Annotated in this window: 52 protein-coding genes and 2 riboswitches (1 of these 54 running past the window's edge); of the genes, 44 read left to right on the top strand and 8 right to left on the bottom strand. The window is 45.1% G+C overall.

Annotated elements, in window-relative coordinates:
* From AMS66_RS33665 to AMS66_RS11425, 22 genes are all read left to right on the top strand, one after another.
* A partial coding sequence (locus AMS66_RS33665; protein WP_236703340.1) for a TIM barrel protein occupies positions 1-549 on the top strand: 549 nt, incomplete at its 5' end.
* 21 nt (positions 550-570) lie between these two features.
* The gene (locus tag AMS66_RS11325; RefSeq protein WP_053780883.1) at positions 571-909 is read left to right on the top strand and encodes a cyclic-phosphate processing receiver domain-containing protein; all 339 of its coding nucleotides are present in this window, start codon (positions 571-573) and stop codon (positions 907-909) included.
* Positions 909-1,226 carry a thioredoxin family protein gene (locus tag AMS66_RS11330; RefSeq protein WP_053780884.1) on the top strand — a complete coding sequence of 106 codons (318 nt, stop codon included), beginning with the start codon at positions 909-911 and terminating at the stop codon, positions 1,224-1,226. The genes AMS66_RS11325 and AMS66_RS11330 overlap by 1 nt, the downstream gene beginning before the upstream one ends.
* The gene (locus AMS66_RS11335) at positions 1,223-2,002 is read left to right on the top strand and encodes an ABC transporter ATP-binding protein (RefSeq protein ID WP_053780885.1); all 780 of its coding nucleotides are present in this window, start codon (positions 1,223-1,225) and stop codon (positions 2,000-2,002) included. Before AMS66_RS11330 ends, AMS66_RS11335 begins: the two co-directional genes overlap by 4 nt.
* A gap of 6 nt (positions 2,003-2,008) precedes the next feature.
* Positions 2,009-3,058: an SAM-dependent methyltransferase gene (locus AMS66_RS11340; RefSeq protein WP_053780886.1), complete on the top strand. Its 1,050-nt coding sequence runs from the start codon at positions 2,009-2,011 to the stop codon at positions 3,056-3,058.
* 179 nt (positions 3,059-3,237) lie between these two features.
* Entirely contained in the window at positions 3,238-4,716 is a 1,479-nt protein-coding gene (locus tag AMS66_RS11345) for a serine/threonine protein kinase (protein ID WP_053780887.1), read from the top strand.
* 26 nt (positions 4,717-4,742) lie between these two features.
* Positions 4,743-5,765 carry an SAF domain-containing protein gene (locus tag AMS66_RS11350; protein WP_053780888.1) on the top strand — a complete coding sequence of 341 codons (1,023 nt, stop codon included), beginning with the start codon at positions 4,743-4,745 and terminating at the stop codon, positions 5,763-5,765.
* A 71-nt stretch (positions 5,766-5,836) separates the two neighbouring features.
* Positions 5,837-6,550 carry a hypothetical protein gene (locus AMS66_RS11355; protein WP_053780889.1) on the top strand — a complete coding sequence of 238 codons (714 nt, stop codon included), beginning with the start codon at positions 5,837-5,839 and terminating at the stop codon, positions 6,548-6,550.
* Positions 6,547-7,377: an AAA family ATPase gene (locus AMS66_RS11360; protein WP_053780890.1), complete on the top strand. Its 831-nt coding sequence runs from the start codon at positions 6,547-6,549 to the stop codon at positions 7,375-7,377. Before AMS66_RS11355 ends, AMS66_RS11360 begins: the two co-directional genes overlap by 4 nt.
* Positions 7,378-7,384: 7 nt before the next feature.
* Positions 7,385-9,211, top strand: a complete 1,827-nt coding sequence (locus tag AMS66_RS11365; protein WP_053780891.1) for an ATPase, T2SS/T4P/T4SS family — start codon at positions 7,385-7,387, stop codon at positions 9,209-9,211.
* A complete protein-coding gene (locus AMS66_RS11370; RefSeq protein WP_053780892.1) occupies positions 9,201-11,267 on the top strand; it encodes a hypothetical protein in 2,067 nt (688 codons plus the stop codon). Before AMS66_RS11365 ends, AMS66_RS11370 begins: the two co-directional genes overlap by 11 nt.
* Positions 11,268-11,326: 59 nt before the next feature.
* Positions 11,327-11,812, top strand: coding sequence for a hypothetical protein (locus AMS66_RS11375; protein ID WP_053780893.1), 486 nt, complete (start codon positions 11,327-11,329; stop codon positions 11,810-11,812).
* 16 nt (positions 11,813-11,828) lie between these two features.
* A complete protein-coding gene (locus AMS66_RS11380; RefSeq protein ID WP_053780894.1) occupies positions 11,829-12,227 on the top strand; it encodes a hypothetical protein in 399 nt (132 codons plus the stop codon).
* Positions 12,224-12,775 (top strand): hypothetical protein, encoded by a 552-nt coding sequence (locus AMS66_RS11385; protein WP_053780895.1) that lies wholly within the window; start codon positions 12,224-12,226, stop codon positions 12,773-12,775. The genes AMS66_RS11380 and AMS66_RS11385 overlap by 4 nt, the downstream gene beginning before the upstream one ends.
* Positions 12,762-13,745 carry a hypothetical protein gene (locus AMS66_RS11390; RefSeq protein WP_053780896.1) on the top strand — a complete coding sequence of 328 codons (984 nt, stop codon included), beginning with the start codon at positions 12,762-12,764 and terminating at the stop codon, positions 13,743-13,745. Before AMS66_RS11385 ends, AMS66_RS11390 begins: the two co-directional genes overlap by 14 nt.
* Positions 13,746-13,877: 132 nt before the next feature.
* Complete coding sequence (locus tag AMS66_RS11395) at positions 13,878-15,428, top strand: ABC-F family ATP-binding cassette domain-containing protein (RefSeq protein ID WP_053780897.1); 1,551 nt, start codon at positions 13,878-13,880, stop codon at positions 15,426-15,428.
* Positions 15,429-15,553: 125 nt separating this feature from the next.
* Positions 15,554-15,663, top strand: a riboswitch (TPP riboswitch).
* 189 nt (positions 15,664-15,852) lie between these two features.
* A complete protein-coding gene (locus AMS66_RS11400) occupies positions 15,853-16,554 on the top strand; it encodes a thiamine phosphate synthase (protein ID WP_330219310.1) in 702 nt (233 codons plus the stop codon).
* A 25-nt stretch (positions 16,555-16,579) separates the two neighbouring features.
* Positions 16,580-17,809, top strand: coding sequence for a glycine oxidase ThiO (thiO, locus tag AMS66_RS11405; RefSeq protein ID WP_053780899.1), 1,230 nt, complete (start codon positions 16,580-16,582; stop codon positions 17,807-17,809).
* A complete protein-coding gene (thiS, locus tag AMS66_RS11410) occupies positions 17,806-18,009 on the top strand; it encodes a sulfur carrier protein ThiS (RefSeq protein WP_053780900.1) in 204 nt (67 codons plus the stop codon). Before thiO ends, thiS begins: the two co-directional genes overlap by 4 nt.
* Positions 18,010-18,012: 3 nt before the next feature.
* Positions 18,013-18,780 (top strand): thiazole synthase, encoded by a 768-nt coding sequence (locus AMS66_RS11415; protein WP_053780901.1) that lies wholly within the window; start codon positions 18,013-18,015, stop codon positions 18,778-18,780.
* Positions 18,777-19,829, top strand: coding sequence for a ThiF family adenylyltransferase (locus AMS66_RS11420; protein WP_053780902.1), 1,053 nt, complete (start codon positions 18,777-18,779; stop codon positions 19,827-19,829). Before AMS66_RS11415 ends, AMS66_RS11420 begins: the two co-directional genes overlap by 4 nt.
* A gap of 175 nt (positions 19,830-20,004) precedes the next feature.
* Entirely contained in the window at positions 20,005-20,694 is a 690-nt protein-coding gene (locus AMS66_RS11425) for a winged helix-turn-helix domain-containing protein (protein WP_053780903.1), read from the top strand.
* A gap of 131 nt (positions 20,695-20,825) precedes the next feature.
* On the opposite strand, the gene AMS66_RS11430 is transcribed toward AMS66_RS11425, so the two are convergent.
* Both AMS66_RS11430 and AMS66_RS11435 read right to left on the bottom strand, forming a co-directional pair.
* Positions 20,826-21,326: a C40 family peptidase gene (locus tag AMS66_RS11430; protein ID WP_053780904.1), complete on the bottom strand. Its 501-nt coding sequence runs from the start codon at positions 21,324-21,326 to the stop codon at positions 20,826-20,828.
* A 280-nt stretch (positions 21,327-21,606) separates the two neighbouring features.
* Complete coding sequence (locus AMS66_RS11435) at positions 21,607-22,248, bottom strand: thiamine diphosphokinase (RefSeq protein ID WP_053780905.1); 642 nt, start codon at positions 22,246-22,248, stop codon at positions 21,607-21,609.
* A 187-nt stretch (positions 22,249-22,435) separates the two neighbouring features.
* Here AMS66_RS11435 and AMS66_RS11440 point away from each other — a divergent pair, with 187 nt between their 5' ends.
* Positions 22,436-23,104: a trimeric intracellular cation channel family protein gene (locus AMS66_RS11440; RefSeq protein ID WP_053781044.1), complete on the top strand. Its 669-nt coding sequence runs from the start codon at positions 22,436-22,438 to the stop codon at positions 23,102-23,104.
* 1 nt (position 23,105) lies between these two features.
* The gene (locus tag AMS66_RS11445) at positions 23,106-23,576 is read left to right on the top strand and encodes a low molecular weight protein-tyrosine-phosphatase (protein WP_053780906.1); all 471 of its coding nucleotides are present in this window, start codon (positions 23,106-23,108) and stop codon (positions 23,574-23,576) included.
* Between the two features lie 158 nt (positions 23,577-23,734).
* Here AMS66_RS11445 and AMS66_RS11450 read toward each other — a convergent pair whose 3' ends face one another.
* The gene (locus AMS66_RS11450) at positions 23,735-24,469 is read right to left on the bottom strand and encodes an alpha/beta hydrolase (protein ID WP_053780907.1); all 735 of its coding nucleotides are present in this window, start codon (positions 24,467-24,469) and stop codon (positions 23,735-23,737) included.
* A gap of 255 nt (positions 24,470-24,724) precedes the next feature.
* Here AMS66_RS11450 and pdhA point away from each other — a divergent pair, with 255 nt between their 5' ends.
* The 9 genes from pdhA to AMS66_RS11495 all read left to right on the top strand — a co-directional run bounded on the left by pdhA (position 24,725) and on the right by AMS66_RS11495 (position 36,978).
* On the top strand, positions 24,725-25,792 hold the full coding sequence (gene pdhA / locus AMS66_RS11455) for a pyruvate dehydrogenase (acetyl-transferring) E1 component subunit alpha (protein ID WP_053780908.1): 1,068 nt from the start codon (positions 24,725-24,727) through the stop codon (positions 25,790-25,792).
* A 105-nt stretch (positions 25,793-25,897) separates the two neighbouring features.
* Positions 25,898-26,875, top strand: coding sequence for an alpha-ketoacid dehydrogenase subunit beta (locus AMS66_RS11460; RefSeq protein ID WP_024630358.1), 978 nt, complete (start codon positions 25,898-25,900; stop codon positions 26,873-26,875).
* A gap of 175 nt (positions 26,876-27,050) precedes the next feature.
* Positions 27,051-28,373 carry a dihydrolipoamide acetyltransferase family protein gene (locus tag AMS66_RS11465; protein WP_053780909.1) on the top strand — a complete coding sequence of 441 codons (1,323 nt, stop codon included), beginning with the start codon at positions 27,051-27,053 and terminating at the stop codon, positions 28,371-28,373.
* A 3-nt stretch (positions 28,374-28,376) separates the two neighbouring features.
* On the top strand, positions 28,377-29,792 hold the full coding sequence (lpdA, locus tag AMS66_RS11470) for a dihydrolipoyl dehydrogenase (RefSeq protein ID WP_024630356.1): 1,416 nt from the start codon (positions 28,377-28,379) through the stop codon (positions 29,790-29,792).
* 339 nt (positions 29,793-30,131) lie between these two features.
* Positions 30,132-30,926 carry a thymidylate synthase gene (gene thyA / locus AMS66_RS11475; RefSeq protein WP_053780910.1) on the top strand — a complete coding sequence of 265 codons (795 nt, stop codon included), beginning with the start codon at positions 30,132-30,134 and terminating at the stop codon, positions 30,924-30,926.
* Between the two features lie 206 nt (positions 30,927-31,132).
* Positions 31,133-31,621 (top strand): dihydrofolate reductase, encoded by a 489-nt coding sequence (locus AMS66_RS11480; RefSeq protein ID WP_053780911.1) that lies wholly within the window; start codon positions 31,133-31,135, stop codon positions 31,619-31,621.
* Between the two features lie 627 nt (positions 31,622-32,248).
* The gene (locus AMS66_RS11485) at positions 32,249-33,736 is read left to right on the top strand and encodes a glutamate synthase subunit beta (protein ID WP_053780912.1); all 1,488 of its coding nucleotides are present in this window, start codon (positions 32,249-32,251) and stop codon (positions 33,734-33,736) included.
* 303 nt (positions 33,737-34,039) lie between these two features.
* Positions 34,040-34,507, top strand: a complete 468-nt coding sequence (fur, locus tag AMS66_RS11490; RefSeq protein ID WP_024633997.1) for a ferric iron uptake transcriptional regulator — start codon at positions 34,040-34,042, stop codon at positions 34,505-34,507.
* A 125-nt stretch (positions 34,508-34,632) separates the two neighbouring features.
* Positions 34,633-36,978 carry a type IA DNA topoisomerase gene (locus AMS66_RS11495; RefSeq protein ID WP_053780914.1) on the top strand — a complete coding sequence of 782 codons (2,346 nt, stop codon included), beginning with the start codon at positions 34,633-34,635 and terminating at the stop codon, positions 36,976-36,978.
* Positions 36,979-37,069: 91 nt separating this feature from the next.
* On the opposite strand, the gene AMS66_RS11500 is transcribed toward AMS66_RS11495, so the two are convergent.
* Positions 37,070-37,834, bottom strand: coding sequence for an HAD family hydrolase (locus AMS66_RS11500; protein WP_053780915.1), 765 nt, complete (start codon positions 37,832-37,834; stop codon positions 37,070-37,072).
* 43 nt (positions 37,835-37,877) lie between these two features.
* Entirely contained in the window at positions 37,878-38,798 is a 921-nt protein-coding gene (locus AMS66_RS11505; protein ID WP_053780916.1) for an ArsR/SmtB family transcription factor, read from the bottom strand.
* 200 nt (positions 38,799-38,998) lie between these two features.
* Between AMS66_RS11505 and AMS66_RS11510 the strand changes: the two genes are divergently transcribed.
* From AMS66_RS11510 to AMS66_RS11530, 5 genes are all read left to right on the top strand, one after another.
* Positions 38,999-40,198: an MFS transporter gene (locus AMS66_RS11510; protein ID WP_144424470.1), complete on the top strand. Its 1,200-nt coding sequence runs from the start codon at positions 38,999-39,001 to the stop codon at positions 40,196-40,198.
* A gap of 83 nt (positions 40,199-40,281) precedes the next feature.
* Positions 40,282-41,007 (top strand): phosphonate ABC transporter ATP-binding protein, encoded by a 726-nt coding sequence (locus AMS66_RS11515; protein ID WP_053780917.1) that lies wholly within the window; start codon positions 40,282-40,284, stop codon positions 41,005-41,007.
* A gap of 124 nt (positions 41,008-41,131) precedes the next feature.
* Positions 41,132-42,349 carry a hypothetical protein gene (locus AMS66_RS11520; protein ID WP_201782162.1) on the top strand — a complete coding sequence of 406 codons (1,218 nt, stop codon included), beginning with the start codon at positions 41,132-41,134 and terminating at the stop codon, positions 42,347-42,349.
* The gene (locus AMS66_RS11525) at positions 42,342-43,040 is read left to right on the top strand and encodes a response regulator transcription factor (protein ID WP_024634004.1); all 699 of its coding nucleotides are present in this window, start codon (positions 42,342-42,344) and stop codon (positions 43,038-43,040) included. The genes AMS66_RS11520 and AMS66_RS11525 overlap by 8 nt, the downstream gene beginning before the upstream one ends.
* A complete protein-coding gene (locus AMS66_RS11530; RefSeq protein ID WP_053780919.1) occupies positions 43,037-44,536 on the top strand; it encodes a sensor histidine kinase in 1,500 nt (499 codons plus the stop codon). The genes AMS66_RS11525 and AMS66_RS11530 overlap by 4 nt, the downstream gene beginning before the upstream one ends.
* A 63-nt stretch (positions 44,537-44,599) precedes the next feature.
* Here AMS66_RS11530 and AMS66_RS11535 read toward each other — a convergent pair whose 3' ends face one another.
* Positions 44,600-45,826 carry a glucose-1-phosphate adenylyltransferase gene (locus AMS66_RS11535; protein ID WP_053780920.1) on the bottom strand — a complete coding sequence of 409 codons (1,227 nt, stop codon included), beginning with the start codon at positions 45,824-45,826 and terminating at the stop codon, positions 44,600-44,602.
* Positions 45,827-46,021: 195 nt separating this feature from the next.
* Between AMS66_RS11535 and glgB the strand changes: the two genes are divergently transcribed.
* From glgB to AMS66_RS11550, 3 genes are all read left to right on the top strand, one after another.
* Positions 46,022-48,022, top strand: a complete 2,001-nt coding sequence (gene glgB / locus AMS66_RS11540) for a 1,4-alpha-glucan branching protein GlgB (protein ID WP_053780921.1) — start codon at positions 46,022-46,024, stop codon at positions 48,020-48,022.
* Positions 48,019-49,461 carry a glycogen synthase GlgA gene (gene glgA, locus AMS66_RS11545; RefSeq protein WP_053780922.1) on the top strand — a complete coding sequence of 481 codons (1,443 nt, stop codon included), beginning with the start codon at positions 48,019-48,021 and terminating at the stop codon, positions 49,459-49,461. The genes glgB and glgA overlap by 4 nt, the downstream gene beginning before the upstream one ends.
* A 74-nt stretch (positions 49,462-49,535) precedes the next feature.
* A complete protein-coding gene (locus tag AMS66_RS11550) occupies positions 49,536-51,242 on the top strand; it encodes a right-handed parallel beta-helix repeat-containing protein (RefSeq protein ID WP_053780923.1) in 1,707 nt (568 codons plus the stop codon).
* 87 nt (positions 51,243-51,329) lie between these two features.
* On the opposite strand, the gene AMS66_RS11555 is transcribed toward AMS66_RS11550, so the two are convergent.
* Both AMS66_RS11555 and AMS66_RS11560 read right to left on the bottom strand, forming a co-directional pair.
* Positions 51,330-53,081 (bottom strand): alpha-glycosidase, encoded by a 1,752-nt coding sequence (locus AMS66_RS11555; protein WP_053780924.1) that lies wholly within the window; start codon positions 53,079-53,081, stop codon positions 51,330-51,332.
* 243 nt (positions 53,082-53,324) lie between these two features.
* Positions 53,325-54,500, bottom strand: a complete 1,176-nt coding sequence (locus AMS66_RS11560; protein ID WP_053781046.1) for a M20 family metallopeptidase — start codon at positions 54,498-54,500, stop codon at positions 53,325-53,327.
* A gap of 182 nt (positions 54,501-54,682) precedes the next feature.
* On the opposite strand from AMS66_RS11560, the gene AMS66_RS11565 reads away from it, so the two are divergent.
* The 3 genes from AMS66_RS11565 to AMS66_RS11575 form a co-directional block, all read left to right on the top strand.
* Positions 54,683-56,146 carry an ABC transporter substrate-binding protein/permease gene (locus AMS66_RS11565; protein WP_082350650.1) on the top strand — a complete coding sequence of 488 codons (1,464 nt, stop codon included), beginning with the start codon at positions 54,683-54,685 and terminating at the stop codon, positions 56,144-56,146.
* Entirely contained in the window at positions 56,133-56,855 is a 723-nt protein-coding gene (locus AMS66_RS11570) for an amino acid ABC transporter ATP-binding protein (RefSeq protein WP_053780925.1), read from the top strand. Before AMS66_RS11565 ends, AMS66_RS11570 begins: the two co-directional genes overlap by 14 nt.
* A gap of 277 nt (positions 56,856-57,132) precedes the next feature.
* Positions 57,133-57,329: riboswitch (cyclic di-AMP (ydaO/yuaA leader) on the top strand.
* Positions 57,330-57,331: 2 nt separating this feature from the next.
* Positions 57,332-57,671, top strand: partial view of a 3D domain-containing protein gene (locus AMS66_RS11575; RefSeq protein WP_053780926.1) — the 5' portion only. 326 nt of this gene lie beyond the right edge of the window; only the first 340 of its 666 coding nucleotides appear in the window; the start codon lies at positions 57,332-57,334; its stop codon lies off the right edge, out of view.

Here is a 57,671-nt window from a genome sequence, read left to right on the forward strand (position 1 = left end):
GCAGATGCCTGCGGTTCAGTAGGGACTGTAGTTCATTTTGGACATCTGAAGAGCAATGAACCACTGGAAGGATATCAGAATCTCATATCCTGTCTGGATACTGCTTTAGCAGATTGGGATGGCCAGGCTAAGGTTCTGCTTGAAAATCAGGCTGGAGATCATGGCCCTATGGGCACGACGATGGAAGAATTGATACAGATTCGCAAGCTAAGCCGTTATCCCGAGCATATTGCTTTTTGCTTTGACACGTGTCATGCTTTTGCTTCAGGCATGTGGACGACAGGCGATGAGGCATCGATGCTGGAGAAAGGCAGACTGCTGGGATACTGGGATGCTCTTGCGGCTGTTCACTTTAATGATTCGAAATATCCTTCCGGTTCATGCAAGGACAGACATGCACGGATTGGACAGGGTTATATAGGAACAAAAGCGATGCAGGAACTGTTATGTGCGCCTGAATTTCATCAAGCTGTAGTTGTGCTGGAGACCGAATCAGGCGAAGATGGAACACATCGTGGTGACATTGAGCTCATGCGTTCCTGGCTTTAAATGGGGAGAGGAGCAATTGTAATGCATGTTTTTTTGGATGATTACCGGGCATGTCCGAAAGGGTTTGTTCTGGCTACCAATGCAGAAGAATGTCTGATGCTGCTTAGAGAAGGTAACGTGGATATTCTATCTCTGGATTATGAGCTGGGTCCGGATTCGCCGAATGGCGGTGAAGTTGCTGCTTCGATCGTCCGGGAAGGCTTATTTCCGCGCCAGATCTATTTGCACACGTCCAGCATGTATGGCAAACGTCAAATGTACGAATTGTTGTACAGTAATAAACCAGACTCTGTGACCGTCCATAATGGTCCGATGTCAGGTGAGGTTATGCTCCGTGTTGCTGCGGGAGAAGAATGCTGATGAAGCCGATAACGACCAAAATGTTAATGCGTGGTGTATGGGAAGGCATGCCTCAGGCTGTATTTATCTATACCCCGTTATGCGGAACTTGCGCGGCGGCACGTCGAATGCTTGAAATCGCCGAACATTTGCTGCCCGAAGGGATTTTGACCGAGATGAATATTCACGATATCCCGGAACTTGTGCAGCAATTTCAGATTTCGAGCGTCCCTGCGGTTATGCTGTTTGATGGGGAACATGATGTGCCCAGAATGGTATATCGGATGAACTCTGTTGAGCATCTGTTAGGGGAAATCCGGAAGGCGGTGCTAAAATGAGTGTAATCTCGATGGAACATGTCTCTCTTAGACGGGAAGACAATCAGATTCTGGATGATGTCCATCTGCATGTTAAAGAAGGCGAGCATTGGGTGATTCTCGGGCGCAATGGTTCAGGTAAAACAACGCTGCTGGAAATGATGAATGGGTATATGTTTCCGAGTCAGGGACGCATCGAAGTATTGGGCAACCTGTATGGTCAATGTGACGTTCGGGAGGTTCGGAAAGAAATTGGTTATATCAGTCAGACATTGATTGAGAAACTGACACTTCGAGATCCGGTATGGGAAGTTGTCGCAACAGGCGCTTATGCCTTTTTGCGTTTCTATCAAACGATTCCGGATGATGTGAAGGCCAAAGCGATGAACCTGCTTGATGAAATGGGCTTTGCAAAACTGACTAATCATCCACTCGGCACCCTTTCTCAAGGGGAACGCAAAAAAGTAATGCTGGCTCGTTCATTGATGGCAGATCCCAAATTGCTGATTATGGACGAGCCTTGTGCCGGACTCGATCTGTATGAACGTGAGAAAATGTTGGCCGAAATTGATCGACTGCGTAAACGTAATATCACTGTCGTTTATGTAACGCATCACGTCGAGGAGATCGTACCATTATTCACACATGTGGCCTTGATCCGCGATGGACGTATTGCTGCGGCAGGTCCCAAACATGAAGTTTTAACACAAGATACAATTAAGCATACGTACGATGTTCCGGTTGATATTCAGTGGCATGATGGACGTCCCTGGATCCGCGTACGTTCTGGAGGGTAACACATTTTGAGTACACAGTCATCTTGGGGTGAAGGAGACTTCTCCCGTTTTATCTGCACAGCCAACCATGGCTTTGCACCCTATGCTCAGGAGGAATTGCGCCGTACGTTTGGTGCAGTCAAGAGCACGGTACTCGTACCGGGTGAAATTCTGCTAGCCGGTCTTCCGATTGCGGAAGAAGAGGTATCAACTAAGCTTTTGGAAGATAGCCCGACGTTTTTACGTCATATTCAACCTGTTCAATTTCAGGAAAATACGGAAGATTCAGCGCAAGCAATGGAAAAATTGATTTCATTTGTTCTGAACCATACCGAGTTAACAGGCACTAAAGTTACATTACAAGTTCGTAAAACCGAGGGTTCCTTCTGGCAGGAGAACGCTGTTTCTTTGAAACAACTGTTGACTGAGAAGCTGGATGACCTTGGCTGTGAGTGGGTTGTCCGTGATGCGGATCATGTTATATCTGTCTTCGTTGCGAATGACATGTTATATGCTGGCGTATCCAGACCTGATCAAAATCTGTCGGACTGGAGTGGCGGAGCGATTCGTTTTCAGAAGGAAGAGGGGCAAATCTCTCGGGCCAAATTCAAATTGCTTGAAGCGGAGCAGACGTTTGGTATCGACTTTACTTCTTTCCACAAAGCATTGGACATTGGTGCTGCACCTGGTGGTTGGACCTCTTTCCTGCTTGAGCGTGGGCTCGAAGTTACAGCTGTTGATCCGGCCAAGATGGATGCGACCCTGTTGGAATCGCCCAAGCTGACCTTTTTGAAAAAAAATGCAGGTGATGTACGTTTCCGCGAAGGGGAATTCGATCTGCTTGTATGTGATATGAGCTGGAGTCCCAAGCTGATGAGCCGTCTTATATCGGACTTGTTATACAGCCTTCAATCGGGGGGGACAGCGGTTGTGACAGTGAAGTTACTCCATAAGAAGCCGCTCGCTTTGATTAAAGAAGTCATCGATACATTTGAGCGCTCACGGATGCAGATTCAGCACTCCAAACAGTTGTTTCACAACCGTGAGGAAATCACGCTATATATGATTAAGTATTAAGTTATTAATGGCATTAAATTTTATGCTTTACAATACCTTATTGCCTATACTATAATGATACCAATATTAACCATAACAAGTTGAGGGAAAGCATCCCGAAGTGAAGAGTCCGGATATCCGGTCTGTTCCGCTTCGGTGAAGCTTTCCCTTTTTTGTTGTACATACAAGGAGGAGTCCAAATGAGACATCCGGCTAGGCTCGAGCGAGGAAGCCTGCTGGGGGGCAGATATCGTATCGTGTCCATTCTGGGTTCGGGTGGAATGAGCCATGTATATGAAGCAGAGGATTTGAAGTTGCCAGGCAAAACCTGGGCGATCAAAGAAAGCGTGACGGCGATGCCATACGAAGGCAGTATGGAGTCAGAAGCTGCTCTCCTTACATCTCTTAGGCATCCCAGATTGCCGCAAATTGTAGACTTTTTTGTCCCGGATGAGCACGGATATACTTATCTTGTGATGGAGTACATTGAGGGATTGACTCTCAGTGACTATTTCAAGCAATGTCGCGGGAAGATTCCGCTTGAACATATGACGGAGTTTGTACTGCAACTGCTGGATGTATTAAGTTATTTGCACAGTCTGGACCCGCCTGTCATCTATCGGGATTTGAAACCGTCCAACATTATGATTACACCTGAACATGAAGTCAGACTGATTGATTTTGGGATAGCGCGGAGCTATAAAGCACAAAGCGTCGATGATACGGTTAAATTGGGAACGGCCGGTTTCGCTGCACCGGAACAATATGGTTCAGGACAGACTGATGCGCGTTCTGATCTGTATGGGCTTGGAGCATTGTTGCTCTATCTCATGACATGTGGAGCGTATACGGAATGGATTCAGGGAGTAGAAAGTTCCATTCGCAGTGATGTTCCACGTACCTATATTCCTGTTGCGAGAAGGTTATTGCGACTGAATCCGATCGAGCGCTTTCAGTCGGCAGATGAAGTTCGTAAGGAGCTGCTGCGAAGACCGGGAATAACGGCTAGTGGTTCAGAAATGATGGTGACGATAAGCGGAGGGACAAGAGTGATCGCTTTGACAGGGGCATCATCCGGAGTTGGGGTTACGCATACGGCCATAGCCATCAGTCACTATCTGGAGCGGCAGAACTTCAAAGTGGCCATAATCGAGATGTCGCCACGATCTCAATCGTTTGCACGAATTCAACAAGTGGCGCATGCCGGTAAACCCGTGCCAGCAGGCAGACAGTTTGCAGTGGATGGTGTGCATTACTGGAAACAATCGGGACGCGCAGACATCCTGTCTTTACTGGGAGGCAGCTATCAGTTCATTGTGATGGATCTTGGCAGTGGTCAGGACCAGAACAGGCTTGAAGAGTTTCTCAGAGCCGATCTGCCCATTGTTATAGGTTCCGGTGCCGAATGGAGACAGGCGGAGATTGGATCTTTTGTCCGTTCACACAATCGGTACCCAAGAGACAAATGGATCTACTGCCTGCCACTTGCATCTGCTGATGCCGTTCAGCGTATGCGTAAAACGTTGGACACTTCCAGTGTTTACGGTCTGCCTTTACATATCGATCCCTTCGATCGTGAACCACAGATGGATAAGGTTTTTGCTCATATTCTGAGTCATATGATGGGGCAGCTTCCCAAGAAACGTTCATTCTTTGCAAGAAAAAGAGTACATGATTAGAAGAGATTGCGAAAGGAGAGCCTCTTTTGTCTAAATTAAGAAAACAAAGCCGTCAACTGATTTATGCTGGACTGACGGGAGCAGGAGCGATTGGTCTGTTGTTTGGGGCATATGTCATTTACAATGTCAAAACCATGAGTGATACCAGGTCTGAAGTGGAGGCCCGTTACTTGTCAGCCTACGAACAAAAAGAAGCTGAATTAATGCAACAGTGGAACTCGGGGGCACAGGGCTGGGTCACAATACGGGATGTTGAAGCAGGAGAACCGATATTGCCTGAGGATATCAAACTCATCGCAGTTCCAGATGCACAGGCACCAAGGAATCTGTGGTCCAGCTCCAAGCAGATGGATGGTCAAGTGGCAAAAATAGAATTAAAAAAAGGAACAGCCATTACGACTGAAATGGTGTATGAGGATACCCCGGCACCACCGGATTTAAGAAACCGTGAACTACAGGTCGTTTTATTGCCGTCTTCACTCGTCAAAGGAGATAACATTGATATCCGTATTCAGTTTCCAACGGGCCAAGACTACATTCTCCTGTCCAAAAAGAAAGTCGAAAGATTAAATGCAGCTACACTGTGGATTACGATGACAGAGGAGGAAATCCTGTCCCTTTCAAGTGCAATTGTAGATGCCTATTTACATAAAGCTTCAATCTATGCCCTAACCTATGTAGAACCACAGTTCCAGACACCAGCAATCCCGACATATCCTGCCAACAATGAAGTGTTAAAACTGCTGGAGAGTGATCCTAATCTTGTGCGTCGGGCGGAGGTAGAGTTAGCGCGGCAAGTACGGAGTTCGCTAGAAAGCTCACTCGCCGCATCCATGTCAGCGCCATCCCAAGGTGTGGAGCAGGATGTTGCGCAATCCTCCGTGTCTTACAATAACCGTCCTGGAGCGAATAACTCTTCATCTGCCGACGGTGTCATCTGGAATGACGGTTCAGGTAGCGCGGGAACGAATGGCTCCGGTAGCGACAAGGGTTCAGCGTCAGCTTCGAGTGCGGATGAGCAGACAAGCTTGCTGACAGGCGGAGAGTAAAATATATAGGGGAATCGATTTATAATTCGTATAACAATGTGTATTAGAACTTTAAGGAGGGTTTGATAGCTATGCAAACATGGATCTTTGCCGGGTTATGCGAGAAGAATGACCTGATGCTGTACCTTTGCAAAATACTGGCCGCCTCTGGTAAACGTGTCTTGCTCGTTGACGGAACATTACAGCAGAAATATGGGTACGGCGTTGGGGAAAGCCAGCAATCTCTGCGTATTACAGAGTTTGAAGGTTTTGATATCGCCTTTCAATTCGTAACTTCAACAGCGGTTGAGAGCCATCTTGAAGCGAGTGGCGAGAAATTGGAGACCTATGATTACGTCCTTTACGACATGGAAACATCACATTTTGCATCACGTGATCTATGGCTCACCGCAGACATCCGTGTCTGGGTCAGCGATTATGAACGCTACAATCTGGAACGGGGCAAAGGCTGGCTTAAGCGGTTGCTTGAAGAGCAGTCCCTGCCAGCAGAACTGCCGTTTCAGCGCATCTTGATTAATGCTGTTGATTGCAAACTGGAAGCTCGATATTTATGGGCATATCTGGAAGGTAGTCCGTTTGTATGGACAGGGGAATCGCTAATGTTGCCTTGGGATGAATTGACTGCAGCAGTCAAACTGGAAAACGAGCACCATCGTCGAATTCGCCTAGGTCCATTGTCACGGAACTATAAAAAATCGCTATGCAGGTTAGTGGAGCAGTTGACCGGATGGGAAAATGTTCAGAGTCGGCGGGCCATGAAAGAAGCAGAAAGGATGAGGGCATGAGCACCATTACGTTTTGGAGTCCATTTTCAGGAACAGGTAGCACCTCAAGTGCGTTAATCGGCGCCTATGCGATGGCACTTCAATATAGGACAAGAATTTTGCTTGTAAATACAGGTCCAGTCGGGAGCAGCACAGAAGCTGCCCTTCCACCCAAAGAAATAGAGGACCAGGGTTCAGCATTCACATTTGAGGAGGGGGGATGGGATGCTGTAGAACGACTGCATATAAGCGGGAGCCTTAACAAGCATAATTTGAGGGATTATACCAAGCCACTCCTTAAAGACCGTCTGGATTTGTTGACTGGCAGAATTAACAGGTTGGAGCGTACCTCACAAGAGCATGTGGAGACATTGAAAAGGCTGCTGGACGTAGCAAATGAATACTATGATCTCGTCCTTCTGGATGCAGACCGCACAGGCACAAGTGCCCAGATTCTGCTGGATCATGCCGACTATGTTGTGGTGAACCTGAATCAAAATATGAGGGACCTGGAGCATTTTTTTGAAAAAATCAGACCTGAGAGTATGAGTGATCAGAAGCTGCATGTCGTACTGAATAAGTATGATCCACATTCACGCGCAACCATTACCAATATTCGTCGGCGTTTTCGATACAAGGGTTCGATATCGGTGTTGCCGTATACCACCGGATTTCTGGATGCCTTCAATCGTCGTGATGCGGCCGCTTACTTGCAATTGGAAGGTCTTAGTAACAATAAAGACATTCGTAAAGGGAGCTTTGCCGCAAGTATGGCTGAACTCGCTCGCCTCATTATGGACGGCGCAGGGATGCGTACCATACTAAAGAGGCTGGAAAGGGGAGCCTGAACCTCCGATGCTCTGGAATACCCTATGGTTAATTTTAATTTTGCTGTTATGCCTTGCGTATGTTTGGTTCAAATATAGAGCTTCCCATCGTGAAAAGAATAACCGTGCTCCTGAGCGAGAATCCTTCACGATTGAAGTGCTGACAGAGAAAGTAAAAAACTCGCTTCATGAGCTTAGTCATAGTCAACTTGCTGATGCCGGATTGCATGAAGAAGAATATCGCCGAAGAATCAATCAGCGTGCCGAGATGCGCAAGGCTCTTAAAGGTTGTGTATCAGGAAGCATCAGTGACAAAACGTATGTCAAAAATTTGATCGGTGATCTGCTTACTCGCAGCATAGGACTTAATAAGTCAAATATTGATGAGGTCATTTATTTTGGTGAAACTGAGTTGCTGACGATTCAGGATCAATTCGAAATCGTGTTTTATCTATACCGGCAGCAATTTGGTGTTGATGCCTTGTCACGTATGATTGACACTTATGATCTTGGCAGACTGAGGCTGGGTGAAGGTGCAGATGACGGAGGAAGTTACTATATCTCCGAGGAGGACATTCGATATGTGTTTGAGTGTGAGTATAGAGAGCTTGGATTCAGAGAAAAAACAGATATCATCGTTCAACGCATCTATCAACATTACAAAGGCTTCTCGGTTGTTGATGAAATAAGAGATCAACGAATAGATGGCGTTAGTGGTGGTGTTAGCGGCATGCTGGATGCTGTTCAGGATATGGGGCTACGACAGCCAGCTTCGTGGAACGATCTGTTGGAGGATGGACTTGAAGATGCTCTCCTTGAACAACCACTTAGTGGAATGGAAAGTGTCTGGATCTTCTATAAAGGTAAGTCCATTCACCTGTCCTTCCTGTCATTTGGCAGTATCCGTGAACTGAAGAGGGTATGTCAAAATATTTACAAATACAACTATCCGGGACAGCTTTCGGAAGCGAATGGATACAAGGTGAACGAGATGAAGGACGGATCACGTGTCGTTGTTGTCCGACCTCCCTTTGCCGAATCATGGGCATTCTTTGTCCGGAAATTCGATATTCCGAATGCTTCACTGGAACAGCTGATTACTGGAAACAACGCAGATCTGCCAATCACTTTGCTGCAATATTTGATGAAAGGCAGTCGAATTACAGCCGTAACAGGAGCACAAGGGTCGGGTAAAACGACGCTGCTTATGGCGATGGTGAAGCATATTTACGCTTCGTACACCCTGCGTGTACAGGAGATGGCATTCGAGCTACAGCTGCGACGTATATACAGTCGGCGTAACATTCTAAGCTTCCGGGAGACGGAACATATTTCAGGTCAACAGGGACTGGATTTACAGAAAAAGACGGACGGTACTGTAAATATTCTCGGTGAGGTTGCAAGTGACGAAGTAGCCGCATGGATGATTCAGATGTCCCAGGTTGCCAGCCTGTTCACCCTGTTTACTCATCATGCCAAAACGTTTCGCGATCTGGTCTTCTCCCTCCGCAATTCACTGCTCAAAACAGGTATGTTCCAACATGAACATATTGCCGAGGAGCAAGTAGTAAGTGTCATTAATTTCGATGTACATATGAAAAAGGACGCAGAGGGACGAAGATATATAGAACGAATCACGGAATGTCTGCCACGTGCGAATAAAGGGGACAGCGTGGAAGAACGGGCGGGTTTTACGTTTCGCAATGTGATCGAGTACAGGGATGGCAATTACGTCGTCACAGCTCCGATCTCAATGGGCAGCATCATGGATATGCGGGATCAGATGACACTACAGGACGCTGCGCTGTTCGAACAGTTCATCAAGCAACATTGGGGTGATACCTATGACCGTTAAGTTAGTTCTTCTTTTGGTGCTGGGGATATGTGCGGGTGGTCTGGTGATCACGCTACTTGTACTGAATCTGTTACGTCATAGAGGAGGTGACACTGCAAGTAAATCCATAGAGATCGCTACACTGAACGGAAATCGTACGCTGCGGTGGGGATCGTTCCTGTTACAGTCTTATCGCTGGGGCATGAAAGTACCGCTGCTCTCTGCTTATATTTTACAAGTACAGAAACGAATCTCATTCCGGCATGTTGGGGACGAACCATCATTAAGACGAATGACCATGAGTGTGGTTCTAATTATTTTCGGAGGATACGGGAGCATCAGTGTAATTCTCTTCCTTATGCAGCCGGGTATCGCCTTTGTCATATTGTCTGTACTCTGCGCTGTAGTTCTGAACAGTCTTGTACTGGATATGTGTCTGAATCGTATGGAGAAACGACTGTTGGTACAGATGCTGGACCTGTTTGCCGACGTGAGACATCGGTATCATCAGCATGGAATGGTAGAGGAAGCACTGTATGAAGCAGCTGAAGCTGGTAAAGGTGAGGCTGCGGAACAAGTGCTGTTGATCTATGAAGCATTGACTTCTCCGGATCCAAACGAAGCATTGGAACGTTACTATGAGATTGCGCCTAATCGTTTTCTTAAAGGTTTTGCCGGTATTTCATATATGGTGATGGAGTTTGGTGATAAAGACAGAGCACAGGGTTCGATTTACTTGAAAGGTCTGGGGAATCTGACGCAGGAAATTCATCTGGAGATTTTGCGGCGGGACAAATTGGATTATTTGTTAAAAGGGTTGAATATCATTGCCCTGGCTCCCGTTCTGTTCACAGCTCCAATTGAACGCTGGGCCAGAGGAAGTTTTCCGACTATGGATGAATTCTATCGCAGCAAAATCGGATTTGTAATCAAAATTTCGATATATGTCATTATCATACTTTCCTACCTTCTTTTGCAAAGGCTTCAGCAATATGATGAAACCCGTTATCGGACAGGGCGCAAACACTCCAGAATCGATCAGTTCCTATACAAGCAGACATTCATTCGTAAAGTCGCGCTGTTGTTCGCGGCCAAACCTGGCAGTACCAATTACAGTCAAACCGTAAGATTGATGCGGGAAAGCAGTTCGGAACTGAAATATGAATGGCTGGCTATACGAAGGCTGATGTTATTTGCAAGTTGTTTTGTCCTGACCATCGGCTGTGTCTTTACGCTGCATCAGTTTGAACGAAATCATATCTTACATGATCCCGTGAGAGATGACCGGATGTTTGGCGCGATGGGAGAGGCGGAATTAAAGCAGGCTACGGAAAAGACAAGCTTGGATCAAGCCGTACTCGAGCGCATCGAAATGAAGCGAGGAGCAACTTTTGATGAGATCTCCAAAGCATTGCAGTCCGTGAATCCCGTGCAACTGGATCATGATACACAGACGGAAACCATTGCGCGCATCCTGCAGAAGCTGGAAGTATACAACAAGCAGTACCTTCACTGGTGGGAGCTGATTATTGCGATGATGATAGGTATAACGGGTTATCACATGCCGATCTGGCTCATGTTGTTCCAGCGCAAGATGCGCAGTATGGATATGAAACATGAAATCTATCAGTTTCAGACGGTGATCTCGATCTTGCGGGAGATGGACCGTATGTCTGTCGAGGAGATATTGGAATGGCTCAATCGCTTTGCAGTCATTTTCAAAAGACCGCTCCAAAAATGTTTGTTGCATTTTGAACATGGGCCGGAGCATGCACTTGAACAATTGAAAGAGGATGCCGGTTTGCCTGAATTTCAGCGTCTGGTGGAGAAACTGCAACTCGCACTTGGGAAAATTTCAATCCGAGAAGCATTTGATGATCTGGATAGCATGATGGCCTTTTATTTTGAACAACGGAAGCAGGAATACACCAAGATGATTGATGTCAAAGCATCATGGGGAAGAATGATCGGTTTTACACCAATGTATGCCTTGATCTTCCTCTATCTAGTCATTCCGCTGGTAGGCATGAGTTTCCTGCAAATGAACATTTATTATGAACAGATTCAGAAACTGTAACGACTCAGTACGTCGCAGTCTGAAATAAATTAAAAACAATAAATTTAGGAGGATTTATCATGAACAATGCATCAAGCGCTTTAAAGGTGGCAGCAGGCATATTTCTGACCATCGCCCTTATTACGATTGTGGTTTTGTTGTTTATTTCGGCTCAGGAGGCAACCAAAACGGCGCAGAACAATTTTGCGGATATCCAGACCGAGTTATCCCAAGCTGCATTTACGGTATATGACGGAACTACCATTAGCGGATCACAGGTTACGAACGCGTTGCGTAAATATGCGGACAAGGATCAGTTCGGTATTCAAGTTATTACAGGTAAAAATAAAGGAGGTCAATGGTACGGTAATCAGTTAAACATTTCCCAGGACCTCAATAATGCCGATTATGGCTCTGTTATTGCACCAGATGATAAAGTCGGCATTATTAATCAAACCATGAGTGAAAAAGATAATCAGTATGTCAATCCAAGTGGTAAATTCAAAGCGATTATTGTAAAAGACAGATCTAATGTAGTAAGAGGGCTTATTTTCCAGCAATCCTGACAGGAGTTGGTTTAAGATGTCCCAGAATACACAGCAACTTATGTTGTTCTGTACGGCGGTTGTCCTTTTTGTGACAGCCTGCCTGTACGGGCAGCAAAATGTTAGGGTTCTATCAGACGCTTTGAATCACTTGGTGAAGACGACAGCAGAGATGGAAGGGCGACTGAACACTACATTACGCATCAGTGAGCCAACCAGTTATAGTGGTGCTGAAGTCATACATACTGTGAGGCAAATGACAGGGACAACGGTCAGCGTAGAGGTGGACGGGAATGCATATGTCATTGATCCCCTTGTAAACAGAAGAGGAACCGTACCTGTCCAGCTTGCTACCTCGTATAGACCTGAGTTCATAAGAAGTGAGGCTGGCGAACTGCTGAAGATTGCATTTTGGAAGGAGGCCAGTACACCTTGATTAATGCCGCATCCAAGCTGCTAGCAGTTTTGCTGGCAGTGATTTTGCTTTATGTATACCCGGCAGCAGAGACTGCAGATCGACAGGATGACATGGCACGAATGACTGTTGTTCAGACGGTTACACGTTTTGTTGATGCGGTCAGAACAAAGGGATATATTTCGCCCGGTATGTATGCAGAGTTCGAAGAGCAGATGGCTCGAACGGGTAACGCCTATGAAATTGCCATGGAACACTTGCATAAAAAATATGTACCTCATTACTCAGATCCGATGGATCAGAGCACATTCTCAGGAACCTATGAGACTGTACAGGATGGCTATTATTCAGCTCAGATCAAAGCAAAGTTGTTTCCTTCTTCTGGTTCGATGGCTTCAGATGATGCTGGGCGAAGATATACACTGGCAATGGGGGATTTCTTCACAGTAACCGTCAAAAATACGAATCGTACACCTGCCATGCTGATTCGTGAGTGGTTGAACGGGACTGTACAGGCTGCAGCCGTATTTACCACATATGGGGGTATGGTGCTTAATGAAGATTACTGATCTTTCCATTGTGTTTGTGCTTATCTTTTCACCTATATTCTGGGTTATCTCTCACAACACAAACAATGCCCAAGAGGCCCAATATTTAAGTAATCAATATAAGATGGCACTTCAGACTGCTGTACTGGATGCAGGGGCTGTGATGCATCAAAATGAGAAGCAAAACGATGAAGCAGGGTATGATTCGACCAAATTTGTTAAAGCGGACAAAGAGCTTGCCTTGACAACGTTTACCCAAACAATGGCTTTAAATATGGGAATTCAGGATGATCCTGCTGCTATTCGGGCCATGTTTAATTACATTCCTGCAATGGTTGTGCTGGATTATGATGGTTACTATATTTTTGCAAACGAAACAGAAATGACTGGAAACCTTGAAGATTCATTCCGGCAGGTTTGGAGTCCCAAAAAGCCCTATACATATTCTGATTCAAATGGCAGCAGTATTAACTTCACACTCGATGGGTATGTGTATGCCTATGATGCAGGCTTGGGCAAGTGGGTGGAGGGTTTTCAGAAAGAATTGGCCTCCAGCACGCAAATCCCTCTGCTTCAGAATGCCGAGACGTTTGAGCAGGTCAGACGAAGTCGCATCGTGACAAGTGTGCAGGAAGATTTGGTAGATGTTATTAACAGGCATAATGAGTTTGCAAGAAGGAATGGTGTTTCCTACACCTTTACCATGCCTTTGATTTCTCAGGAAGATTGGTACAACTCGATTAATGACACGGGGCTTATGGCTTTTATTCAGGGAATACCTGTAGGTAACCAAAAGATGAACAATTATGCCATTGGTGGTGGTAGACTGGTGAAGAAAACAGCGATCGTTGGCGGAGTGGATCCGGTAAGTGGAATTAAATACTATTATCCTTCCACATGTAACAATGGTTACAGAGCCGAAGAAGTGTTTACAAATGCCAAACAAGCGGCAGCGCAAGGGTATTTTGAGTATAATTGTTCCATAAATTAAAGGCAGTTTGTTTGTAATATAAAAGCGAGGTTGCATGAGATGTTTACATTACTTTCAGAAAAGGCGACACCTGTGCTAAAATAAGGTTTCGGAACGATAGTAATGTCCAATAGATAGGAGCAACCTCATCTTATGAGTTTATTGTCAGTAGAGAACGTGAGTCACAATTTTGGAGACCGCACGTTATTTAAAAATGTATCTTTTCGTTTACTTGCCGGAGAGCGTGTAGGCCTTGTTGGTGCAAATGGTGTGGGCAAGTCCACATTGATGAACATCCTTACCGGGAAATTGTTAAAGGACGAAGGGAAGGTCGAATGGACCCCCAAAGTTCGTTATGGATATCTGGATCAGCATACCAAGCTCACGCCTGGAAAAACGATTCGTGACGTGTTAAAGGATGCGTTCCTGCCCTTGCTTGAGTTGGAAAAAGAAATGATGTCCATCACAGAGCAGATGGCAGACGCCGATCCGGACAAGCTCGAATTGTTGCTGGAAGAAATGGGTGACATTCAGGAGCAATTGGAGCAAGGTGATTTTTATCTGATTGATGTGAAAGTGGAAGAGATGGCCAATGGACTTGGCTTGTCCGCCATCGGTCTGGATCGTGACGTGGCTGCGCTTAGTGGTGGTCAGCGTACGAAGGTATTGCTTGCCAAGCTTTTACTGGAGAAACCCACTGCTCTTCTTCTGGATGAGCCGACGAACTATCTCGATGTGGAACACATTGAATGGCTGTCGCGCTACCTGAAGGATTACCCGTACGCGTTTATTCTGATCTCGCATGATACGGAATTTATGAATGAGGTCGTTAACGTTATTTATCATCTGGAGTTTGCCAAGTTGACGCGTTATGCAGCGAACTATAACAAATTCCTTGAAATGGCCGACATGAATAAGGCGCAACATATTGATGCATATGAGAAACAGCAGGAGTATATCAAGAAGCAGGAAGATTTCATTCAGCGGAACAAAGCCCGCGCTTCCACTTCCGGTCGTGCCAAGAGCCGTGAGAAGCAGCTCGGCAAGATTGAACGGATCGATCGTCCAGACGAAGCGGCCAAACCCACATTTAATTTCAAGGATGCCCGGGCGAGCAGTAAAACGGTCTTTGAGGGTATTGATTTTGAGATTGGGTATTCGTATGCATTATTGCCCAAAATGACGATGACGATTGAGCGTGGCGAGAAAATTGCCATTGTTGGATGTAACGGTGTAGGTAAATCAACACTGCTCAAGACCATTTTGGGGAAAATTCCACCCCTCAGTGGTAAGACTTTCTTGGGTGATTATCTGGAAACAGCGTATTTCGAACAAGAAGTACGTGCAGGCAATATTACCCCGATCGAAGATGTATGGAATGAATTTTCTCATCTGACACAGAATGAAGTCCGGGGCCATCTCGCACGTTGTGGATTGAAAAATGAGCATATCACTCGTCCGCTTAACGCGCTTAGTGGTGGAGAACAAGCCAAGGTTCGTTTATGTAAGCTTCTGATGCGTGAAAGTAACTGGATTTTGTTCGATGAGCCTACGAACCATTTGGATGTGACGGCCAAAGCAGAGTTGCAGCGTGCCTTGCAAGAATTCAAGGGTACCGTGCTGCTTGTGTCACATGAACCTGAATTTTATGAAGGCTGGGTTACCAAAACGTGGGATGTTGAGGCTTGGTCCGAGAAACAATAGTTTCTTCAAACCAGAAAAGCTACTTGAATAACTACGTTGTCTTCAGCAATGGATAAGTGACGTAATAAATGGAAAATGTACGGTGACAAAAAAAGGGGTCTATGGTAACATAGGCTACAGCTTCATATGAACACTAGGGGGGCCGCACGATGCGGCTGAGATGGAAGAATGCGATTCCGGACCCTTTGCACCTGATCTGGATCATACCAGCGTAGGGAAGTGGCGCGTTTCAGCTAATGACAAATTGCAGCTTCGTTGATTTTGCGATGTGGTCTGCAAATGAATCATGCAGTTTCTAGGTATACTACGTTGCGACTATGGATGGTTCTTATAGTTGGTTATGCGTTATGCATAGAGAGTAATCGCATGAAACAGTCATTCAGTTGATCATGAATTTTAAATTCGTGGCCACTCCCCTACGGGAGTGGCTTTTTTTGTTGTATTATATCAGCTTAAAGAACGCAAGAGGAGGGCGATCAGGACGGCAATCTTTCATGAACATGTAACAACACAATCATTCGAACTGCATTTGGTTTCACCAGGTAAGGGAGACATGGACTCTTTTCTGGATACTGCTAAGAAAGTGTGGCGGTGGGTCGATTATATCCACATTCGGGAAAAAAAGCAGACGCTTGAGCAACAGATGTATTGGGCGCAAAGTCTAAAAACACAAGATGTTCCATCTAACCGAATTGTTATGAACGGCTTAGATCAGCTGGATCAACATGCGTTGTTTGGTGGTGTGCATTGGGGTCAAGCTATTATTCGAGGTTCTGATCTGGCTGAGTTAAATCGACTGAACCGGCTTCGCGTAGGGATATCGGTTCATTCTCTGGAAGAAGCAAAAGTTGCAGAAGAACGTGGAGCGGATTACCTCTTTTATGGGCATGTATACGAATCTAATAGTAAACCGAATTGCAAACCTAGAGGACTTATTGCGTTGGCTGAAGTATGCTCCAATGTTTCGATTCCAGTGATCGCGATTGGCGGGATTAGACCGGAGAATATCGCGGCTATTCGAACTGCTGGTGCCAGAGGAGCTGCTGTGATTTCAATGATTTGGACGAACGAAGAGCCGAAACTGGCTGCAGCTTCATTGCGACGGGCAATTGAGGATTCTGAGTAGTACGCCGAACCAAGGAGATGAGATCATGAGAGAGGAAGCAAGAAGCCGGAGCAGGAATCGTTCAGGTTATCATCCAGGGACAGTATCCAGGAGTAAAGTTGGAGCGGAGATTCGAGGCAAGCATCATGCAGAAACCATTATTGTAGGCGGAGGAGTTATCGGATGTGCCATTGCATGTGAACTCGCAGCTCGAGGCCATGACGTTCTTTTGGTTGAGCGTGCGCGGATCGCTGGGGGAACCTCCTGTGCAGCGGCCGGGATGCTTGGTGCTGACAGTGAGGAATTCACTCATGCTGTGATGGCGAAGCTTGCACGGCAGAGCAGAGTTTTGCTTCATGAGCAGGAGGAACGAATCAGTTCGCTTAGCGGAGTGGAGGTGGGGCTGCAACAGCATGGTTTTATTACTCCTTTTCGTTCATACAGTGAGGTCAGCAGTTACAAGAATAATCGATCGTCTACCTTATCAGAAGAACCTATTTGGTGGGATCGTGTCTCTGTTCAGCAGGAAGCACCATGGTTAAACAGGGACACGTATGGTGCATATTACAGACCTTCAGAGAGTGAGGTTCTTCCTGTCAATCTAACACAGGCTTATGTCAGATCGGCTCAAGCCATGGGAGCAAGGGTGATGGAGGGCGTGCAGGATGTCCATTTGCATACGGATGTGAACGGAGTGCAAGGAATCGAGACATCGCTTGGAACGATGACATCGAGAAATGTCATTATCGCTACAGGGTTACATGGTGAAGAACTGATGAGACAAGTGGGCCTCAGTTCACCAGTTTTGCCTGTGAAGGGTGAAATTGCAGCGGTGCAGTTCTCACCCCACCATGTCGGTTACAGACCTGACAAAACGGTGTATGCAGAGGATATATATATTGTCCCCAAAGCCAATGGAGAAGTTTGGCTCGGTGCAACCAGCCTTCCTGGAAGAACAGACACAAAAGTCTCGGTTCAAGGCATTCAGAAATTGCTTACAGCTGCGACAAGCTGGGTGCCTGGCATGAAGGACGCACATTTTCTCCGGGCATGGGCAGGAGTTAGACCTTCGACCCCGGATGGGTTGCCTTATGTGGGTGCTTGTGAAAGTGTTCCGGGCCTATTCGCTGCTTTTGGACACTATCGTAATGGCATATTGCTTAGTGCGATTACGGGCAGCTTAATGGCTGATTTGATCTACGGTAAAACTTCCGAAGAGTTGGGAATTCAGGACCTTAGTCCGAATCGTATGAACCGAAAGGAGATATTGCAGTGAATATCATTGTCAACGGACAAAGCATGCAAATTGAAGACAGTTTAAATCGTGTAGACAAACTGCTCCATTCATTTAATCTGCAAGTGAAAACCGTCGTGGTTGAATTGAATCGGCAAATTTTAACACGTGAATATCATGAGACAACGGCCTTAAGAGACGGAGATCGAATTGAAATTGTACATTTTGTGGGAGGCGGTTGAACCATGTTGAGGATTGGAAATTATACGTTTGAGTCCAGATTGCTTCTGGGTACAGGTAAATTTTCGGACTTGGAAGTGCAGAGCCAAGCGGTTGAAGCTTCAGGTACGGAAGTATTAACGTTTGCAGTTCGGCGGTTGAATCTGGAAGATCGCAACAAACAACATTTTCTGGACACACTGGACTTGAAAAGGTATACCTTACTTCCCAATACAGCTGGTGCTTCAACAGCAGAGGAAGCTGTGCGAATCGCTGAACTAGCTCGGGCTTCAGGACTTTGTGATATGATAAAAGTAGAAGTTATCGGCGATGGAATCACATTGCTGCCTGACCCAATTGAAACCTATAAAGCTTGTGAGATCTTGCTTGAAAAGGGCTTTACGGTACTGCCTTATATCTCGGACGATGTTATTCTGGCCAAACGATTGCAACTACTCGGCGTACATGCTGTCATGCCTGGGGCTTCGCCCATAGGGGCGGGGAGAGGAATTATTAATCCCTATAATCTGGAGATTATTATTGAACAAGCCGTCGTTCCTGTCATTGTGGACGCAGGACTTCGAGCACCTAAAGATGCAGCTCACGCGATGGAGCTGGGAGCTGACGGTGTTTTGTTAAATACCGCTGTCTCCGGATCTGGAGACCCGGCGAAGATGGCGAAGGCAATGCGAATGGGGGTTGAAGCAGGCAGACTGGCTTATGAGGCAGGCATGATTCCCGTTAAGCGCTATGCAGCAGCGAGTAGTCCGGTGGAAGGAATGGTTCATACATGACTAATCAGACACGATACTCCGAGCAGGGAGACCGCTATTCCAGACAGGAACGGTATGCACCTATCGGTAAGGAAGGTCAGCATCGATTGAATAACAGTAGAGTTTTAATTGTTGGAGCGGGCGCGCTTGGTACGGGGATTGCAGAAACACTGGTACGTTCAGGAATTGGCCATATTACCATTGCAGATCGTGATTATGTGGAGTGGAGCAACCTGCAGCGACAACAGTTATATATAGAGCAAGACGCCATACAGCGAATGCCCAAAGCGATTGCAGCGAAGAAGCGCCTATGTGATATTAATTCTACCGTTGAAGTTATAGGCAAAGTGATGGACGTCAGAGTGAACGAACTGGAAGAATTGGTTCAGAACGCTGACTTAATCATGGATGCAACAGATAATTTTGATACCCGGCTATTAATAAATGATATGTCTCAGAAATATCGTATTCCCTGGATTTATGGTGGATGTGTGGGCAGTTATGGAATCACCTACACGTTTCTACCTGGAGAAACCCCTTGTTTAAACTGTTTGTTAGGTGAGGTTCCGTTAGGTGGAGACACCTGTGATACGTCAGGCATTATCCCTCAGGCGGTGCAGATGGTTACAGCGAATCAGACTGCCGAAGCGATGAAGTTTCTCAGTGGTAATCCAGGTGCACTGAGACGCAAATTACTATCATTCGATGTGTGGAGAAATGAATACATATCCATTAACGTCGACGGTGCTCGAAAAGAAGATTGTCCTTCCTGTGGAGTAAAGGCTAACTATCCGTACCTCTCTGCCTCAAACCTGGAGAAAACAGACGTATTATGTGGTAGGGATACGGTACAGATTCGCCCTTCCCGGCGAATGAATCTGGATTTGCAGCATACAGCTGATCGGCTGGGCAAACTGAATGAAGGCAAAGTGGAGGAGGCTAATCCATTTTTGGTTTCTTTTACAACTGGTTCACACAGGATGGTCATTTTTCAGGATGGTCGTGTCCTTGTTCATGGAACAAAAGACACGGCAGAGGCGCGTACGCTGGTTCACCGGTACTTTGGTTAAAGATAAAAACAACAGAATTATTCGAGTCCGTTCCTTCCGGGAATGGACTTTTTCATTTTACGGCATGATAAACATACATCAATGCTGCGATGCGCGGTGGTCACAAGAATGTGGCAACCAAGGTGCAATTGAAACCAACAAATGTAGCAGCGTATAAGACAGGCCGGGTGAAAAAATGAAAACATCCATATTACTGGTTGGCAGGGGAGATCTGGTTTCTTTTATTCAAGGCATAGTGTGTGCTGAAGGGTACCAAGTCGAACAAATGGAATGGACAGATCTGAACCGTCTTTCTGAATCAGCACTAACGAATATCAATATGATCATATTAATAAATGAAGGCTATCATGAAGATAACCTGAAAAGTGGACTGGAGTCTTTCGTACAGCTAGGTGTTACCTCTCCATTACTTGTGGTAACTCCCAAGATATCGCCTGAATTGATTGTGGAATTGCTCGATTATGGCGCTAATGATGTGATGGAAGCACCAATTCATGGTAATGTGATGATGGCTAGAATACGGAATCTTTTACGTGTGTTCTCACATGCTTCACAGGAAGATGAAGAAATCATTGTTGTACATGATCTCAAGGTGAATCTGCGTTCACGTCGAGTAAGTCGTGCAGGTGAATATCTGGTGCTAACTCCGAAGGAATACGAATTGCTGGAGTTTCTGGCCCGTCATGTGAACGAGGCATGTGCCCGGAGCGTTATTTTAAGGGAAGTATGGGGATACGATTTTGCAATGGATACCAATGTGGTGGATGTTTATATCAAACATTTGCGGGTGAAGGTGGATAAGGGGAGGAGCGTCAAATTAATTCATACTGTTCGTGGAATCGGTTATATGCTTCATACCAAATAAAGAGGTCGTATCCGAACTCAATTGCTGTTTTCCGCATAACTCCTGTTGAAACAGAGAACTTTATCGGGTAAATATAAAAAGACCGGATCATCAGATCCGGCCCACTCGCATCGTTATTTCTGAAACATGAACTACAGTACGCGGCGAGCTTTAATATATGTTTTTTTCCAGTTTCCCGAGTTTAAGTCGGAGAGAGTAACACCTGGCGATCCGTACGTATGCAGAACTTTTCCGTCTCCTGCATATACTCCTACGTGAGTAATATTGGACCCTGTGGAACGACTGCCGCTGGAGAAGAAGACCAGATCTCCCACTTGCAGATTAGCTTTGGAAACAGCTACGCCTTCTTGGGATTGCTTAACGGATGTACGCGGCAAATCAACACCATACTTCTTGAAGATGTATTTCATAAAAGAAGAGCAGTCAAAATTCTTGGTAGTTGACGTTGACGCACCAAATTTATATGGAGTTCCTGTAAAGGTTTTACCATAGTTCACAATTTGTTGTCCTGTGGATACAGAAGCGCTTGCTGCCTGTGCAACAGGTGCATTAGTCATTAATACAGCTCCAAAACCTAGTGTAGCGCACAACCCGACGGTTACGGCCTTTTGGACAAAGATGTTTGTTTTCATGTGAGTACCTCCAAAATTCGTTTTCGTTTAGTTGCTAGAGCGAGTATAACAGCTTTGTAACAGCCTAGAAATTGGATGGAACCTGTTCGTCCTTAGGGGCGCAACGGTTTGGGTTTGTTTATTAAAATACCATTAAAATGTCAAAAAATTAATCATTGACGAAACTTGAATGATATAAACATAGAAAAGACCCTTGTATATCAAGGGTCTTTGTTGTTTTATACGATTGTTTTTGATCTGAATCATAGGTTACAAAAACGTAATAAGTAGTTGAGGAAGCTTAATCTTTGCTTTGAATAAGGAGTAACAACCCACTATCGATCGAGACGGTGCCAGACTTTCCAAGCAGTTTGTTGCTAATCCCCAAAGATTGCCCCATGCGTATGGTAGCTTGATCTAGCGGGTACATGAAACCTTCCAGCGTGATACCTGTTACTTCATTCGTAAGTGGGAGCAGGGAGATGTACTCATATCCACGGTCTTCCACAAAAGCTTCGGAGGTCGTTAGCATCATATAATTGTGTTCATCCTTCAGAGTACAGGAAATATGATGCTGCATAGCGCGGACCATAATATGTACGTTAGCCAGTGTATGATCCATGCGTGTGCCTGTTGCGCCCAACATAAGAATGTCAGTAGGCTCAAGATCCAGTGCTGTTTCGAATGCCATCTCGGTATCCGTCAAATCCTTATGCACAGGATCACAGGTGATTATCCGTTCGCTGTTATCTCGTACACTCTCCCGTTCCTGTTCGGTAATGGAATCAAAATCTCCTACAGCGATATGCGGCTGAATCCCATGTTCTATTAAAAATAACGCTCCACGGTCGGCCGCAATAATGATGTCATCCTTACCGATTTCTTTCAGAAATTGAGGAGATAGGTTTCCACCCGTAAAAATAACAACTCGTTTCTTAGTCATTCTATTTCATCCTTCCTGATCAATGAAGAAACTAACTCACTTCTAATAATGTGATGGAATGATGTAAATATCATTCACCAAACCAGTATAATCTACAAAATGTGGTTGCACAATTTCAGCCTGCGCGGATACAATGGGTAGAGCGACATGGAGATGACTTGAAAAGTGAGGTTTGAACAGGTTGGACTTGCACATTTTTGAAGTATTCAGCATTATAGGTACCATTGCATTTGCAATGTCCGGCGCTTTCGTGGCAATGGAAGAGGAATATGATATTTTGGGTGTGCTGGTGCTGGGGCTCGTGACCGCATTTGGGGGCGGAGTTATTCGTAATGTTCTCATTGGTGTACCGGTAACCACGCTGTGGAGCCAGGGAACGCTTATTATGCTTGCCCTAGTATCTGTAGCGATTGCGTTTGTATTACCTCTTAAGTGGATTGGTCATTGGAAGCGAACAGAAGCGCTGTTCGATGCGATTGGTCTAGCAGCATTTGCGATTCAAGGGGCGTTATACGCGGCCAATATGGGACATCCCATTAGTGCGGTGATTGTTGCCGCAATGATGACCGGTATAGGCGGAGGGATCATTCGTGATCTGCTGGCAGGCAGGAAGCCACTGGTGCTGCGGGATGAAATCTATGCCGTTTGGGCAATAATCGCTGGTTTTGCCGTAGGTATAGGCTGGTTCACAACGAACGTTGGACTGTTACTATGTTTCGCTGCAGTTGTGTTCTTCCGGATGTGTTCCGTTCATTATAAATGGAAACTGCCCCGTCGCTCTCTGGTACAAGCGGAGAGTGTGAAACCTCAGACAGCAACAGCGCCACTTAACCGCACCTTGAGTAAGGGGGAATAACATGATTAACGTTTTGTTTGTATGTTTGGGCAATATTTGCCGATCGCCGATGGCTGAGGCCGTCCTCCGTCACAAAGTTAATGAAAGAGGACTGGCTCAGCAGATTCGAGTGGACTCAGCAGGTACAGGAGACTGGCATATCGGTAAACCTCCGCATGAGGGAACTCGGGAATTACTTGATTCGCGTCAAATTTCTTATGCTGATATGGCTGCAAGACAATTTGAGAGTGAAGACTTCGTACAGTTTAATTACATTATATGCATGGATGATTCCAACGCTGCTAACGTAAGGAGTGTTACAGGCGGTGAGGAAGCAGAAATTATCAAGATGATGGATCTGCTGCCAGACGAGACACTCCGTGAAGTTCCAGACCCGTATTATACGGGAAATTTTGAAGAGGTTTACAGGCTGCTTGATGCAGGCTGTGAGGTGTTACTGGATCGGATTGCGAAAGAACATTCATTGTTATGACCAAGGTGATATTTGCCGAACATTGACAAAAGTAAGACAAGAGAAGAAGCTGGACGAACTAGCAGGAGAGCCTGCTTCTTTTTTGAATGTTAATGTAAGCGGTATCATGTGATTCTAAAAACAAAAGCGGCATTTCAGCCGCCTGTTCAATGATGGAATTAATTTTCCTGAAGAAAGTAAAGCAATGCTTCCGGCAGTTCCTTCTGCCAGAATCCCCACTGGTGATGCCCGTCTTTCTCCTGATAGGAGACGAGTGCACATCGTTTTTCCAGCAAATCACGGGTATCCCGGTTTAATTGTACAAAATCATACGTGCCAGTGTCGGCTTCAAAGGCAGTCTCTTGCAAACCAACAATCATCCAGATCGATAACCAGGATAAGTCTTCAGCAGCGGCGTAGATTTCTTGGGAAGCGGAGTAATAAGCACCAGACATGCTGATGACACGTGTGAACAGATCAGGATAGAGTAGAGCAAGATGAAGCGAAACGCTGCCACCCAATGAATCTCCGGCAAGAACACGCTCCTGAGGAGAGCGACGTACAGGATATTTCTCTTCTACATAGGGAATAATCTCTTCAGCGAAGCATGAGGTATACGCCTTGAACCGATCGCCGAAAGGGGCGTACTCCTGAGTTCTTACAGACACGTCGACCTGAACTCCTACTATAATGAAAGGTTCGGCTCCCTCGTCGAGAATGATACGGTTGGCAGTGGTGGCGATACGTCCAAAGTTGAAAAATTCTTCACCGTCCTGACAATAAACGACAGGGTAGGATAACAATTCGTTATAGCCTGGGGGAAGATAAATTCGTAGTGTGCGCTTCTCTCCGAGATAGCGGCTCTCAATCTCTTCCTTCACAATCGTGCGTTTCAAATAGCGGGAATCCGTCATAAAACGTCACCTTTCTCGGTTAATTTTTGCATTCGACCGCGCAATACGGTAAGATTATCCTTGTGCGGGGATAGGTCAAATACGCAAACATGTATTATGCTGTTATACCAATATTAATCCCCTGTTATACATACAATCCGGAAGGAAACATAAAAAAATTACGGATATCTTTGACGTATGCAATGAAACAGGTGTATAATAATATTATAACAGCGGAACTTGATATTCAAATTTTTTGTTGAGGTGAAGAAAAAAATGAGCAAGGTTCCTTATGAAGTATATACGGAGGATGTAGAAGCTCTGTCCGTGCTGTCTCCTGACGGCGAAATCGTTAACAAAGACATGATGCCTAAGCTTTCCGATGATCAATTAAAAGAAATTATGTACCGCATGGTATTTACCCGTACTTGGGATGACCGTGCAGTAAACCTGGGCCGTCAAGGTCGTCTTGGTTTCTATGCTCCAGTATCTGGTCAAGAAGCTACAATGGTTGGTAGTGAGTTTGCAATTGAAAAAGAAGACTTTGTATGTCCTGGCTATCGCGACATTCCGCAACTCGTGTGGCATGGACTTCCTCTTTATCAAGCGTTCCTGTACTCCCGTGGACACCAACATGGTGGACAAATTCCGGATGGCGTTAATGTATTGATGCCGCAAATCATCATTGGTGCACAAATTCTGCACGCAATGGGTATTGCTATGGGTTACAAGTTGAAGAAACAAAAACAAGTTGTAATTACGTACACAGGTGATGGTGGTTCTTCAGAAGGTGACTTCTACGAAGGTCTGAACTACGCTGGTGTTTACAAATTGCCTGTTATTTTCTTCGTACAAAACAATGGTTATGCCATCACAACTCCTTTTGCCAAACAAACGGCAGCTCTGTCCATCGCTCACAAAGCGGTAGCAGCAGGTATCAAAGGTGTTAAAATTGACGGTATGGACATCTTCGCAGTTATCAAAGCGGTTCAGGAAGCTGCTGAACGTGGTCGCAACGGCGAAGGCGCAACTCTGATCGAAGCAGTAACTTATCGTTTCCGTCCTCACTCCCTTTCTGACGATGCTTCCAAGTATCGTACAAAAGAAGAAGAGGCTGAATGGAATGCTAAAGATCCAATCGCACGTTTTGCTAAATATCTGGAGAAAAAAGGTCTTTGGACTGAAGAAGATACAGCACGTGTGAAAGAAGAAGCAAAAGCAAAAGTGAACGAAGAGATCAAAAAAGCGGAAAAAACCGAGAAAATGACGATTTCAGGCTTGATCGACAGCATGTTCGAACAAACGCCTAAGCACTTGGAAGAGCAAAAAGCTGATTTCCAATAAGTTTTTTCCGATAAAGCATAAACATCCGGGACGGGTTCCGGTGTCCCGGTATACATGTATGAATTCAAATGTGAACTGTCAATGTTTAAGGAGGAAATGAAGCAAATGGCACAAATGAACATGAAAGAAGCAATCCGTGATGCGCTTCGCGTTGAGTTGAAACGTGATCCTAACGTTCTGCTTTTCGGTGAAGACGTAGGTAATGTAGGCGGCGTTTTCCGTGTAACGGAAGGTCTGCAAAAAGAGTTTGGCGAAGAGCGTGTATTTGATACACCACTAGCTGAGTCCGCTATTGGCGGTTTGGCTGTAGGTTTGGGTGTTCAAGGTTTCCGTCCGGTTGCCGAGATCCAATTCGTTGGTTTTATCTTCGAAGCCCTTGACCAAATGGTAGTTCAAGCAGCTCGTATGCGTTTCCGCTCCGGCGGTAAATACAATTCTCCAATCGTATTCCGTACACCATTCGGTGGCGGTGTAAAAGCGGCAGAATTGCACACAGATTCACTCGAAGGTCTGCTCACGCAAACTCCGGGTATCAAAGTGGTAGTTCCTTCTAACCCTTACGATGCAAAAGGTCTGATGATCGCTTCTATTCGCGACAACGACCCTGTATTCTTCATGGAGCACTTGAACTTGTACCATGCATTCCGTGCAGAAGTACCTGAAGAAGATTACACAGTTGAGCTGGGCAAAGCGAACGTTGTTCGTGAAGGTTCTGATGTAACTATCATTACTTACGGTATGATGGTTCACACTTCTGTGAAAGCAGCAGATGAGCTCGAAAAACAAGGAATCAAAGTTGAAGTTATCGACCTTCGTACGGTTAGCCCGATCGATATCGATACTATCGTTGCTTCCATTAAGAAAACAAACCGTGCAATTGTTGTACAGGAAGCTCAAAAGAGCGCAGGTGTTGCAGCTGAAGTCATTGCCCAAATCAATGAAAAAGCAATCCTGCACTTGGAAGCACCGGTTCTGCGTGTAGCTGGTCCGGATACTGTATATCCTTTTGCACAAATCGAAGATACATGGCTTCCTAACCCAGCACGTATCGTTGCTGCGGTTAATAAAGTCGTAAATTTCTAATTTAATCATCTGACATGCCGCAAGGCGCAGTATGGTGATCCACACCGCAGCGCAAGCTGCACTGTAAACAGCCATTAGCCCCTTGAGTAACAGTTTATTGCACTAGCAGTAACGGTTGTTTCTTGGAGTTAAGGGTTGTTTTCAGGATTGAGACATAATCAAGGAGGTTTTTCAGTTGGCTAAATTTGAATACAAATTCCCTGAACTGGGCGAAGGCCTTCACGAAGGCGAAATCATCAAGATGCACATCAAAGTCGGTGACAAAGTAACTGACGACGACATCATCATGGAAGTACAGAATGACAAAGCGGTCGTTGAAGTACCTTGTCCGGTTAACGGAACAGTTACAGAAGTATTCGCTAAAGACGGTCAAGTTTGCCACGTTGGCGAAGTTGTTGCAATCATCGACGCTGAAGGCGAGCTTCCAGAGCAAGACGATGCTCCTGCAGGCGATCAAGGCGAGCAAGAAAAAGATGCAGCTCAGGGCGGAGCTGACACTAGCGGTTCTTCCGCAGCAGCTTCCAGCTCGGATGCAGCTAAAGAAGGCGGAAACAACAGCGTTCCGGCAGTACCTGCCAAAGACGTTCTGGCAACACCAAGCGTGCGTAAATTTGCTCGCGAACAAGGCGTAGACATCGCTCAAGTTAACGGTACTGGCAACAACGGTAAAGTTACCAAAGAAGATGTTGAATCCTTCAAAAACGGTGGCGGTTCTTCCGCAGTGGCATCTTCCGAAGCTCCGGCTCAAGAGGAGAAAAAATCCGCAGCACCAGCAGCGGCTGCAGCTGATCAACGCCTTGAAGAAGAGCGCGTACCATTCAAAGGTATCCGTAAAGCGATCTCTAACGCAATGGTTAAATCGGCTTACACAGCACCTCACGTTACTATCATGGACGAAGTGGACGTAACTGAACTGGTTGCTTTCCGTACTCGCATGAAACCAATTGCTGAGAAAAAAGGAACAAAAGTTACTTACCTGCCATTTATCGTTAAAGCATTGGTTGCGGCTTCCCGCCAATTCCCTGCTCTGAACGCAATGATCGATGAAGAAGCTAACGAAATTGTTTACAAGAAATACTACAACATCGGTATCGCTACAGATACAGACAACGGCTTGATCGTTCCTGTTATCAAAGATGCTGACCGTAAATCCATCTGGATGATCGCTGATTCCATTCGTGATCTGGCAGCTCGTGGTCGCGATGGCAAATTGAGCGCGAACGAAATGAGAGGAAGCACAATCTCCATCAGTAACATTGGTTCTGCTGGCGGTATGTTCTTCACTCCGATCATCAACTTCCCTGAAGTTGCAATTCTCGGAACTGGACGCATCAGCGAAAAAGCCGTTATCAAAAATGGCGAAGTTGTTGCAGCACCTGTAATGGCTCTTTCCCTGAGCTTCGACCACCGTATCATCGATGGCGCAACAGCACAAAACTTTATGAACTACATTAAACAGCTGCTCGCTAACCCTGAGCTGCTTGTTATGGAGGTGTAAGATATGGTAGTAGGCGACGCTTCTCTCAATATCGATACATTAGTAATTGGTGCGGGTCCTGGTGGCTATGTAGCTGCCATCCGTGCTGCTCAACTGGGCCAAAGCGTATTAATCGTAGACAAATCCGAACTGGGCGGCGTTTGTTTGAACCGCGGATGTATTCCATCCAAAGCTCTGATCTCTGCTGCACACCAATATGAGTCTGCACTTCACGGTGAAGCATTTGGTATCTCTGCTGAGAACGTAAAAGTGGACTTCAGCAAAACTCAAGAATTCAAAAACGGTGTTGTTAAGAAAATGACTGGCGGCGTAGCTGGTTTGCTCAAAGGCAACAAAGTTGAAGTTTTCAACGGCGAGTGCATGTTCATCAACGAAAACGAAGCTCGTGTATTTAACGATCATGAGTCTCCGCGTTACAAATTCAAAAATGCAATCATTGCAACAGGTTCCCGTCCAATCGAACTGAAACCTTTCCCGTTTGGCGGACGCATTCTGTCTTCAACAGAAGCTCTGAACTTGCCTGAAGTTCCAAAAAGCATGATCGTTATCGGTGGTGGTTATATCGGTGCTGAGCTTGGTCAAATGTACTCCAAATTCGGTGCAAAAGTAACAATCATCGAAGGTCTGGATACAGTACTGCCAGGTTTCGATAAAGACATGACTAGCCTCGTAGCTAAAAACATGAAGAAAACAGGCATTGAAATCGTAACGGGTGCAAAAGCTGAAAGTGCTGAGCAAACGGATAAAGATGTAACTGTTAAATATTCCGTAAATGGTGAGTCCAAAGAAGTAACTGCAGATTACTTGCTCGTTACTGTTGGACGTCGTCCAAATACGGACGGAGAGCTTGGTCTTGACCTGATTGGCGTAGACGTTGACGAGCGTGGATTCGTTAAAGTTGACCACCAAGGCCGTACTAGCATTCCTCACATCTTTGCAATCGGTGATATCGTATCCGGTCTGGCACTTGCCCACAAAGCTTCTTATGAAGGTAAAGTGGCTGCTGAAGCGATCGCAGGACAACCATCTGTAGTTGACTACAAATGTATGCCGGCAGTTGTGTTCACAGATCCTGAGTGCTCCAGCGTAGGTTACACTGAGAAAGAAGCTAAAGAAAAAGGCTACAAAGTAAAAGCTGGCAAATTCCCTTATGCGGGTAATGGCCGTGCTGTATCTTTGAACCACGCTGAAGGCTTCGTGAAAATCGTTGCTGACGAAGAAAGCGGCCTCGTGTTGGGTTGCCAAATCGTAGGTCTGGAAGCTTCCAACCTGATTGCTGAGCTTGGTCTTGCAATTGAAATGGGTGCTACTCTGGAAGATTTGGCGCTGACTATTCACGCTCACCCTACTTTGGGCGAAATCGTGATGGAAGCTGCGGAACTGGTTATGGGTCACCCGATCCACATCATTTCCCGCTAATATCGTCTAAGCTACGGATTCGTCCGGCATTATACGTAAATCAAGAAGGGATGGATAACGTGTTACAGCGTTGTCTGTCCCTTTTTTTATGTGAAAGCTTAAACTTAGAGTTTGTTAAGACTTAAAATAATGACATAACAGTAGGGCTTAATTAATTGCTTAGTCAATTAAGAATCATGCAATCTGAATCTCAATGTGGTACACTGTAACAACGAATATGACAGCATCGACCTTAGCTCTGTGCTGTTTTTAATAAGGCAAATTGGAGCAAACACACCTCTGTGAATGTTCTTGTTTGTTTTTATTGCCATGAAATAAGAAGTGCGAGGGGAATATAATTTGAAAAACTATCTTGATTTATTACAGGATATTCTGAATACAGGCGTGCATAAGGGAGATCGCACCGGAACTGGAACCCAATCCGTATTTGGCAGACAGCTTCGTTATGACCTATCCGAAGGGTTCCCACTGGTAACAACCAAGCGAATCCATCTGAAATCAGTCATTCATGAGTTGTTGTGGTTTTTGAGCGGGGATACGAATATATCCTACCTGAAGGAAAACGGCGTGAAAATCTGGGATGATTGGGCTGACGAAAATGGTGATTTGGGTCCGGTATATGGATCACAATGGCGCACTTGGGAAGCACCCAACGGGGAGAAGATTGATCAGATTGCTGCCGTTATTGATTCGATCAAAAATAATCCAGATTCGCGGCGTCACCTCGTTAGCGCCTGGAATGTGGCAGAGATTAACAATATGAAATTGCCTCCTTGTCATTTCGCGTTTCAGTTTTACGTGGCGGAGGGTAAACTATCGTGTATGCTTACAATGCGTTCCGTGGATACGTTCCTCGGGTTGCCATTTAACATTGCCAGCTATGCATTATTGACACATATGATTGCCCAGCAGTGTGATCTTGAAGTGGGAGAGTTCATCTGGTCTGGTGGGGATGTACACATCTACTCAAACCATGTGGAACAAGTGAAAACCCAGTTGAAGCGTGAGCCATATGCGTTGCCTAAGTTGGTAATCAAGCGTAAGCCGAATTCCATTTTCGATTATACGTTTGAAGATTTTGAGTTTGAGAACTATCAGCATCATCCGGGTATTAAAGCCCCGATTGCAGTATAAGTGCGTGTTCAAATAGTCTGTTTTTCAGTATCGAGAAGATGGAATGAAGCTAGAAATGGAGTAGCGGAGCGTAGAGAAAACTACGTGAGCAACGGACATTTCGGCTGAATTTCATATTCGATGTTGATGATGCCGATAGGCATGATTCGTAATCAAAAGTGGACTTTTTGAACAACCTCTAAACAGATTGAAGGAGTGTGTAATCTTTGAGCATTGAACTGGTATGGGCGATGGGCGAGAACAGCGTCATTGGATTGAATAATTCCATTCCGTGGCGTTTGCCTAAAGATATGGCCTTTTTCAAGCAACGTACGTTAAACAAAACGATTATTATGGGACGCAATACGTGGGAATCCTTTGGGGCCAAGCCACTTCCGCAACGTCGGAATATTGTAGTAACCAGAGATCTGAACTACAAAGCAAATCAGGCTGAAGTGGTACATACGATTGAAGAGGGGCTGGAAGTGACAAAAGGTGAAGAGCTTTGCGTCATTGGCGGTTCCCAGGTCTATCGTGAGTTTTTGCCGCTCGCAGATCGTCTGGTGGTGACCAAAATCCATGAGGATTTTGAGGGGGATACCTTTTTCCCGGAAGTGGATTGGTCTGAATGGGAGCTAAAGGAACAGATTGAAGGCGAGCAAGATGAAAAAAATGTTTATGCGTATACGTTTGAGTTCTATGAACGAAAACGGTAAAAGGGACATAAGATGAAGTAGAAGAGCCCAAACATACGTTATAAACGAAATATACGGGGCGCTGATTTACGAAATATTCGTGAACAGCGTCTTTTCTTTTACAAATAAAATGAAATATATTCGAAATGACATCTTAATAACACAAATATGACATTAAAATTACGAAAAAAATGAATGTAATACATAACAATAATCACGATGTGGTAAAAAAGTATAAAAGTTATAGGAATTCACCGTTGTAAAGCCCTAAAATGGGATGAGATTTGGAACTGGTCGCGTAAAACAGAAAAAAATTGTTGTTTTCAATGACAAATTACCTTACATTCAAATGACGTTTTGACGGTTTCTCCGTTAATTAAACGCCTAATTTTGTGTATCCATACCTGATAAATAACCAATTTAAGGGTATTGACCATGGGTGGACTTGGACGATATGATGTATAAAATACAAATAATTATGCGGATAATCCATTTAATATTCAGCAAACAAAGTGCTACTATTATTGAAATATCTTCGAGAAGATTTTGTGATACAATATACAAAAAACTCAAACATGAGTAATCCATTTCATATAGAACCATGCAGATGAAGGGATTAAGACAAGAACGGATGGGGGAAAACGTAAGATGTCTACACCTACTGGATTTATGGAATACAAACGGCAGCTACCTACGGACCGCCAACCAGCGGAGCGGGTCAAGGATTGGGAAGAGTTTCATAAACATATGGCTGAAGAAGAGCTCAGAACACAAGGTGCACGATGCATGGATTGTGGTACCCCGTATTGCCATACAGGTATAGATATGACTGGCGGAACGTCGGGCTGCCCTGTGCACAACTTGATTCCAGAATGGAATAATCTGGTGTATCGTGGTTTGTGGAGAGAAGCGCTTGATCGTCTGCATAAAACGAATAATTTCCCTGAGTTTACAGGTCGTGTCTGTCCTGCTCCTTGTGAAGGATCATGTACAGTGGGGCTTATCGGTGAACCTGTAACCATCAAAACGATTGAAGAAGCGATAATTGAAAAGGGTTTTGAAGAAGGATGGGTTGTTCCCCAACCTCCGGAGAAACGTACGGGTAAACGTGTAGCGGTCGTAGGTTCAGGTCCTGCGGGACTGGCTACGGCAGCTCAGTTGAATAAAGCAGGTCATACGGTAACGGTATACGAGCGCTCCGATCGTGTCGGAGGTTTGTTGATGTATGGAATTCCTACGATGAAATTGGACAAAAACGTAGTTCAGCGTCGTGTTGATTTGCTTGAAGCAGAAGGCATTCAATTTGTAACCAATACGGAGATCGGCAAAGATATTGCTGCGCAGCAACTGGTGGATGATTATGATGCTGTTGTCCTGTGCGGTGGTGCAACCAAACCACGTGAATTCAACATTGAAGGCAGTGATCTGAAAGGCGTGCACTACGCCATGGATTTCCTGAATGGCAGCATCAAAAGTTATCTGGACTCCAATCTGGAGGATGGTAACTACCTGTCAGCACAGGACAAGGATGTTATCGTAATCGGTGGTGGGGATACAGGTTCCGACTGTGTAGCTACATCGCTTCGTCACGGTTGTCGGAGCATCACACAATTTGGTACACATACTCAAGCTCCTATGGAACGTGATCGCATTAACAATCCTTGGCCTCAATTCCCGAACGTATACACTCTTGATTATGCACAAGAAGAAGCGAAAGCGCTGTTCGGTGACGATCCGCGTGAGTTCTCCATCATGACGACAAAATTTGTGGGTGATGATGAGGGTAATCTCAAAGAACTTCACACCGTTCAAATCGAGCGTATTGTAGATGAGACGGGACGTAAAATCTATCAGCCGATTCCGGGTACAGAGCGCGTGTTCCCAGCCCAAATGGCAATGATTGCTATCGGATTTGACGGACCGGAACAGACTCTGGTTGAGCAACTTGGACTTGCAACAGATCGTCGTACCAACGTTAAGGCACGTTACGGCAAATACAATACCAATGTGGATAAAGTATTTGCAGCAGGTGACATGCGTCGTGGTCAAAGTCTGGTTGTATGGGCAATTAATGAAGGCCGTGAAGCTGCCCGTGAAGTGGACAAATACTTGATGGGTGCTACAGTTCTTGTATAACGAGTTGATAAGTCGCAAATGAATATGAATCTGCAATATATAAATAAATTATAAATTAGATAAAGTGAAAACCCTCGCAGTATGTGGGGGTTTTTGTTATTTTTATGAGATCCAGAAACGGATCATTTACATTTATTTTAGGCAAGTGTGCGGTATAGCATTGCTTTTTAGCCCATAAAGATTTATTATTATATTATAATGATTATAAATAAGAAACGTAATGACACTCAATAAAAACTACACGAATTGTGAAATTATAATATCCGGAGGTGCAACCTTATGGCAAGTAACCGGGGCAAATGTATTTCAGAACAGATTGATGACATTAAAAAACAGTTGGTTGCAAAAGGTTATAAGCTGACACAGCAACGAGAAGTTACGGTACGTGTATTACTTGAACATGAAAAGGATCATTTTAGCGCAGAGGAAGTATTTCTACTGGTCAAGGAACAATTTCCCGAAATTGGCTTGGCTACGGTATATCGTACACTTGAACTGCTTAGTGACCTTCAGGTCGTAGAAAAGATTAACTTTGGTGACGGTGCTGCACGCTTCGATCTGAGAAGTACGGATGGCTCACATCACCATCATCATTTGATTTGCACAGAATGCGGCACCGTGGAAGAGATTATGGAGGATGGCTTGCTTCGTCTGGAACAACAAATCGAGCGTCAATACGGCTTTGCCGTTACAGACCATCGGCTTGATTTTCAGGGCGTATGTAAAGAGTGCAGAGCGAAGCAAGCTCTGAATGAACAAGCAGCAGGGTAAATCCAACGGGGAGGATGCTCCCGCAACCAAAATCTGATATAATAAGTTTCAGAAGCAAGGGGCTTCCGTGGGCGGAAGGCCCCTTTTTGCCGTCATGCGGACGGTGAAGGAGGAGAGATGGACGGATGAAGACACTGGTTATTGCGGAAAAGCCTGACATGGGCCGAACCATTGCCGCCGTCATAGAACCAAGAGCCAAGAACAATCGCAATTATTTGGAAGGTGAGCATTACATTATCACCTGGGCGATTGGCCATCTATTGGGACTTGCTGAACCGGATGCCTATGATTCAAAGTATAAGCGCTGGAATATCGGCGATCTGCCGATCATTCCGGATCAGTTCAAGATTGTGCCCAACCCCAGAACGAAAGATCAACTGAAAATGATCGGAGAACTTGCAAAAAGAGCATCGGCCATCGTTAATGCTTGTGATGCAGGGCGAGAAGGACAGTATATTTTCGCCTTAATTCAACAGCAGTTGAAACTGCGTCAGCCTGTAAAGCGTCTCTGGATATCAGATCTGACCGCAGAGAGTATTAAACGTGGTTTTGATGGTTTGAAAGATGCTTCAGAATTTGAAAATTTGACTCAAGCTGCCCGGGCTCGTAGTGAAGCGGATTGGCTAATTGGCATGAATGCATCCAGGGCTTTTACGACTCGACATAATGCCTTGCTTTCCGTAGGCCGAGTGCAGACTCCGGTGCTGGCTTTGATCTATGATCGGGAAATTGAGATTGAAGCATTCCAGTCCCAGACCTTTTATGAAGTGGCCGCATGGTTTCGTCAGGAAGGAGTGGAGTACAGGGGATTACGTCAAGGGGACAAGCTAACCGACCCCGCCGTTGCTGAATCGATTGCTACCAGTGTGAAGGGAAAATCGGGACAGATCACCAAGTACGAAGCAAAACAGACCAAAGAGTATCCATACCGGTTGTATGATCTGACCCTTTTGCAGCGTGAAGCAAATGCGAAGTATGGATACGGGGCGAAGAAAACGTTGGATATTGCACAGGCCCTTTACGAGAAACATAAGGTGATCTCTTATCCACGGACCAATTCGAACTATGTTACGGAACAGAATATTGAAGGTATGCATAAAACGCTGAATCTGCTCAAAAATGGATCGTACAGTGAATTGGCGCTAGGAGCAAAACCTGAACTCGTTCATAAAAATAACAAGAGTGTATGTAACCCGTCCAGAGTTGAGGATCACCATGCGATATTGCCTACATTGAAACGACCGGGTACGTTATCCAAGGATGAACAGAATATCTATGATCTGATCGTAAGGCGTTTCTTATCCCATTTCTATCCGCCAGCAGAGTATAAACAGCATACTGTGCTAACCGAAGTTGAGAAGCACCAGTTCAAGACTTCTGTGAAAGAACTGCTCTCGCTGGGTTGGAAAGTGGTACTGGGATCTGCGGATCAGGAACAGACAAGCAAGAAAAAGACGAAGAAAAACAGCAACGAAGAAGAGGAAGCAGAGGAATGGACGGACAAGGCATTTGCTGTTCAGCCAGAATTGCCTGTTCACTGTACAAAAAGTGAATTCAAGGAGAAGGCGACACAGCCTCCCAAAAGTTATACCGAGGGTACATTGCTGAAAGCGATGGAAAGTGCAGGGAAGCAGATCGAAAATGAAGAGTTGCGCGATGCGATGAAAGACAGTGGACTTGGTACACCAGCGACTCGTGCGGCAACGATTGAAAGACTTAAAAACGTGGGTTACATTACGATGCAGGGTAAAAAGATGCAACTGACGTTAAAGGGTAGGACCGCCATTGAATTGATCCGCAAGGCAGGCGTAGATTTGTTAACTTCGCCTGAGATGACGGGCCAATGGGAAAGAAGATTGTACCAAATTTCCAAAGGTGAAGCGGGCCAGGATAAGTTCATGGAGAACGTCAAGAAATTTACCATGTCCATCATTGATAAAGTACGTGTGCAGGCACCGGCACCAGCGGATGCTTTTGGGGAAGATACACGTGGGGCGCGGGGGAAAGGCAAGGGAGCCGGAGCCCAGAGAACCAGCACCAGAACTTCCGCCAAGACATCAGGTACAGGTGCGGGTACCAGTGCAGGTGCGAAGACTACACGTCAAACGACGGGGGCTTCATCGAAAACTGGCAGTGTCGTGAACTCGACGGCACAAACACGTTCTTCAGCTCCGGGCCAACCAGGTGTTCGTGAAACGTTGGCATCCTGTCCATCGCCGGGTTGCACCGGTCAGATTATTGAAGGCAAAAAAGGTTTTGGCTGCACACGTTTCAAGGAAGGTTGCGGGTTTGTCATTTGGAAAGAGTACGTCGGCAAGAAAATCACAAGTACGATGTTGAAAGCGTTGATTGAGAAGGGCAGCACTCAGGTACTGGCTTTTAAACGGAAAGACGGAAGTACGGTGAAGGCGCGTATTATTTTGCAAGATAAGGCAACAGGAAAACTGTCTGCCGAGAAGCAAGATGCTTAATTTTTTTTGGATTCAAAGGCCAAAAAAGATCGTGAATCCCGATCTACCAGTGCCAAATTCTATAATAATTAAATGAATAAGAAAAGGACCCTTATCCAAGGGTCCTTTTTTGTTGCTGCTGTTGTATATTTTCATGGATGACCTTCGGTACCTCTTCCAGGGCTGTAATGGTATACATCGATGTCTCAGGATTTGGTTGAAGCTCCACCATGTTGTATTGCCATTCGTTTGGCTGTTTGATATATATACTATGGATACCAGCCGTCACTGCTGGCATGATGTCTGTGCGCAGTGAATTTCCAATCATCCACGTTGCACGACGCTCAAACGGGCCAGTAGAGAGAATACCTTCAAGCGCTTCAATGTTCTTATGTTGCCGAATATAGATCCGGTCATCGAAATAAGCCGAGAGCTTCATCTGGTCAATCTTCCGCTGCTGAATTACGGTTTCTCCACCTGTGTACAGGTAGAGGGCATGTCCAGCCGATTTGAGATTCTCTAATGTTTCAACCATATGAGGATAAGGCTCAACCTCTTGGTCATATACACTCATTCCCAATTTGGTGAGGTAAGACTCCTCTTGGCGAGAGGTGGGCTTTGCGAACTTCTGGGAGAAGTAACGGTAGGTATCAATAAGGGATTGCGGGAAATGGTGACTTGCAAATCCAAGTTTGTTGACCCCGGTTACATCGATCTCCAGCTGTTTCTCCCTAATTTGTTGAATCGTCAGGGCATGTCCGTCAAACCACTCCTGCATGTTCTCGAAGAATTCACCAAGCACCAGATTGAAATATTTATTGCAGTACACAAGTGTATCATCGAGATCAAACAAAATATGTTGTTTTATTATTTTCATATCTAATTCACTCCTTGCAGCCAGCAGCACAGTTGTTCATATTTTATATGCGAATATAAGATTCCAGGAACATGTTCAATTCAGATACGCCATCCGGTCGAATACTGTATTTCTCTTTACGATTACTGCCGAGCAAATGGGTTCGTAGCAATCCGGCGATGCGCAGCGCCATTACCTGATCTTTAACCATATCCTCGTCTTTGTCTAGTTCCTCACACATCTCAGCGAGCGACTTCGGTTCACCTGAAACGTAACGGAGCAGACGAAGTCTTTCCGGATCGGCCAGGGCATGTGTGAAACGAAGCAGACAGGTTGGTGGTTGGTCTTCATCCTCTTCCGGTGCATCCACAGGATACTGCATGATCATCATGCCCTCATAGAAGCAGTACATATTAATGGGGCGGTTGTGAACAGTTGGAAACAGGATTACTTCATCCAGTCCAGGCATTGGTTCAACCAGAACACCCGCTGTAGCATATTCAATAAGTAATTCAGGTCCCATTTTATCCAACAGTATGCGTTTCTCTTCAGCGTCTTCCTCCAGCCAGGTACGATAATCCTCACTCATATGCTGGCAGTAATGCTGATCCCAGAGTCGCAAAAGTGGCACATAGCTGTCCCGAATACGTGTAGATTCTTCTATTGTAAGATGGGGTAGCAGAGCAGATACGCGTGCGAACAGCTCTGCGGCTGTCAGTCCAGCAAGCATATCCAGAAAATCAATATTCTCATTAGAAGCGTTCCGATAGGCTGCCCATGCAAACAAAACGTCAAAGTCATCAAAAGGCCAGGTGGCAGCGGGTGCGAGCGCAGCTCGAACATTGGAACTTAGTTTGCCTTCCACCTCAATGATCCATTCGGGGCCGACATCCAGATGTTGAATCCACTTCTTTGTAACATATACCAAAAAGCTATTGAGCATTTCATATATAGGTGAAACATCGATTTTAACATGATAAGCCATATGATGCAGAATCCTCCCGTCACATCTAATGTACGCAGCGACTTAAGTACTATTATGGCTTGTTTTGCAGGGCGTTGTCCACTATAATGTTCAAGTCCAGGGCAAAACCCCTGGCGTAGCCATGCATGATCAATAGAATAGTTATAACATGCGATGGATCGTCAGAGATGGCGATTTTTCTTTGTATGCTTGCAGGAGGAATGATTTTCGTGTCATCGATAACCACCCCAAAATTGTCACATTCTACATCAAACTATCTTATTCTGATTACCGTTATTGTTGTGGCGGGTATCAGCCAGGGGCTTTTATTGCCTGTGCTATCCATATTTTTGGAGCAAAAAGGAGTCTCGCCGGGTTTAAACGGATTGAATGCAGCCGCATTGTACGTTGGCTCTTTTGCAATGACCTTGGTAGCGGAGCGACTGCTGGGAGCAATTGGTTTCAAAAAGCTGATTATTGGCGGACTGTTATTTGTCATGATTCCCCTGATCCTGTTTCCTTATTTTCCGGATATCAAAATTTGGTTCATTTTGCGTCTCGTCGTCGGAATTGGTGATAGTGCACTTCATTATTCTGCCCAGTTATGGGTACTTCTGGTCACCGCACCCGAAAAACGAGGACGATACATCTCTTTATATGGCATGTCCTATGGTTTAGGATTCAGTATCGGGCCGCTGGGAATCAAGCTACTCGGGTTTGGTGATGCTGTACCATTCTGGGTATTGTTTGTTTGTATGGCCGCAGTGCTTGTCCTTGTATTAATGAAGCTTCCCGACACGAAGCCGGAGAAGGCAGAACATGGACAATTGCCTGAACGCCGTTTCCGTCGCAGTCTGGCCTGGGCATGGTATGCGCTGTTGCCTGCGTTATTGTACGGTTATATGGAAGCCGGGATGAACAGTAATTTTCCGGTATACGGTCTGCGCATTGGATTGGATGCCAATCAAATATCGTCTTTGCTGCCATTTGTCGGAATCGGTGGTCTGTTCCTGCAATTACCCCTAGGCATGTTGAGTGACCGTTATGGTCGAAAGCAAATGTTAATGTTTGCCGGCATTACTGGAGGCATCATCTTCATGCTGGTTCCTGTGGCCGGTACACATTTCTGGTGGACGCTGGTGCTGTTGACCATAGCCGGAGGCCTGGTTGGTTCATTTTTCTCGCTTGGCCTGGCCTATGCCGCAGATATTTTGCCAAAAGCGCTGCTGCCTGCAGCGAATGTGGTAGCCTCATTTCATTTTACAATTGGGAGCATCATTGGACCGAATCTGGGTGGGCAAGTGATCAACTGGATTTCACCCGGAAGCATGTTTATTTTGCTTGGATTCATGTATCTTCTTTTTGGTGCAGCAGGTGTATTATTTCGTCGTAAACCAATGCTCGAATCTGTGGTAAAATAGAAGCTGGTGTTCGCATGGAAATTGATGTCCATTTCCGAGTACACTAGTAGTAGGGAAAAACATGGACAAGAGGAGACATCGCGATGATCAGAGTTGAGGGTTTAAGCAAATCCGTTGGAGCGGACCGGGTTCCGGTTCTGCGGGATATACAATTCGATATGCAACAGGGAGAAATGATCGGTGTAGTAGGCTCAAGTGGGAGCGGAAAAAGCATGCTGCTTAAATGCCTTGCTATGATGGAAAAATGGGACAGTGGTCGATTTACGGTGGACGGAGCCGAGATTATAAAAGAAGGTTGGTCCGGAAAACGGAAAATTAAACGGGAATGGGCATACTTGGAGCAGAATCCGCAATTGTATCCGAGACGTACAGCTTTGAAAAATGTATTGATCGGTCGGTCTGGTCAAACCCCTTTATGGAGAATGGTAACAGGCATGGTTCGTTCCGATGATTATATGGGCGCAATGGATTACCTGGAAGGGCTCGGGTTGCTGGATAAAGCACACCAGACGGCAGAGAAGCTCAGTGGTGGAGAGAAGCAGCGTGTTGCGATTGCCAGAGCGCTTGCGCATGGTGCGAAAGTTGTATTGGCGGATGAACCTGTCATTGGGCTTGATCCTCATACAGCAGATACGGTGCTGGAAACGCTGCGCAAATTGTGCGAAGAGGAACGTGCTACCGTGATTGCAGTATTGCCAATTGAAATGGCAGAGAAACATGCAACCCGCATCTGGGGTCTAGCGGGAGGCAAGATTGCTTTTGATATACGGGGACGTCGGTTGACACAGCAAGAAAAAAATATGATTTAAACTATTGAAAAGAGTGATGAATTTGCTTAATTCACGGTGGGGGCGCCTGTTAGCGGGGGGAGCATTAACGATCCTGCTCGGTTCAGTCCTTAGCGGATGTACTGTCATAAGCGATCCTAAGGGCATGATGAGAAAACCATTGATGTCTACAGACAAGGAAAAATTATTAAATGTGGTCCAGCATGAGCAGCCACCCGAAAGCAAATTGATTCGTCCAAAAGACATGAATAACACCAGTATGATTCGTGTAGAAGATCTGAATGGAGATGGTACTCGGGAAGCCATCGTTTTCTATGAGACCCCGAATGAGAATGTGCGAATTCATGGCATGTTATTGGAGGAGCAGGGGGATTCTTGGGTAAAGAAGTTGACATTTGATGTTCCGGGCAATGAACTGCAATCGTTCAAAGTTTTGGACATTACCAATGATGGGAATCCGGATATTATTCTAGGTGTAAGTTTACAAGAACAGAGAGCGTTAACTGCTTATTCTTATAAAGCTGGGGCACTTGAACAAGTATTGGGTGGTGTTCCATATAACCAATACATTATAGATGATGTTCAAGGGAACACCCTCGACTTAAACGGGGACAAGAAAAATGATTTCGCAATCGTATCTCTGAACAATAGCGGATTTGCATCTATTGCGTTGTATCAGTACGACGAAGGCAGCTTCAAGGAAGTTGACAGAATGCAGACGGATTACACTGTGAAAGAGATTTATAATGCTCTCGGTGGTCAGATTGCCAAAGATAAAGTCGGTATCGTACTGGATTCGGAGCTGGATGACCGGAGTACATTCTCACAGATCATATACGTTAAAGATAACAAACTAGTGAATGCTTTTAAATCGCCTGATCAAACCTACAGAGATGACAAAATTTTAAGCGGTGATGTCGACAATGATGGTATTATTGAGTTTGGATTAAAGGAGACGCCTAAAGGATGGGAGCATTATGTATTTGATTCCCGGATGTGGTTTTATACCTTTTATCAATGGGATGGCAAGGATGACAAGAAATTTGTATCATTCCAATATCGGGATGATGCTGATTTATTCCACTTGAATCTGAAGCCCGAGTGGTATGGGAAGATTACCATTGATACCAAATCGGAAAAAGAAAAATACATTCGTTTCAAAATGATTGATACCGATGAAACCGTAGGTGAAATTAAATATTTCACACTTTCCCAGTGGGAACAGGAAAAAGGAAAAGGTTGGAAGGAAATTACCCGGACGAATGATCGGGTTATTGCTTCGCGCGGTGCACAACTGGATGCCAACGATGGATTGCTTGACAATATACCGCAACTGAATAGAAAGGAAGAACTTAATGAGTAAAGTACTTATTCTTGAGGATGAAGAATCCATCCGCAGTTTTATTGTTATTAATTTGAAGAGAAACGGGTTCGAAGTGCTCGAAGCGGGAGACGGCCACGAAGCGCTTCGTATTCTGCAAACCGTTCCAGATATTGACCTAGCTTTGCTGGATGTTATGGTTCCTGGCATTGACGGATTTGAAGTGTGTCGTCGCATTCGTGAAACGAATGAGCGGTTGGGTATTATTTTCCTGACAGCCAAAGTGCAGGAGCAGGACAAGGTATATGCACTCTCGGTTGGAGCAGATGATCACGTAAGCAAGCCGTTCAGTCCAACCGAGTTGATTGCACGCATCCAGTCCTTGTTGCGTCGGGTGAACGTTCACCGGGAGACGGCTGCCAAGGTAACGTTCCAATCGGGACCATTTTCACTGGATTTGATCTCCAAACAATTCAAGAAGCAGAATGAATTAATTGAGTTAACACCAACCGAATTTTCCTTGATTCAATTCTTCCTGGAAAAAGAAAACACACCGCTTAGTCGAGATGTACTGCTGGATCACGTGTGGGGCAAAGAGTATATGGGTGATCCGAAAATCGTGGACGTAAACATTCGCCGCTTGCGCCAGAAAATTGAAAACAATCCTTCCGAACCTGAATACCTGCAAACTGTATGGGGCCACGGTTATAAATGGAAGGGCCGGGATCAATGATCAAAAAAGGCATCACACGGCAGATCGTACTACATTACTTTATTGTAGTTTTTCTAGCTCTGCTGTTGGTCGAATTCGTATTTATGCTGGCGGTGCAAAGATATTATTACGAAAGTATTTATAATACAATCAGTACCCATATCTCCAATTCGAAGGATTTTTTTGAGCCTCTAGCCCGTGAAAGCAATACCGAAGATGGGAAGAACCTTTCCAAACTTCTTGTTAATCTGGCACTTGATAATACAGAACTTGAAATTCTGGATTTGAATAGTCATGTGTTAGCGAGTTCGACTGCTTTTGAATCTGACCGTGCCGTGCTGCAAACGAGTGATATTCAACAGGCTTTAAATGGTGGCATGGGACGCTGGGTAGGCAGACAACCGGGCACAGGAGAGCAGGTCATGGCCGTTTCCCATAAGTTTGATTTGGGCGGCGAAAATACGTATGTTATTCGATACCTAACATCGCTCGAAAATGTGAATTCCAAGTTATTGTTCATGGGGATGCTTGCGATTGTAGTAGGTGTTGGCGTTCTGGCAATTGTCTTGATTATTAGTATAGGTATGGCCAATTCCATTGTACGACCGATTAACAACATTACGGCGGTGTCCGCTCAAATGGCCCGAGGACGTCTGGATGTCAGAGTTAAGGGTAACTACAAACATGAATTAGGCGAACTGGCATCCACTCTGAATTTTATGGCACATGAAATTGTGCGCAGTAATCAGATCAAGGACGATTTTATCTCTTCGATTTCTCATGAATTGCGGACACCTCTGACCAGTATCAAAGGGTGGAGCGAAACCCTGGATTCTGGCGGATACGATCCGGATGAGACGAGAATCGGGATGGGTATTATTTCCAAGGAAACCGAGCGTCTGATCGGACTTGTTGAAGAAATGCTTGATTTCTCCAAGTTGCAGCAAAATCAGATGAAGTTGGTGAAAGGAACAGTCAGCATTCGTGAGATTGTTCAGGAAACCATGTTGAATGTTTGGGCAAAAGCTGAACAAAAACAGATACACCTCAAGTTGGAAAGTGATGAAAATCGGGCTTTCAATGTTTTTGGGGATGGCAATAGGCTGAAACAAGTATTCCTTAATTTGGTGGATAATGCAATCAAGTTTTCACATGAGAATTCCTGGATATTCTTAACCGTTAAAGAAGAAGAGGGTCAGATTTTGGCTTCTGTGCAAGATACGGGGATTGGAATCAGTGAAGAGCATCTCATTAAAGTACGTGACCGATTCTTCCAGGTGAATCATCAGAACGGGGGAACAGGGCTGGGACTTGCGATAACTCAGGAACTAGTCGAATTGCATGATGGAACAATCACAATGCAAAGTGAACTCGGAACGGGTACAACTGTGACGGTGTCGTTACCAGCTTTACCGGAGTATGAGACGGTGGAGGATCCCATTCTGCAGAATGATGAAACCGAAGTGACTCTCGATCCGAAATTAACTCAAGCAGAGTCTGATCAGAAAAAGTTTTGATTTCTTTATAAAGATTGTTTTGCACCAAAAAAGGCGAGCCATATGGCTCGCCTTTTCTTTATGTTATGAAGAAAGTTCACCAGCGCGCAGACGGCCGCTTTTCTCATAAACATCTTTCAGCATACGTACAGGTTGTGTACGTACAGCCGGTTTAGCGGAGACAATCTCATTAGGTCCGACAACCATAATTTCATCCGCTGTACCTTTGACAATGGCACCATCTTTGATAATGGCGCCTTCACCAATGATTGCGCGTTCGATATGAACACCGCGACCTACCCGAGCATTTGGCATTATCACGCTGTCTTTAACCTCAGAGCCTTTACCAACTTCGGCTCCGCAGAAAATAACAGAACGTTCCGCACGGCCATCCATGGCGCAGGATTCATGTATCATGGATTGCAGGAGCTCGGCACGCGTCTGACGAGCTTTGTATGCACTCGGTTTGGTTCTCCAGTCACGAGTAAACATCGGCCAGTCTTCTTTTTGCAGGCTCCAGTCTTCATCGTTATGAAGCAGATCCATGTGCGCATCCCATAAACTCTTCACCGTACCCACGTCTTTCCAATAACCATTGAAGTTATATACGAAGAGGGGGGTGTTTTCATTCAACATTTGGGGAATGACATCTTTACCGAAGTCATGGCTGGATTCCGGATTAGCGGCATCTTCGAGCAGGTGGCGTTTCAGGTATTCCCATTTGAACATGTAAATTCCCATGGACGCCAGATTGCTTTTCGGTTCGGCCGGTTTCTCGGCAAACTCCGTTACTCTCAGACTGTCATCAGCTGCCATAATGCCGAAGCGATGAGCTTCCTCCCAAGGAACTTCCATAACAGAAATGGTCGCTACCGCTTCATTAGCTGTATGAGCTTCCAACATTTCACGATAATTCATATGATAAATATGGTCACCCGACAAAATTAGAACATTTTCGGGGTTTTGTTGGTCTATATAGTCGATATTTTTATAAATAGCATCCGCGGTTCCCAAGTATTCGTCATTTCCTGTATGATAAGATGGAAGTAAGGAAATTCCTGCCTCACTTGAAGTACCATGTCCCCAAGGTTCTCCTCCACCAATGTGATCATGTAATGAATCAGCTTGGTACTGTGTCAAAACACCTACAGTATCGATTCCTGAGTTTACGCAGTTGCTGAGGGGAAAATCGATAATCCGGTAGTGCCCGCCAAACGGTACAGCGGGTTTTGCGATACTCGAGGTTAAAGGGGCCAATCTCTTCCCTTCTCCTCCCGCCAACAGCATAGCGATGCAATCTTTATTAAACATAATCGTTTCCCTCCCAAGATAATTGTCCAGTGTAGTACATACATAAACGCAATGTGGAGCTATTGAAACGATGTATACTGTAAAATTCCTGAAAAATTACAACATTTTTTTAAACACCGCATTTTTCTTTTCAACTTGGCTAGAATGGGGTAATGGTTACTGTTATATCTATTTTCTGGAGAAGAAGGTGATCTCTTGGCCATTCAACCGTTAGCAAACCCGGAAATTTCGCCGGAGCACATTTATTTATTTCATGAAGGAAACCTTCATCACAGTTATCGAATAATGGGCGCACAGCCTGCGTTCGAAGAAGACCGTCAGGGGTACCGTTTTACTGTGTGGGCTCCGAATGCCACAGAAGTAGGCCTGGCTTTAGACCGTAATGGATGGAAAGGTGAACAGGAACCTTTATATAAGATACCCGATTCTGGATTTTGGAGTCGTTTTATTCCGGAAATCAGTGAAGGAACATTATACAAATTCCGTATATTAACGGAAGATGGCACCGAACTGCTTAAAGCTGACCCTTATGCTTTCCAGGCAGAAGTTCGTCCGCGTACGGCATCTGTCACCAGTTCCATTGAAGGTTATAAATGGAACGATGGAGCCTGGAGACGCAAACAACGGGGCGTGTATAATAAACCTCTACATATTTATGAAATGCATGCTGGAACCTGGAAACGGAAAGAAGACGGAACTCTTTACAGTTATCGTGAAATTGCGGATTTGCTTGTTCCTTATTTGTTGGAGATGAATTATACCCATGTAGAGATGATGCCCCTGAGTGAACATCCTTACGACCTTTCGTGGGGGTATCAAAACACAGGATTTTTTGCGCCAACCAGCCGTTATGGGCAGCCTAAAGATCTGATGTATCTGATTGATACTCTACATCAGGCAGGAATAGGCGTATTGCTCGATTGGGTTCCCGCACATTTTGCCAAGGATGCTCATGGCTTGCGTTTGTTTGATGGAACGCCTTTGTATGAATATGCAGATCCACTGTTAGCAGAGAGACCAGGCTGGGGCACCCTCAGCTTTGACTACTCCAAACCCGAGATTCGTTCGTTTTTAATCTCGAATGCATTGTACTGGATGGAAATGTACCATTTCGACGGACTTCGGGTCGACGCCGTAACCAGTATGCTTAAGCTGGATTTCGAAAAGCAGCCAGGACAATACCGAACCAATAATGAAGGTGGCCTGGAAAACAAGGAAGCTGTTGCTTTTTTGCAGCAGTTGAATGAAACGGTCTTTAAGTATTTTCCATATGCGCTGATGATGGCAGAAGAATCCAGTGCATGGCCGATGGTTACATCGCCAGTGGATCAGGGTGGGCTGGGTTTCAACTACAAATGGAACATGGGTTGGATGAATGATACGCTTGACTACATGGAATCTGATTTTCACGAGCGTCCTTCCAAACATCATTTGCTGACATTCCCTGTCGTATACTCCTTTGCTGAAAATTACGTGCTTCCTCTGTCTCATGACGAGGTCGTTCATGGCAAAAAGTCGCTCCTAGACAAGATGCCAGGAACATACGAGCAGAAATTTGCCGGCATGCGTGCCTTCATGGGGTACTTCATGACATTCCCAGGCAAAAAACTGCTGTTTATGGGTGGAGAATTCGGCCAGTTTATCGAATGGAAAGATGAAGATCAACTGGACTGGTTTTTGCTGAACTACGACAGTCACCGTAAACTCCACAAGTTTGAACGGGATCTGTCCGAGCTATACTTGGGCGAAAAAGCTTTATGGGAGCTTGATCATTCCTTTGAGGGTTATGAATGGATCACTCCGGATGATCAGGACCAAAGTGTCATTTCATATGTTCGCAAAGGAAAAAAACCTGCGGATACACTCCTTGTGCTTATTAACTTTCAGCCGGTCAAGCGGGAGCGTTACCGGATTGGTGTCATGCGTCCCGGTATGTATACCGAAGTTCTGAATAGTGATCATTCCGATTACGGCGGATCAGGCATTATCAATGATATGCAGCTCACTACAGAAAAGATTCCTTTTCATGGGCAACCACATAGTCTGGAAATTGTTTTGCCTCCGCTAAGCGTAGTTATTTTAAAAAAGAATACACGTCGGAAAACGGTTGAGTCGCTCATTGATGTCACTCCCGTCAAATCAAGTACAACGAAAGACAGCACTACAGTTAAACCCAAAAGGAGGACGAAGGCATGAATATTCTATTTGCTGCTGCTGAAGTACATCCATTTATCAAAACCGGAGGTCTTGCTGACGTCATTGGTGCGTTGCCACAGGCGCTAAAGAAAAGTGGGGCAGATGTTCGTGTCATTTTACCCAAATACAAAAGCATTCCGGATGAGTACAAAGAGGCGATGGAGCCTGTCATCACAACGGATGTCCCCCTTGGCTGGCGCAGACCTTATTGTGGAATAGAGATGCTGGTCCATGACGGAATTCCTGTTTATTTTGTGGACAATGAATACTATTTTGGACGGGATGGCGTGTACGGATATATGGATGATGGCGAGCGTTTCGCCTTCTTCAATCGTGCTGTTCTCGAAGTGTTGCCGCAAATCGAATTCAAGCCGGATGTGCTGCACAGTCACGATTGGCACGCAGGAATGATTCCTTTACTGCTGGAGGCTCACTATGCACATGATCCGTTTTACAGTGAGATCAGAACCGTTTTTACGATACATAACCTGTTATATCAAGGTGTGTTTCCACATGAGTTATTCAGTGATCTGCTTGAACTGGACGATCGCTATTTCACAGTGGATGGAGCAGAATATTACAGTAACGTCAATTTCCTGAAAGCAGGAGTTGTCTTTGCGGATCATGTAACGACCGTCAGCCCGACCTACGCCCAGGAAGTACAAACCTCCTATTATGGCTATGGTCTGGATGGGTTGCTCAGTTCACTAGGAGAGCGTTTCAGTGGGATTGTCAACGGTATCGATACAAAGAGTTACAACCCGGCAGCGGATAACAAAATTGCGGTAAAATACAGAACCAGCCTGTCCAAGAAAATAGAGAACAAGATCGAACTGCAGAAGGAGCTAGGTCTGCCTGTACGTCCGGATGCTCCACTTATGGTGATGGTTACTAGGCTTGTGGATTCAAAAGGACTGGATCTGGTCTGCCGTGTATTGGATGAATTATTATATTATGACGACATTCAATTCGCAGTATTGGGTACGGGGGATCCGGCTTATGAGCACTGGTTCCGTGAGGCGGCTAATCGTTATCCGCTGAAAATGTCTGCCCAGATTACATTCAACGATGGATTATCCCGCCGTTTCTATGCAGGCAGTGATCTCTTCCTGATGCCATCAAGGTTCGAGCCATGTGGTATTAGCCAGTTGCTTGCACTCCGCTATGGCAGCGTACCACTTGTCCGGGAAACAGGGGGTCTGAACGATACGGTGCAGGCATACAATGAATTCAGTGGTGAGGGGAATGGATTCTCTTTCACTAGCTTTAATGCCCATGATATGATGAACACCATTCGCCGTGCAGAGGCATTATACCGTCAGCCAGAGCATTGGAAAAAGATCGTGAAAAACGCAATGAGCGGAGACTATAGCTGGAACGTCTCAGCTGAAGAGTATATGGATATTTATCGCCGCATAACGCTTGAATCTGTGAAATAGTTCTGCACAAATGAGCCGCAGTATATTCGTACTGCGGCTTTTTTTGTACGATCATAAGAGGAGGCGAATTTAAAATGAACAACTACATTAATTTTACGTCTACTTACAAACCTAATTTGCAGTCTTTAAGCAGTGCTGACGGGTATGATGCCGTCAAAATGAATGAAATATTTAGTCAGATTATGGGCAATATCGCGGCTGTGCAATCCTCGCTGACAGGAAGCCTTATTGATGTGAGGAGCTTTGCTCCAGGAGATGGAAGTGATCAGACAGCCCAGATCAAGGCTTTTTTTAACTCGGCACAGGAAGGTGATGTTTTATTATTTACGCCAGGGCACTATAAAGTCGTCAAGACGGGATGGTTCTATACGTTTAGTGGGCGATCCGTCATCATTAAGGCACTGCCAGGCGCAATCTTGGAGGTCTCGGATCAGGGGATCCGGATTGAAGGCAGCAATCATGTAGAGATATGCGGTTTGACCTTGGTACGTACGACTCAAGCAGCTTGGAGTAAAAATAAGACGGGGCTACACATCGAAGATTCTAGCAATGTACTATTACAGCATAATGATATTAGCAAGTTTACAGATGGAATCGGAGTCAATGGTTCGAGCAGCCAGGACAACCCCGCCAGAAATGTCGTTATACGAAACAATAAACTGCATCATTTGGGAGAAGAACCGATTGCAGTTCGAAATCATTTGATTTTTGTGATAATTCGTGAGAATGATTGTTCCAGATATCTTGGGGATGGCATCCTGGTCAAGGGAACATGGCATGTTTCGATCACCGACAATTTTCTGCACACTCCTGTACTATCCAGTGATCCAGATTATGCTACTTTTTCAGGCGGACAACAAGTGAAAAATATGCCTAAAGTTGGTGGTGGGGTCACCTGTAACAATGAGGGAGGAGAGACCGGAGCTAAAAACCTGCATATTCATGGCAATAGGATGATCGGAACAGCATTTGGTGTGGGTCTTATCGGATTCGAAGGCGCGTTTGTGACCTCTAATTATTTTTATGATATCAAAACAACCTCCGTCATTTCTGTGTCTTTCTCCTCATCGATATATAATCCAAATAACGTCAGCAACCATCTGTTTGTAATCCAGGGCAACCTGATTGATACCATCTCCAGACCAAATGCTACCGCTGCCATTGAAGCAAAAACGAGTACTGGTGCAGAAGGCATGGACATCGGAATGATATCAGACAACATCATCATTCCGAGAGGGAAACACTGGGGAATTGTCGCGGATGGACATATTATCGTAAAAGGCAATTACATTGCCGAAGCAGGAATAGCTATGGATATTGCCAATGGAGTGATTGCATCGAGCAATATCATTGAGCCCGGTTTTGAAACAACCAATCCTGACCGAATGGTCAGTTTGCATAATGATTGTACATTTTCTCATAATTCAATTACAGGAAAAGGTACTTGTCTTCAATTACGAGGCTCCAACAATATCATAACTGGAAATCGCTTGAAATATGAGGGAACTTGGTGGGCGGTGCATCTGGACATTGTTAATAACACGGTGGAGGGCAATATCATAAGAGACAACATGCTGAGAGTTACGGCGAATGCGACAGGACGTTTCCTGTTTGGCGCCAGTCCCTGGACAGATGGGAAAAACATAGTTGTTGATTTGGTTAGAGATAATAATGGAGCGTTATACCAATTGGTAAACGAACTGGTCATGATGGGTCCGAATTCTACGCGGTGGAGAATAACGATAGATGCGAAAGGGGATTTGAAAACGACGAAGTTATAGCTGTGGTCTAACTCTTCGTCAGAAAATTCCTGAAGTATCCGATGAAAATAATAATTTATCCAATACTCCAGGAGTTTTTTGGCATCATTAGCTATGTTCCAATTGTCTATATAAAATACGGTATCCGTAAGGATCAAGTTTAATATTCATGATCCCATTAGCGGGAACAACATCTTCTTCAGTTAAGGCATCCTTCCAGTCTTTGGTTTCCATCGGATGTGACAGGGTTCGTTCTTGCGGAGTATTATTCATCCACACCGTAAAGTGGAGAGTATCATCCATACGTTCATAAATGATGCATGGATCATTATGATCGGCCTTCAGAAAACGAAAGCGACCTTTTCGCAAGGCTTCATTACTTTTTCGCAAGTCAATCATCAGGCGATAAAAATCATAAAGCTCCTGATCTTGCTTGGTTGGATTCCATTGCATACATTTACGACAATCCGGATCACCTTCCCCACTTATACCAACTTCATCCCCATAGAATATACAAGGGGTACCAATGTAGGTGAAAAGAAACACAACCGACAATTTCAATCTGCGTTTATCTTCTCCGGCCCGAGTAAGAAGACGTGGGGTGTCATGACTGCACAGCATGTTGAAGATGACTTCATTGGTTTGTTGCGGGTAACGCATAATGAGTGATCCCATCTCGTTAGCGAAGTTATAACCATCCATAGAACCGCAGAAGAATTCAAGCACTTTGTCCGCAAAAGGGTAGTTCATCACGGAATCAAATTGATCTCCCATAAGCCAAGTAAGGGAATCACTCCATACTTCGCCTACAATATAGGCCTCCGGATTGGCGGTTTTGACCACTTTGCGGAAATCTCGCCAGAAGTGATTATCGACTTCATTGGCTACATCCAGACGCCAACCATCCAGTTTAATTTTCTTGATCCAGTATTCAGCGACATCGAGCAAGTACGCTTTGACTTCGGGATTGGCAGTATTGAACTTGGGCATATTGCCGTAAAATCCAAATGTATCGTAGGTAGGAATTCCATCCTTTATCTGCACAGGATATTCATTGATATGAAACCAGTCTGCATATTTGGAATTCTTTCCGTTCTTCAGTACATCCTGAAAAGGAGGGAAGTTCTCGCTGCAATGGTTGAAAACTGCGTCGAGCATGACCCGAATTCCACGGCGATGGCATTGTTCTGCCAATTTCTTGAGCAATTCGTTGTCTCCGAAATGGGGGTCCACTTTTTTATAATCAACGGTATCGTATTTATGGTAGGAGTTAGCTTGAAATAGAGGAGTAAAGTAGATGGCGTTAACACCGAGTTTAGTCAGATCGTCCAGATGATTGAGTACACCTTGCAGGTCTCCGCCGAAGTAGTTATCCAGTTCAGGTCGGCCACCCCATTCCTGGGTTCCTTCCGGGTTCAGATCGGGATTTCCATTGGCAAACCTTTCCGTCATGATTTGATAGAATACGGCTTCTTTGGCCCATTCGGGAACTTTAAATACATCAATTTCATGGATGTAGGAAAATTCATAATATCCTCCGGTAGCATACGGGAGAGTATAATGAATTCCGTTATCAGCCAGATAAATATTTTCGGTACCCGCGGTAATACGGAAGATGTAAGTCAGACGTTTGAATTTAGGCTTAACTGCAGTTTCCCAGTAATCAAACATATTGTCGGAAGCGGCTTTCTCCAATTGAATTTCCTTATAGGTTCCATTCCAATCGTATTTATCACCAGTCAGTGCAGTCACATATTGTACATCGTCTCTCTTCGTTCGTACACGCAGGTGAATCGTCGAGGGATTATAAGCATAAGCCCATTTATCGCGGGGAACGTGATACATCGCTTCGAGCAGCATGACAACACCTCCTGAACTCAAGATAAAGTTATAGCTATAAATAACCAAGTTAGACAGCATGTGAACCATAAGTTCAGCCGCTAAATGTAATAATTTCAACAATTTTCAACGTTTTCTTTTCACAGCATTTCCAGCTTTTGTCCGTATATACGTATTAATGATAAACAAAAAGGGCGCTCCTTAAGACCTAAATGCAGGTCCTGAAGAACACCCTAGGTTAATATACAGCAGTTTACGTAAAACTTAGCGACTTGCTTGCTTAAACTCTGTTTGAATGGTTTGCAGCAGCTCAGGCTGTGTAAGAACATCATAAGCAGTTGCAGCAATTGCCTTGGCTCCAAGGATCATACCATCCAGGGCCCGTTCCTGAAGCGCCAGATCACGGAATTCAATGGAATGAAGCGTATGAACTTCGTCCACCACACGAATATAAGGGTGGATCGCAGGACAACGCAAGGATACGTTACCGATATCCATGGAACCATGGTCGTTGCCACTCACGATCTCCTCTTGAGAAATACCGAGTTCAAGCAGATTAGCACTAAAAGCAGCAGATAACGATTCATTCGTGACCATCTCATCATAAGAAGTCTCATAATTGGATGTAACCAGCCGGCAACCGGTTTGCAGAGCAGAACCTTCCGCGATCTGAATTACGCGTTGAGTGAGAATGTCCAATTCTTTTCTTGTCGAAGCACGTACATAGAATTGGGCTGAAGCATAATCAGGAATGATGTTAGCTGCCTGTCCTCCGCTATTGATAACCCCGTGGATACGAACCGTACTTTTCACTTGTTGACGGAACGCATTAATGCCATTAAACGTCTGGATCACCGCATCCAGGGCATTGATGCCTTCATGTGGACTTGCAGCAGCATGTGAAGATTTCCCATGGAATTCAAATTGTACAGCATCAATAGCCAGGGAACTGCCAGATTTCTCATAGGCATAATAAGGGTGCGCCATCAGTGCAATATCACAGTCATCAAATAACCCTGCTTCAGCCATAGGCACTTTAGCGCCACGTGTTTCTTCCGCTGGTGTACCGAACACTTTCAATGTTCCACCCACTTCATCCAGTACGGATTTCAAACCTACTGCAGCCCCGAGGCTCATCATGCAGATCAGATGGTGCCCACAAGCATGACCGATTTCCGGTAGTGCGTCGTATTCACATAACAGGGCAATGGTCGGACCTGGCTTGGATGCCGCATACGTACCGATGAATGCAGTGTCCAAGCCAAGAACAGGAGCTTCTACGGAAAAACCATGATAGACAAGCTCTTCCTTTAACCGAGCAGAGGCGAGGTATTCTTCGTTACCAAGTTCGGGATTGGCACCAATGTATGATGAAATCTCCTTAAAACGGGAAGCATATTGATCAATAACAGTTAGAATTTGTGTTTTGGTATGTGTCATGGTGGACTCCTTAAGCAAAAATGAAAATAATTCAATAATTATATCATACTTGCGGTTATTTTTCAGAAACGGGCTGTAATCGAATCCTGTCGAAATGCATTGCATAATCATGCATTCTACTTTATAATGACTCAGGCATCAACAACAGAAAGCATACAAAGTATTATAAGGGGAGAACAGGGTTGAAATTGATTAGTCGTTACACCATGATGCTGCTAGCTTTTGTGGTCTTGCTAACTACGGTTGCACCTGTTGCGTCGGCAACAGGAACTACAGGCAATTCAGGCAGTAAAAAGCTGGTGCTCGGTACAAGTGCCGATTTTGCACCATATGAATTCCATAAAGTAATTGATGGTAAAGACCAAATTGTCGGATTTGATATTTCGATTGCTAAAGAAATTGCTGCCGATCTTGGTGCAGAGCTTGTAATAGAGGATATGGGTTTTGACGGACTTCTTCCTGCGTTGCAGAGTGGTCGTGTGGATATGGTCATCTCGGGAATGACACCAACGGATGATCGTAAACAAAGCATTGACTTCTCCAATACCTATTATAAATCGAAGCAAGTCATCATGATTCGCAATGCGGATAAAGATAAATATCCAACCATGGCTGATCTGGAAAATGAAAAAATTGGTGTCCAAAAAGGCTCCATTCAGGAAACGATTGGCCAGGGAATTCCAGGCGCAAAACTGATCGCACTTGATAAAATATCCGACATCGTGCTGCAATTGCAGACCAATCGTGTAAATGCTGCGATCGTCGAAGATACGGTAGCTGTCGGTTATTTGGATGATGCTATTGGACTAGCTCCGGCTATTCCGGCTGAAGAACAGGCCGAAGCGGCAGTCGGGATTCGTAAGGGCAATACGGAATTGCTGAACGCAGTGAACGGAACGCTCGAACGTCTGAAAAGCGAAAATAAAATCGAGCAGTTGGTTACCGAAGCAAGCCAGTTGATGGCAGACAAGGTGAACAAAAGCCAAAACATTTTCCAAGTGTTCTGGCAGTACAAAAGCTTTTATGCAACAGGTGTAGGTTACACTCTCTTACTGTCTGCACTCGGTGTAATATTCGGGGTAATTATCGGTTTGATCATCTGTCTGTTCCGTCTGCATGACATCTCAATTCTGCGTTGGATTGGAACAGCTTACGTTGAAGTTATTCGTGGTACACCAATGCTGGTTCAGTTGATGATTATCTATTACGGACTTGCTTTGACACTTGGTATTAATTTTACGCCGCTTCAGGCGGGGATTATCACACTATCCATTAATAGTGGTGCCTATCTTGCAGAGATTTTCCGCGCAGGTATACAGGGTGTGGATCGCGGCCAACTGGAAGCAGCTCGTTCCTTGGGGATGGGCAGAGGTGCGGCAATGCGCTTCATTGTGCTGCCACAAGCGTTCAAAGCGGTGTTGCCGGCGATCGGTAATGAATTCGTGACAATTATCAAGGAATCCTCCATTATCTCGGTTATCGGTATGGTGGACATTATGTACCAGGCAAGTGTGGTCAAAAATATTACGTATCAAGGAATGAATCCATTCCTGATTGCGGCAGCCATCTACTTTGTGCTGACGTTCATTTTGTCCAAGCTGCTGGGTCGACTGGAAAGGAAGTTGAGTGCAAGTGATAGACGTTAGACAATTACACAAATCATATGGAAGCAACGATGTGCTTAAGGGAATCAACGTAACAATAGGCAAAGGCGAGGTTGTCGTGGTCATCGGTCCGTCCGGATCGGGAAAAAGTACCTTTTTACGTTGTCTGAACCTACTGGAGCAGCCTACTTCCGGCGAGATTGACTTCGAGGGAGTTTCGATCACTGACCCCAAACATAACATTAATGCGACTCGTGAAAAAATGGGGATGGTATTCCAGCATTTCAATCTGTTTCCACACAAAACGGTGCAGCAGAACATTACGATCGCTCCCATTAAAGTGAAAAAACAGTCTACCAACGAAGCGGAACAAATCTGCGCAGATTTGCTCAAAACGGTTGGCTTGTCCGAGAAAAAAGACGCCTATCCTAACCAGCTGTCCGGAGGACAGAAACAACGGATAGCCATTGCAAGAGCTCTCGCGATGCAGCCGCATGTCATGCTGTTTGACGAGCCTACTTCTGCACTGGACCCTGAAATGGTCGGTGAGGTATTGGATGTCATGAAGCGCCTTGCAGTAGGCGGTATGACCATGGTTATTGTGACTCATGAGATGGGCTTTGCCCGTGAAGTCGGTGACCGGATTTTGTTTATGGATGGCGGAGTTATCGTTGAAGAAGGAACACCGGATGAAGTGTTTGGTCAACCCAAACATGCTCGTACACGTGACTTCCTCGCTAAAGTGCTCTAATACATCCAACATTAATGATGAAGATAAAATACAAAATATGTACTGCGGATGAGAATTTCATCCCCTCATACATCCCTGTCGACGACTCGTTGGCAGGGATTATTTTGTTATGTGAGGATACGCACGGATTTACATAAAAAGTAACGTTTCTGTCATCAACGATTTAACCTCAAATAGACATTTTTTTGAAAAAAACCGCTTAAATTCAGCCTAAAGTTTGAAGTGAGTTAGCCAGATGGTAACATTTACTACGACTCTTGGTTACAAAATTGTGATATATTTGTTCCTGCCGAAACTTCCGGAGCTGGAAGTGTGGGGGATGTAACGATGCAAGGTGTGCTTGGGGAAGATTGGTTGGCACACTGCTTGGGGTGAATTAGGGCTACATAAATAATTAATGTAATTGAACCTATAGGGTGGTTTCCTCCATCCGAATCCGACAACTAACTTCGCAGGCATAATGAGGGAGGAAGACCATGATTAACAAGAAACGTATAGCCAAAACAGTAACAGCTTTGCTGACAGCAGCAATGCTCATCCAGGCCGTTCCGGCTCATGCTGATTCAGTTCATATGGCCAAAGAGGGGGATACCTTCTACACCTTATCCAAACAATATGGAGTTGGACTAAACGCACTTATTAAAGCCAACAATGACATTTCAGCTTACAACATTTATGGTGGACTGAAAATTACGATTCCTGGTAAAACGAACACAGCTTCTGCTGCAGCAGCAAAAACAGAGGCCAAAACGGTGACTGCCGCAAGTCTTGACGTAAATGCGGATAGCAAGGTGGTACAGGCCTGGGGGAAAACAT

Source organism: Paenibacillus xylanivorans (assembly GCF_001280595.1).
Taxonomy (GTDB): Bacteria; Bacillota; Bacilli; order Paenibacillales; family Paenibacillaceae; genus Paenibacillus; species Paenibacillus xylanivorans.

Coding starts and splice junctions, on each gene's coding strand:
- AMS66_RS11430 (WP_053780904.1), bottom strand. CDS start 21,326: ATGAAAACAAACATCTTTGTCCAAAAGGCCGTAACCGTCGGGTTGTGC.
- AMS66_RS11375 (WP_053780893.1), top strand. CDS start 11,327: ATGAACAATGCATCAAGCGCTTTAAAGGTGGCAGCAGGCATATTTCTG.
- AMS66_RS11420 (WP_053780902.1), top strand. CDS start 18,777: ATGACTAATCAGACACGATACTCCGAGCAGGGAGACCGCTATTCCAGA.
- AMS66_RS11395 (WP_053780897.1), top strand. CDS start 13,878: ATGAGTTTATTGTCAGTAGAGAACGTGAGTCACAATTTTGGAGACCGC.
- AMS66_RS11450 (WP_053780907.1), bottom strand. CDS start 24,469: ATGACGGATTCCCGCTATTTGAAACGCACGATTGTGAAGGAAGAGATT.
- AMS66_RS11515 (WP_053780917.1), top strand. CDS start 40,282: ATGATCAGAGTTGAGGGTTTAAGCAAATCCGTTGGAGCGGACCGGGTT.
- AMS66_RS11550 (WP_053780923.1), top strand. CDS start 49,536: ATGAACAACTACATTAATTTTACGTCTACTTACAAACCTAATTTGCAG.
- AMS66_RS11495 (WP_053780914.1), top strand. CDS start 34,633: ATGAAGACACTGGTTATTGCGGAAAAGCCTGACATGGGCCGAACCATT.
- AMS66_RS11330 (WP_053780884.1), top strand. CDS start 909: ATGAAGCCGATAACGACCAAAATGTTAATGCGTGGTGTATGGGAAGGC.
- AMS66_RS11425 (WP_053780903.1), top strand. CDS start 20,005: ATGAAAACATCCATATTACTGGTTGGCAGGGGAGATCTGGTTTCTTTT.
- AMS66_RS11525 (WP_024634004.1), top strand. CDS start 42,342: ATGAGTAAAGTACTTATTCTTGAGGATGAAGAATCCATCCGCAGTTTT.
- glgA (WP_053780922.1), top strand. CDS start 48,019: ATGAATATTCTATTTGCTGCTGCTGAAGTACATCCATTTATCAAAACC.
- AMS66_RS11510 (WP_144424470.1), top strand. CDS start 38,999: ATGATTTTCGTGTCATCGATAACCACCCCAAAATTGTCACATTCTACA.
- AMS66_RS11415 (WP_053780901.1), top strand. CDS start 18,013: ATGTTGAGGATTGGAAATTATACGTTTGAGTCCAGATTGCTTCTGGGT.
- AMS66_RS11435 (WP_053780905.1), bottom strand. CDS start 22,248: ATGACTAAGAAACGAGTTGTTATTTTTACGGGTGGAAACCTATCTCCT.
- AMS66_RS11460 (WP_024630358.1), top strand. CDS start 25,898: ATGGCACAAATGAACATGAAAGAAGCAATCCGTGATGCGCTTCGCGTT.
- AMS66_RS11520 (WP_201782162.1), top strand. CDS start 41,132: ATGATGAGAAAACCATTGATGTCTACAGACAAGGAAAAATTATTAAAT.
- AMS66_RS11345 (WP_053780887.1), top strand. CDS start 3,238: ATGAGACATCCGGCTAGGCTCGAGCGAGGAAGCCTGCTGGGGGGCAGA.
- AMS66_RS11380 (WP_053780894.1), top strand. CDS start 11,829: ATGTCCCAGAATACACAGCAACTTATGTTGTTCTGTACGGCGGTTGTC.
- pdhA (WP_053780908.1), top strand. CDS start 24,725: ATGAGCAAGGTTCCTTATGAAGTATATACGGAGGATGTAGAAGCTCTG.
- AMS66_RS11355 (WP_053780889.1), top strand. CDS start 5,837: ATGCAAACATGGATCTTTGCCGGGTTATGCGAGAAGAATGACCTGATG.
- AMS66_RS11505 (WP_053780916.1), bottom strand. CDS start 38,798: ATGGCTTATCATGTTAAAATCGATGTTTCACCTATATATGAAATGCTC.
- AMS66_RS11560 (WP_053781046.1), bottom strand. CDS start 54,500: ATGACACATACCAAAACACAAATTCTAACTGTTATTGATCAATATGCT.
- AMS66_RS11390 (WP_053780896.1), top strand. CDS start 12,762: ATGAAGATTACTGATCTTTCCATTGTGTTTGTGCTTATCTTTTCACCT.
- AMS66_RS11535 (WP_053780920.1), bottom strand. CDS start 45,826: ATGTTTAATAAAGATTGCATCGCTATGCTGTTGGCGGGAGGAGAAGGG.
- AMS66_RS11365 (WP_053780891.1), top strand. CDS start 7,385: ATGCTCTGGAATACCCTATGGTTAATTTTAATTTTGCTGTTATGCCTT.
- AMS66_RS11500 (WP_053780915.1), bottom strand. CDS start 37,834: ATGAAAATAATAAAACAACATATTTTGTTTGATCTCGATGATACACTT.
- AMS66_RS11485 (WP_053780912.1), top strand. CDS start 32,249: ATGTCTACACCTACTGGATTTATGGAATACAAACGGCAGCTACCTACG.
- AMS66_RS11370 (WP_053780892.1), top strand. CDS start 9,201: ATGACCGTTAAGTTAGTTCTTCTTTTGGTGCTGGGGATATGTGCGGGT.
- AMS66_RS11530 (WP_053780919.1), top strand. CDS start 43,037: ATGATCAAAAAAGGCATCACACGGCAGATCGTACTACATTACTTTATT.
- AMS66_RS11325 (WP_053780883.1), top strand. CDS start 571: ATGCATGTTTTTTTGGATGATTACCGGGCATGTCCGAAAGGGTTTGTT.
- AMS66_RS11555 (WP_053780924.1), bottom strand. CDS start 53,081: ATGCTGCTCGAAGCGATGTATCACGTTCCCCGCGATAAATGGGCTTAT.
- thiO (WP_053780899.1), top strand. CDS start 16,580: ATGAGAGAGGAAGCAAGAAGCCGGAGCAGGAATCGTTCAGGTTATCAT.
- AMS66_RS11335 (WP_053780885.1), top strand. CDS start 1,223: ATGAGTGTAATCTCGATGGAACATGTCTCTCTTAGACGGGAAGACAAT.
- AMS66_RS11360 (WP_053780890.1), top strand. CDS start 6,547: ATGAGCACCATTACGTTTTGGAGTCCATTTTCAGGAACAGGTAGCACC.
- AMS66_RS11445 (WP_053780906.1), top strand. CDS start 23,106: ATGATTAACGTTTTGTTTGTATGTTTGGGCAATATTTGCCGATCGCCG.
- lpdA (WP_024630356.1), top strand. CDS start 28,377: ATGGTAGTAGGCGACGCTTCTCTCAATATCGATACATTAGTAATTGGT.